Annotated in this window: 34 protein-coding genes and 2 pseudogenes; 18 read left to right on the forward strand and 18 right to left on the reverse strand. The window is 74.4% G+C overall.

Features of this window, described 5'->3' with window-relative positions; all coding sequences use genetic code 11:
- The first annotated feature begins 50 nt into the window (after window positions 1-50).
- Both SCA03_RS28840 and SCA03_RS28845 read left to right on the forward strand, forming a co-directional pair.
- Window positions 51-1,505: an MFS transporter gene (locus SCA03_RS28840; protein ID WP_086815171.1), complete on the forward strand. Its 1,455-nt coding sequence runs from the start codon at window positions 51-53 to the stop codon at window positions 1,503-1,505.
- On the forward strand, window positions 1,505-2,800 hold the full coding sequence (locus tag SCA03_RS28845; RefSeq protein ID WP_086815170.1) for a M20 metallopeptidase family protein: 1,296 nt from the start codon (window positions 1,505-1,507) through the stop codon (window positions 2,798-2,800). Before SCA03_RS28840 ends, SCA03_RS28845 begins: the two co-directional genes overlap by 1 nt.
- Window positions 2,801-2,898: 98 nt before the next feature.
- On the opposite strand, the gene SCA03_RS28850 is transcribed toward SCA03_RS28845, so the two are convergent.
- The 6 genes from SCA03_RS28850 to SCA03_RS28875 all read right to left on the reverse strand — a co-directional run bounded on the left by SCA03_RS28850 (window position 2,899) and on the right by SCA03_RS28875 (window position 11,372).
- Entirely contained in the window at window positions 2,899-4,251 is a 1,353-nt protein-coding gene (locus tag SCA03_RS28850; protein ID WP_141275737.1) for a hypothetical protein, read from the reverse strand.
- A 143-nt stretch (window positions 4,252-4,394) separates the two neighbouring features.
- Window positions 4,395-6,524, reverse strand: a complete 2,130-nt coding sequence (locus SCA03_RS28855) for a 3-hydroxyacyl-CoA dehydrogenase NAD-binding domain-containing protein (protein WP_141275738.1) — start codon at window positions 6,522-6,524, stop codon at window positions 4,395-4,397.
- Window positions 6,521-7,738, reverse strand: coding sequence for a thiolase family protein (locus SCA03_RS28860; RefSeq protein WP_030879201.1), 1,218 nt, complete (start codon window positions 7,736-7,738; stop codon window positions 6,521-6,523). The genes SCA03_RS28855 and SCA03_RS28860 overlap by 4 nt, the downstream gene beginning before the upstream one ends.
- 283 nt (window positions 7,739-8,021) lie before the next feature.
- The gene (locus SCA03_RS28865; protein WP_086818355.1) at window positions 8,022-9,284 is read right to left on the reverse strand and encodes an HRDC domain-containing protein; all 1,263 of its coding nucleotides are present in this window, start codon (window positions 9,282-9,284) and stop codon (window positions 8,022-8,024) included.
- Window positions 9,285-9,383: 99 nt separating this feature from the next.
- Complete coding sequence (locus SCA03_RS28870; protein WP_030879195.1) at window positions 9,384-10,061, reverse strand: response regulator transcription factor; 678 nt, start codon at window positions 10,059-10,061, stop codon at window positions 9,384-9,386.
- A 639-nt stretch (window positions 10,062-10,700) separates the two neighbouring features.
- Entirely contained in the window at window positions 10,701-11,372 is a 672-nt protein-coding gene (locus SCA03_RS28875; RefSeq protein WP_030879193.1) for a DUF3000 domain-containing protein, read from the reverse strand.
- 74 nt (window positions 11,373-11,446) lie between these two features.
- Here SCA03_RS28875 and hemE point away from each other — a divergent pair, with 74 nt between their 5' ends.
- Window positions 11,447-12,535 carry a uroporphyrinogen decarboxylase gene (gene hemE / locus SCA03_RS28880; RefSeq protein ID WP_086818086.1) on the forward strand — a complete coding sequence of 363 codons (1,089 nt, stop codon included), beginning with the start codon at window positions 11,447-11,449 and terminating at the stop codon, window positions 12,533-12,535.
- A gap of 24 nt (window positions 12,536-12,559) precedes the next feature.
- Here the strand turns inward: hemE and SCA03_RS28885 are convergent, their stop codons facing one another.
- Window positions 12,560-13,954 (reverse strand): FAD-dependent oxidoreductase, encoded by a 1,395-nt coding sequence (locus SCA03_RS28885; protein WP_030879189.1) that lies wholly within the window; start codon window positions 13,952-13,954, stop codon window positions 12,560-12,562.
- A 182-nt stretch (window positions 13,955-14,136) separates the two neighbouring features.
- Between SCA03_RS28885 and hemG the strand changes: the two genes are divergently transcribed.
- Window positions 14,137-15,591: a protoporphyrinogen oxidase gene (gene hemG, locus SCA03_RS28890; protein WP_086818085.1), complete on the forward strand. Its 1,455-nt coding sequence runs from the start codon at window positions 14,137-14,139 to the stop codon at window positions 15,589-15,591.
- Window positions 15,592-15,609: 18 nt separating this feature from the next.
- On the forward strand, window positions 15,610-16,326 hold the full coding sequence (hemQ, locus tag SCA03_RS28895) for a hydrogen peroxide-dependent heme synthase (protein ID WP_030879186.1): 717 nt from the start codon (window positions 15,610-15,612) through the stop codon (window positions 16,324-16,326).
- A gap of 27 nt (window positions 16,327-16,353) precedes the next feature.
- On the opposite strand, the gene SCA03_RS28900 is transcribed toward hemQ, so the two are convergent.
- The 7 genes and pseudogenes from SCA03_RS28900 to zapE form a co-directional block, all read right to left on the reverse strand.
- Window positions 16,354-18,006 carry an alpha/beta hydrolase gene (locus SCA03_RS28900; protein WP_371864004.1) on the reverse strand — a complete coding sequence of 551 codons (1,653 nt, stop codon included), beginning with the start codon at window positions 18,004-18,006 and terminating at the stop codon, window positions 16,354-16,356.
- 405 nt (window positions 18,007-18,411) lie between these two features.
- Window positions 18,412-19,738: pseudogene (locus tag SCA03_RS28905) on the reverse strand (MbnB/TglH/ChrH family RiPP precursor modification enzyme).
- Window positions 19,739-20,096: 358 nt separating this feature from the next.
- The gene (locus SCA03_RS36555) at window positions 20,097-21,407 is read right to left on the reverse strand and encodes an RICIN domain-containing protein (RefSeq protein ID WP_230988981.1); all 1,311 of its coding nucleotides are present in this window, start codon (window positions 21,405-21,407) and stop codon (window positions 20,097-20,099) included.
- A 741-nt stretch (window positions 21,408-22,148) separates the two neighbouring features.
- A complete protein-coding gene (locus SCA03_RS28915; RefSeq protein WP_086817800.1) occupies window positions 22,149-23,117 on the reverse strand; it encodes a zinc-binding dehydrogenase in 969 nt (322 codons plus the stop codon).
- A gap of 313 nt (window positions 23,118-23,430) precedes the next feature.
- On the reverse strand, window positions 23,431-24,147 hold the full coding sequence (locus tag SCA03_RS28920) for an aminoacyl-tRNA hydrolase (protein WP_086817799.1): 717 nt from the start codon (window positions 24,145-24,147) through the stop codon (window positions 23,431-23,433).
- Window positions 24,148-24,223: 76 nt separating this feature from the next.
- Window positions 24,224-25,627 carry an alkaline phosphatase PhoX gene (locus tag SCA03_RS28925; RefSeq protein WP_141275740.1) on the reverse strand — a complete coding sequence of 468 codons (1,404 nt, stop codon included), beginning with the start codon at window positions 25,625-25,627 and terminating at the stop codon, window positions 24,224-24,226.
- Window positions 25,628-25,766: 139 nt separating this feature from the next.
- The gene (gene zapE, locus SCA03_RS28930) at window positions 25,767-26,954 is read right to left on the reverse strand and encodes a cell division protein ZapE (protein ID WP_086818293.1); all 1,188 of its coding nucleotides are present in this window, start codon (window positions 26,952-26,954) and stop codon (window positions 25,767-25,769) included.
- A gap of 64 nt (window positions 26,955-27,018) precedes the next feature.
- On the opposite strand from zapE, the gene SCA03_RS28935 reads away from it, so the two are divergent.
- The 5 genes and pseudogenes from SCA03_RS28935 to SCA03_RS28955 all read left to right on the forward strand — a co-directional run bounded on the left by SCA03_RS28935 (window position 27,019) and on the right by SCA03_RS28955 (window position 32,719).
- On the forward strand, window positions 27,019-27,840 hold the full coding sequence (locus SCA03_RS28935; RefSeq protein WP_030889212.1) for a pyrimidine reductase family protein: 822 nt from the start codon (window positions 27,019-27,021) through the stop codon (window positions 27,838-27,840).
- Between the two features lie 170 nt (window positions 27,841-28,010).
- Window positions 28,011-28,475 (forward strand): annotated as a pseudogene (locus SCA03_RS28940) (indole-3-glycerol phosphate synthase); the annotation flags it as partial.
- Between the two features lie 216 nt (window positions 28,476-28,691).
- Entirely contained in the window at window positions 28,692-30,104 is a 1,413-nt protein-coding gene (gene murC, locus SCA03_RS28945) for a UDP-N-acetylmuramate--L-alanine ligase (protein ID WP_030893770.1), read from the forward strand.
- A gap of 80 nt (window positions 30,105-30,184) precedes the next feature.
- The gene (gene msrB, locus SCA03_RS28950) at window positions 30,185-30,592 is read left to right on the forward strand and encodes a peptide-methionine (R)-S-oxide reductase MsrB (protein ID WP_030889218.1); all 408 of its coding nucleotides are present in this window, start codon (window positions 30,185-30,187) and stop codon (window positions 30,590-30,592) included.
- A gap of 528 nt (window positions 30,593-31,120) precedes the next feature.
- Window positions 31,121-32,719: an MFS transporter gene (locus SCA03_RS28955; protein ID WP_169729655.1), complete on the forward strand. Its 1,599-nt coding sequence runs from the start codon at window positions 31,121-31,123 to the stop codon at window positions 32,717-32,719.
- Window positions 32,720-32,942: 223 nt separating this feature from the next.
- Here SCA03_RS28955 and treZ read toward each other — a convergent pair whose 3' ends face one another.
- Window positions 32,943-34,715 carry a malto-oligosyltrehalose trehalohydrolase gene (treZ, locus tag SCA03_RS28960; RefSeq protein ID WP_086816405.1) on the reverse strand — a complete coding sequence of 591 codons (1,773 nt, stop codon included), beginning with the start codon at window positions 34,713-34,715 and terminating at the stop codon, window positions 32,943-32,945.
- Window positions 34,716-34,827: 112 nt separating this feature from the next.
- Entirely contained in the window at window positions 34,828-36,321 is a 1,494-nt protein-coding gene (locus SCA03_RS28965; RefSeq protein ID WP_141275741.1) for an FAD-dependent oxidoreductase, read from the reverse strand.
- A 107-nt stretch (window positions 36,322-36,428) separates the two neighbouring features.
- Between SCA03_RS28965 and SCA03_RS28970 the strand changes: the two genes are divergently transcribed.
- On the forward strand, window positions 36,429-37,430 hold the full coding sequence (locus SCA03_RS28970) for a LysR family transcriptional regulator (RefSeq protein WP_086818369.1): 1,002 nt from the start codon (window positions 36,429-36,431) through the stop codon (window positions 37,428-37,430).
- Between the two features lie 55 nt (window positions 37,431-37,485).
- Here the strand turns inward: SCA03_RS28970 and treY are convergent, their stop codons facing one another.
- On the reverse strand, window positions 37,486-40,260 hold the full coding sequence (gene treY / locus SCA03_RS28975) for a malto-oligosyltrehalose synthase (protein WP_141275742.1): 2,775 nt from the start codon (window positions 40,258-40,260) through the stop codon (window positions 37,486-37,488).
- Window positions 40,261-40,341: 81 nt separating this feature from the next.
- On the opposite strand from treY, the gene SCA03_RS28980 reads away from it, so the two are divergent.
- Window positions 40,342-41,832 carry an MFS transporter gene (locus SCA03_RS28980; RefSeq protein ID WP_141275743.1) on the forward strand — a complete coding sequence of 497 codons (1,491 nt, stop codon included), beginning with the start codon at window positions 40,342-40,344 and terminating at the stop codon, window positions 41,830-41,832.
- Between the two features lie 26 nt (window positions 41,833-41,858).
- Here the strand turns inward: SCA03_RS28980 and glgX are convergent, their stop codons facing one another.
- A complete protein-coding gene (gene glgX, locus SCA03_RS28985) occupies window positions 41,859-44,045 on the reverse strand; it encodes a glycogen debranching protein GlgX (RefSeq protein ID WP_086815577.1) in 2,187 nt (728 codons plus the stop codon).
- Between the two features lie 184 nt (window positions 44,046-44,229).
- Between glgX and SCA03_RS28990 the strand changes: the two genes are divergently transcribed.
- From SCA03_RS28990 to SCA03_RS29015, 6 genes are all read left to right on the forward strand, one after another.
- Window positions 44,230-45,537, forward strand: coding sequence for a DUF5919 domain-containing protein (locus SCA03_RS28990; protein WP_078875238.1), 1,308 nt, complete (start codon window positions 44,230-44,232; stop codon window positions 45,535-45,537).
- A 92-nt stretch (window positions 45,538-45,629) separates the two neighbouring features.
- Window positions 45,630-46,862 (forward strand): macrolide family glycosyltransferase, encoded by a 1,233-nt coding sequence (locus tag SCA03_RS28995; RefSeq protein ID WP_169729637.1) that lies wholly within the window; start codon window positions 45,630-45,632, stop codon window positions 46,860-46,862.
- A 101-nt stretch (window positions 46,863-46,963) separates the two neighbouring features.
- Window positions 46,964-47,491: a DUF1697 domain-containing protein gene (locus SCA03_RS29000; protein ID WP_030889238.1), complete on the forward strand. Its 528-nt coding sequence runs from the start codon at window positions 46,964-46,966 to the stop codon at window positions 47,489-47,491.
- A gap of 229 nt (window positions 47,492-47,720) precedes the next feature.
- On the forward strand, window positions 47,721-48,941 hold the full coding sequence (locus SCA03_RS29005) for a S8 family peptidase (protein ID WP_030889241.1): 1,221 nt from the start codon (window positions 47,721-47,723) through the stop codon (window positions 48,939-48,941).
- 365 nt (window positions 48,942-49,306) lie between these two features.
- Window positions 49,307-49,372, forward strand: coding sequence for a putative leader peptide (locus SCA03_RS37360; protein ID WP_371864005.1), 66 nt, complete (start codon window positions 49,307-49,309; stop codon window positions 49,370-49,372).
- Between the two features lie 173 nt (window positions 49,373-49,545).
- Complete coding sequence (locus SCA03_RS29015) at window positions 49,546-50,028, forward strand: winged helix-turn-helix domain-containing protein (protein WP_107061558.1); 483 nt, start codon at window positions 49,546-49,548, stop codon at window positions 50,026-50,028.
- Window positions 50,029-50,138: the final 110 nt, after the last annotated feature.

A 50,138-nucleotide genomic window follows, 5' to 3' on the forward strand; every position in this document is an offset into this window, starting at 1 on the left:
CCCGGGGATCGCCGGGCGCAACGGCCCAGCAGCACAGGAGAGCCGCCACGATGAGTCTCCCCGTCGCCCCCGCCGACGCCCCGGCGCCGGCCGACGGCCCGCAGCGCAGCTCGCTGCGCGGTGCGTACGGCGCCGTCGGCTTCATGGCCTTCGTCGAGCTGATCAGCGGTATCCACCAGGGCTTCCTGCCGCCGCTGCTGCCCGAGCTGGGCTCGCTGCACGGCACCTCGGCCGGCGCGGTCGGCTGGGTGGTGAGTATGCAGCTGCTGTCAGCGGCGGTCGCCGTGCCGGTGCTGACCAAGCTCGGCGACATGTACGGGCACCGAAGACTGCTGCGCATCGCCGTGGCCGTCACCCTGGCCGGCGCGGTCCTGATCGCGCTGGCGCCGTCGATGCCGGTGGTGCTCGCCGGACGGTTCCTGATGGGCCCGCTGTCGGCGTGGCTGCCGCTGGAGATCGCCATCGTCCACGACCGGATCCGGGGCGAGGGCGCACGCCGGGCCATCGGGCTGCTCATCGGCTGCATGCTGGCCGGTTTCGCGCTGGGCAGCGTGCTCGGCGGCTGGGTGCAGGGCCTCACCGGCGACGTCCGGCTGACGCTGCTGCTCCCGGCGGTGCTCACGCTGGCCTGTCTCGTGGTCACCTTCCGGCTGATCCCGGAGTCCGTGGTGCGGGCGGCCCGCCGCCTGGACGGGCCCGGGTTCGTGGGGCTGGCGGCGGGTCTGCTGCTGCTCCAGTTCCCGCTCTCCCAGGTCGCCACCGTCGGCTGGGGCGCGACGCGGGTGTGGCTGCCGCTGCTGCTGGCGGCCCTCGTGCTGGGCGTCTGGGGCTGGTGGGAGCTGCGCACCCCGGAGCCGGCCATCGATCTGCGGGCCCTGGCGTCGCTGCGCATCTGGCCGGTGATTCTGGCGTCGATGATGTACGCGATCGCCCTGTTCGGCTCGCAGTCGCCCAACTCGACCTTCCTGGGGACGGAGTCCTCGCACGGCTACGGCTTCGGACTGAGCGCCTCGGGCATCGCGTGGGCCACCCTGCCGCAGACCCTCACCGCCGTCGTCGGCGCCCAGCTGCACACCCGGATCGCCCGCCGGCTGGGGCTGCGCGGCTCGGTCGCCCTGGGCGCGGTGGTCCTGGCACTCGGGTACGGGGCCGTCGTCGTGCACGACTCCGATCTGACGTTCTTCGTACTCGCCATCGCCGTGGGCGGGTTCGGCAACGGGCTGCTGTCCGGCGGCCTGCCCTCGCTCGTCGCGGAGAACGCTCCCGAGGACCAGACGGGTATCGCCGCGGGCCTCTACAACACCGTGCGCACCCTGGCCGGGGGGCTGGCGGGCGGCGTGTTCGCCGTCGTCCTCGGCAACATGGTGCTCGCGGGCACGGACATCCCGGCGGCCACCGCCTACCACCTGGTGTGGGGCTGCTGTGCTGCCGCCGGGGTCGTCGCCGCGCTGCTCGCCCTGTTCGTGGCGCGCGGCGGAACCACCGTCGAGGAGAAGAAGCACTGATGACACGCCCCGCCGCCGAAGCCGCCCGAACCGCCGGTGACGCGAGCGACGCCGATGCAGCCGCTGACGCCGGATCCGCCGGTGACGCCGCTGCCCGGCTGCGTGCCGAGGCCGAGGCCCTGGCACCCGAACTGGCCGAGCTGCGGCACGCGTTGCACGCCGAGCCCGAACTCGGCCTCGAACTCCCGCGGACCCGGGAGAAGGTGCTGGCGGCGCTGGAGGGCCTGCCGCTGACGGTCACCACCGGCAAGAACATCGGCTCGGTGACCGCCGTGCTGCGCGGCGCACACCCCGGCCCGGCCGTCCTGCTGCGCGCCGACATGGACGCGCTGCCGCTCACGGAGGAGGCGGACGTCCCCTACGCCTCCCGCTTCGAGGGCGTCATGCACGCCTGCGGGCACGATCTGCACACGGCCGCGCTGGTGGGCGCGGCCCGGCTGCTGAGCGCCCGCAGGGAGGAGCTGTCCGGCTCCGTCGTCTTCATGTTCCAGCCGGGCGAGGAGGGGTACGACGGCGCGGCGGCGATGATCGAGGAGGGCGTGCTGGAGGCGGCGGGCGAACGCCCCGTCGCGGCCTACGCGTTGCACGTCTCGTCCAACGGCAACGGCGTCGACCGGCTCGGTGGCGTGCACACCCGCGTGGGCACGCAGACGGTCGCCAACGCCGAACTGCACGTCACCGTACGGGGCGTGGGCGGCCACGGCTCCACCCCGCACCAGGCCGCCGACCCGGTGCCGGCCATGGCCGAGATGATCACCGCGCTCCAGACGCTGGTGACCCGCGCCGTGCCGGCCTTCGAGCCCCTCGTCCTCACGGTCGGTCTCGTCCGGGCGGGCACCAAGCCCAACATCATCCCCGAGGACGCCTCGTTCGGCGCCACCGTCCGCTGCACCAGCACCGAGGGCATCCGCGACTATCTGCGCCGGGCCACCGCCCTGTGCGAGGGCATCGCGGCGGGCCACGGGGTGCGGGCCGAGGTGCGCGCCGACGAGCAGTACCCGGCGATGGTGCACGCGGCCGAGGCCGTCGAACTGGCCCGGGAGACCGTCACGGAGCTGTACGGGGAGGGCGCGTTCCGGATCTCGCGGGATCCGCTGATGGTCTCCGAGGACTTCTCCCGCGTGCTGGACGCCGTGCCCGGCGTCCAGTTCCAGCTCAGCGCCTGCCCGCCCGAAGTCCGGCCCGAGGACGCCCCGTTCAACCACTCGAGCCAGGCCGTGTTCGACGACGGCGCCCTCCCGGTCGGCGCCGCCGTCCTGGCACGTATGGCCCTGCGGAGGCTGGCCCGCGCCTGACAGGTGTGCCGGGGAGTGCCCGGAAGGTGCGGGTGCCGAGAGTGCGGGGTGGTGCCCGCAGAGTGCGGGTGTGCGCGGGTGGAGGGCCCGGCGTGTGTTCAGGGCAGGTGCAGCGTGAGCGCCTCGCCCCGGCGGCGGACGGTGACCTCCGCGTGCGTACCGCACTCCCGGACGACCGCGCGTGCCTGCTCGATCCCCGTCCGCCAGTCGTCGAGCAGCCGCAGATCGATCTCCTCCCGCCAGGTCCCGTCGGGCAGGTGGTAACGGGCCGGGCCGTGGGTGACTCCGCCCGAACCGGCCCGTCGGAGGCGCTCGTTGAGCGCCGCGAGCGGCGGTCCGCCGCGCTGCTGCGCCGGCAGGACGAGCCGCGCGCCGTACGACCGCAGCGGGCGCGGCGCCGGGCCGGTGTGCGCGCGCAGGAGGACGCCGGGCTCGACGCCCAGCAGCAGCTCGGTCATCACCAGTGCCCGCAGGGTGCCGGCCTCGGGAGCCAGCGCGTCCAGCACGGCCGCGTCCGTGCAGCCCCGGTCCCGCACCGCGGCGCGCAGCTCGGCGCGCCGGGCCGCCGTCCCGTCGCGGCCGAAGGCGTGTGCGGCGGCGCGTACCGCCTCCGCCGCCGCCCAGGGCTGCCGGGCGGTCTCGGCGCACCGCAGCCGGGCCTGCTCGACGGTTCCCGCGAGGGCGTCGAAGGGGAAGTCCGGATACTCCGGTGAGCGCAGGGAGCCCAGGCTTCCGGAGGGGAAGTGCTCCCGGTCCGGGTCGTGCGCGTACGGAAGGCCCACGGCGGCCTCCCCGGCCCCGCCCCCGGCCCCGCGGCCGTCCCCGTCCCCGCTCTCGTCCTCGTCCGGGAACCACTCGTCCGGGTACCGGTGGCCGGTGTCCTCGTCCCGGACCCACCGGATGCCGGAGGCGCGCAGGTCCGCCAGGCTCGCGTAGACGAGGCGCTGGTACGCGTCGAGGCCGGGCAGCCCGGCGAACGCCTCGCGCAGCAGCGGCAGCGCCGTCGCGGCGTCCGCCTCGTCGCACACCGGCGCGAAACGGCTGAGCAGCGCGAGGTGGGGCCCGGGATACGCGGCGCGGGGATCGGCCAGCGCGGCGGCCCGGCACAGCACATCGGCCTCCCGCCAGTGCAGCCCGTACGGGGTCGGGTGCGCCTGGTCGTCCCAGCCGAGCTGGAGCGGCTCTGCGGAGCCGGGGTCCAGCAGGCTCAGGGTGAGTTCGAACGGCCCGGCCTCCACCAGCACGGCCCGGCCGCCCCCGGCGTCGTAGACGACGCGGTCGTCACCGGCGCCGCCCCGCGGACCCGCGCCCTCCGCCGCTTCCCGGGCCTCGTCGAACGCCTCGGCGCTGCCGCTGCCGTACTCCTTGTACTCGCAGAACTCGTCGAAGTACCAGAAGCCCCAGAAGTCCGGGTCGTCGTAGGGGAGTGGGGAGAGGCTGCCGTCCGTCATGCGGGGATGATCGCATCCACCGGCCGCAGGACGCGGACCGCCCCCGTGCGGCCCGGAGGAGCCGGAACCCGCCCGGGACCACCGCGCCCCTGTCCGCCCGTCGAGGGCGAACAGGGGCTGCGCACAAGGACGGTGACGCCCCGTCAGGCGGCCGGGACGCTCGCGGTGCCCGGCTCCAGGAAGCGGCGTCCCGTGACGCGCTCGCTGACGCCCTCGCGGTCCAGGTACGGGGTGATCCCGCCCAGGTGGAAGGGCCAGCCGGCGCCGGTGATCAGGCACAGGTCGATGTCCTGCGCCTCGGCGACGACGCCCTCGTCGAGCATGAGGCGGATCTCCTCGGCGATGGCGTTCAGCGCCCGCTCGCGCACCTGCTCCTCGGTCAGCTGCGTGTCCCCGGTCTCGAAGAGCGCGGCGACGGCGGGGTCGATCTCCAGCGTGCCCGGCACGTACAGATTCCGCTTGCCGGCCCCGACGACCCGGCCGAGGTTGGCCGAGACGGCGAACCGGTCCGGGAAGGCCGCGTTGAGCGTCTGCGAGACGTGGTGCGCGACGGCCGGGCCGACCAGCTCCAGCAGCACGATCGGCGACATCGGCAGCCCCAGTGGCCCCAGCGCGCGGTCGGCCACCTCCACGGGTGTGCCCTCGTCGATGGAGGCCAGCACCTCGCCCAGGAACCGGGTCAGCACCCGGTTGACGACGAACGCCGGCGCGTCCTTGACCAGCACGGCCGACTTCTTCAGCTTCTTGGCGACGGCGAACGCCGTGGCCAGCGAGGCGTCGTCGGTCTTCTCGCCCCGGACGATCTCCAGCAGCGGCAGGACGGCGACGGGGTTGAAGAAGTGGAAGCCGACGACCCGCTCGGGGTGCTTGAGCTGCGAGGCCATCTCGGAGACGGACAGCGAGGAGGTGTTGGTGGCGAGCACGGCGTGCTCCGGCACGACCGCCTCGACCTCGGCGAACACCTTCTGCTTGACGCCCATCTCCTCGAACACGGCCTCGATGACGAAGTCCGCGTCGGCGAAGGAGGCGGCCTTGTCCAGCGAGCCCGTCACCAGGCCCTTGAGCCGGTTGGCCTTGTCCTGGTTCACCCGGCCCTTGAGCAGCAGCTTGTCGATCTCCTCGTGGCAGTAGGCCACGCCCTTGTCGACCCGCTCCTGATCGATGTCGGTCAGCACGACCGGCACCTCCAGGCGCCGCGCGAACAGCAGCCCGAGCTGCGAGGCCATCAGACCCGCGCCGACGACACCGACCTTGGTGACCGGACGGGCCAGCTCCTTCGACGGCGCACCCGCAGGACGCTTGGCCCGCTTCTGCACCAGGTCGAACGCGTAGAGCCCGCTGCGCAGTTCACCGCTCATGATCAGGTCGGCGAGCGCGGAGTCCTCCGCCTCGAAGCCCTGCCGCAGGTCGCCGTTCTTCGCCTGCGCGATGATGTCCAGCGCCCGGTAGGGAGCCGGTGCGGCGCCGTGCACCTTGCTGTCGGCGATCTCCTTGCCGCGTGCGACGGCCGCGTCCCAGCCCTCGCCCCGGTCGACCTCGGCCCGGGTGACCTCGACCTCGCCGCGCAGCACGGCCGAGGTCCAGCGCAGCGACTCCTCCAGGAAGTCCGCGCCCTCGAACAGCGCGTCGGCGATGCCGAGTTCGTAGACCTGCTTGCCCTTCAGCTGCCGGTTCTGGTTGAGCGAGTTCTCGATGATCACGCTCACCGCACGGTCGGCACCGATCAGGTTCGGCAGCAGCGCACAGCCGCCCCAGCCGGGGACCAGCCCGAGGAAGACCTCCGGCAGCGAGAAGGCCGGCAGCGCGGCCGAGACGGTGCGGTAGGTGCAGTGCAGCCCCACCTCGACACCGCCGCCCATGGCCGCGCCGTTGTAGTACGCGAACGTCGGCACGGCCAGCGCGGACAGCCGCTTGAACACGTCGTGCCCACCGCGCCCGATGGCCAGCGCGTCCTCGTGCCGGGTCAGCTGCCCGACGCCCTTGAGGTCGGCGCCCACGGCGAAGATGAACGGCTTGCCGGTGATGCCGACGCCCTTGATCTCGCCGTCCGCCGCCTCCTTCTCGACCTGGTCGATGGCGGCGTCCAGGTTGGCCAGCGAGGCCGGCCCGAAGGTGGTGGGCTTGGTGTGGTCCAGCCCGTTGTCCAGGGTGATCAGCGCGAACTTCCCCGCGCCGGACGGCAGATCGAGATGGCGCACGTGCGCCTGCGTGACGACCTCGTCCGGGAACAGCTCGGCCGCGCCCTTCAGCAGCTCGGCGGTCTTGCTAGTCACTTGTTGCCCTCCCAGTGGGGGTTCTCCCAGATGACGGTCCCGCCCATGCCGAAGCCGACGCACATGGTGGTCAGCCCGTAGCGCACGTGCGGCTGCTCCTCGAACTGCCGGGCGAGCTGGGTCATCAGCCGCACACCGGAGGAGGCCAGCGGGTGACCGAAGGCGATCGCCCCGCCGTACTGGTTGACGCGCGGGTCGTCGTCGGCGATGCCGTAGTGGTCGAGCAGCGCCAGCACCTGGACGGCGAACGCCTCGTTGATCTCCAGCAGCCCGATGTCGTCCATCGAGAGCCCGGCCTTGGCCAGCGCCTTCTCCGTGGCCGGCACCGGCCCGACGCCCATCACCTCGGGCTCGACACCGGCGAACGCGAACGAGACCAGCCGCATCCGCACCGGCAGCCCCAGCTCCCGCGCCACGTCCTCACCGGCGAGCAGCGAGGCCGTCGCACCGTCGTTCAGCCCCGCGGAGTTGCCCGGCGTGACCCGGCCGTGCGCCCGGAACGGCGTCTTCAGCCCGGCCAGCCCCTCCAGCGTGGTGCCCGGCCGCATCGGCTCGTCGGCGGTCGCCAGCCCCCAGCCGGTCTCCCCGCCCTCGGGCGAGGTGCGCCGCACCGAGACCGGCACCAGGTCCGGCTGGATCCGCTCGTTCGCGTACGCCTTGGCCGCCTTCTCCTGGCTGCGCACGGCGTAGGCGTCGGCGCGCTCCTTGGTCAGGTGCGGGAAGCGGTCGTGCAGGTTCTCCGCGGTCATCCCCATGAACATCGCGGACTCGTCGACCAGCTTCTCCGAGACGAACCGCGGGTTGGGGTCCACGCCCTCGCCCATCGGGTGGCGCCCCATGTGCTCGACCCCGCCGGCCACGACCACGTCGTAGGCGCCGAACGCGATGGAGCCGGCGGTCGTCGTCACGGCCGTCATCGCACCCGCGCACATCCGGTCGATGGAGTAGCCGGGCACGGTCTTCGGCAGGCCGGCGAGGATCCCGGCGGTACGGCCCAGGGTCAGCCCCTGGTCGCCGATCTGCGTCGTCGCGGCGACGGCGACCTCGTCGACGCGCTCCACAGGCAGGTCGGGATTGCGGCGCAGCAGCTCACGGATGCACTTGACGACCATGTCGTCGGCGCGCGTCTCGTGATAGATGCCCTTGGGGCCCGCCTTGCCGAACGGTGTGCGAACGCCGTCGACGAAGACGACATCCCTTGCGGTACGAGGCACGTTGGCTCTCCTCCAGGTGCGGCCGGGGGTCGGTCGGACCCCATGCTACTTGTGGGTAACCACCTGGCAAGGCCCGCCCCGGATCAGAAGCACACGTCACATCCCGCGGCGCCGAACACCCCTGCCCGGGGCTCCCCCGAAGACCCCGCCCGCCGGCTCCCCGGCCCGAACACCCCGCGGGGCCGGGGCGCTTCACCCGGGCCGGCCCCGCACCCCCGCTCCCGTCCGGCACGGCCCGGCGGACGACGGGGACGGCCCCGCCCCCGCAACGGACGCAGCCCCGTCAGGCGGAGACGGAGAGCGCCGCGCGCAGCAGCTCCGCGGTCTGCCCGATCTGCCACTCGCGGGCGCCCATCCGCCGCAGCGCCTCGCCGACCGTCTCCCGCGTCACCTCGGCCGGCGGCTCCCAGCACAGCCGCCGCACCGTGTCCGGCGTCAGCAGATTCTCCTGCGGAAGGTTCAACTCCTCCGCGTGCTGCGTCACCGCGGCACGCGCCGCCGTGAGCCGGGCCGCCGCGTCCGGGTCCTTGTCCGCCCACGAGCGCGGCGGCGGCGGACCGGCCGGAGCCTGGCTCTGCTGCGGCAGCTCCGACTCCGGCAGCGCCCGCGCCCGCTCGACGGCCGCCTGCCACTGCTCCAGCTGCCGCCGTCCCATCCGGTGGCCGAACCCGGGGAGCGCCGCGAGCGCCCGCGCGTTCGCCGGGGACGCCAGCGCCGCCTCGACGATCGCCGCGTCCGAGAGCACCTTCCCCGGAGAGACGTCCCGCTTCCTGGCCACCGCGTCCCGCGTCTGCCACAACTCCCGCACCACGGCCATCTGCCGCCGTCTGCGCACCTTGTGCATGCCCGACGTGCGCCGCCACGGGTCCTTGCGCGGGGGCGGCGGGGGAGCGGCGACGATCGCGGCGAACTCCTCCCGCGCCCACTCCAGCTTGCCCTGCCCGGCCAGCTCCTCCTCCAGCGCGTCGCGCAGATCCACCAGCAGTTCCACGTCCAGCGCCGCGTACCGCAGCCACGGCTCGGGAAGCGGTCTGGTGGACCAGTCGACGGCGGAGTGCCCCTTCTCCAGGGCGTAGCCGAGGACGTTCTCCACCATGGCGCCCAGCCCGACCCGGGGGAACCCGGCCAGCCGACCGGCCAGCTCGGTGTCGAACAGCCGCGCGGGGCGCATACCTATCTCACGGAGACACGGCAGATCCTGGGTGGCCGCGTGCAGCACCCACTCGCTCTGCGCGAGCGCGGCGTCCAGCGCGGTGAGATCGGGGCAGGCGACCGGATCGATCAGCGCGGTGCCGGCGCCTTCGCGGCGCAGCTGCACCAGATAGGCCCGCTGACCGTAGCGGTAGCCGGAGGCCCGCTCGGCGTCCACCGCCACCGGACCCGTCGCCTCCGCGAACGCCGCGGTGACCCGGGCCAGACCGTCTCCGGTGACGGTGACGGGTGGGATGCCCTCGCGTGGCTCCAGCAGCGGGACCGGCGCCGGACCGGATTCGGGACGGGGGGCCTGAGCTGCCTGTGCTGATGCGGTCTCTTGGGCGTCGGTCACCAGTCAAGGGTATCCATGTGCACGCACTGCAAAGCGCCCGCCGACGGAACGTTACCCCGGCGGGCGCTCGGTTTCGGCGGGCGCGTGCGGCCCGCCCGGTCAGTGGATGATGCCGGTGCGCAGCGCGACCGCGACCATGCCGGCGCGGTCTCCGGTACCCAGCTTGCGGGCGATGCGGGCCAGGTGGCTCTTCACGGTCAGCGCCGACAGGCCCATGGAGACGCCGATCGCCTTGTTCGACTGGCCCTCGGCCACCAGCCGCAGCACCTCGACCTCCCGGCCGGACAGCTCCCGGTAGCCGCCGGGGTGCCCCGGACCGCCGGGGCCGCCGCCGGGGCGCCGGTGCAGCCGGGCCGCCGCCGCACCGATCGGGGCGGCGCCGTGCCGGGTGGGCATCGCGCCGCCGAGGTTGGTCCTGGTGCCGGTGACGACGTATCCCTTGACGCCGCCGGCGAGTGCGTTGCGTACCGCTCCGATGTCGTCGGCCGCCGACAGGGCCAGTCCGTTGGGCCAGCCCGCGGCACGCGTCTCCGACAGCAGGCTCAGCCCGGAGCCGTCGGGGAGGTGGACATCCGCGACGCAGATGTCGCGGGGGTTGGCGACTCGGGGACGGGCCTCCGCGATCGACGACGCCTCGATCACGTCCCGGACGCCGAGAGCCCACAGATGTCGGGTCACGGTCGAGCGGACGCGGGGGTCGGCCACGACCACCATGGCCGTCGGCTTGTTCGGGCGGTAGGCGACCAGGCTTGTGGGGTGCTCAAGAAGAACAGACACCGGGCCTCCTGTGAGGAGTGGGCTGGGGACGGAGCCGAACGTGTCGGGTATTCCGTGCAGAAGGGTCACAGACTCCTTCGGCAGTCGACTCCGGTGTCTTTAGGGAAAGATCACGGATTGATGACCCGGATTCCGCGGGTTTTGGTTTTTCCCAGATGCTCCCGGCAAATGCCGCCACGGGAAATTCCTTTGTCTACACGGTGTCTTTGTCTACACGGAGACAGTGCGCCAAGCGTGGGCGCGCCGTGCAGGGGCCGGGCGGCACGGGCCGGGTGGCGCCGGGCCGCACGTGGCGGTGCGACCGAGTACGACCCGGAAATGGGAAGGCGGCCGCGGGAATTACCGGGGAACGGGCCCGGACGGCCGACGCTCGGGGAAGGCCGGTGGAAGGTCGGTGGAAGGGCTGGGCGGAAGGCTGGTGGAAGGCCGGTGGAAGGGGGGCCGGAAGGGCGGTGGAAGGTCCGTCGGCGCGCGTGGAAGAGGGGGCGGGCGGGCGGAAGATGGCCACCGAAACGGAACCGCACCGCGCCGGGTGGTGGCGCGGTGCGCAAGAAGCCGGAAGTGGCGGGAAGAAGGCGGGGGAAGCCGGGAGAAGCCCGGAGAAGTTCGGAGAAGCGGGCCGGGGGTCGTCGCGAATGGCTAATGCGGTCCGCGGCGCTGCGGGAGCTGTACGACGGAACCCTGGTCGCCGGTTTCCGGCGGCAATCCGGCGCACTGGCAGAGGAGTTCGCACCAGGCGGCCAGATGCGCTGCCGCGTCGGGGGTCTCGCCCTCCGGGGACCAGCTCGCGCGGAACTCCAGGAGTTCCTCCGGCTGCCGGTTCGCGAGCCCGCCGAAGAACGCCGAACTGGAGCGGGTGACCGTGCCGCTGGGCTCCGTGTACCCGGCGCCCCGGGACTCCAGCGCCCCGGTCAGCCAGGACCAGGTCACCTCCGGGAGCAGCGGGTCGCCGGCGATCTCCGGTTCCAGCTCCGCCCTGCCGAGGGTCACCACCCGGAACGTGCCCTTCCAGGAGTCCTGGCCCTCCGGATCGTGCAGCAGGACGAAGCGCCCGTCGGCCAGCTCCTGGCCGGCGTCCTCGGGCGCGGTGACGGCGGCCTCCAGGGCGAAGGCGTACGGCGCGAGGCGGCGTGGCGGGGGCAGTGGGGAGATCCGGATCTGGGGGCGTGGCTGGAACTCGCTCAGTGCGGTGACGGCCAGCCGGAACGGGACCGGAAAGGAATCGCCGCCCCCGCCGCCGCTGCCGCTCGTCCCCTCCGTGCCGTCCACTCCTCCGGTGCCTCCCGCCTTCGCCGTCCGAGCCGCTGCCATGGGCGGAAGAGTAGGCGGAGGCCATCCTTCAGCCCGGTAGGGACACCCCGTTCGGCCGTGGGAGACTTCCGTGTGTGAGTGGAAACGACCGCCCCACGGGCCAGCCGACGCCGCACAGGGAAGTCCCGTCCGGCGATGTCAAGGACTCGACCTTCCTGCGCGCGTGCCGCCGTGAGCCGGTGTCGCACACGCCGGTGTGGTTCATGCGGCAGGCCGGGCGTTCGCTGCCCGAGTACCGCAAGGTGCGCGAGGGCATCGGGATGCTGGACTCGTGCATGCGGCCGGATCTCGTCGCCGAGATCACGATGCAGCCGGTGCGGCGGCACAACGTGGACGCCGCCATCTACTTCAGCGACATCGTCGTGCCCCTCAAGGCCCTCGGCATCGGGCTGGACATCAAGCCCGGCGTGGGCCCCGTCGTCGACGAGCCGGTGCGCGGCGCCGCCGATCTGGAGCGGCTGCGGCCGCTGGAGCCGGACGACGTCGGGTATGTGACCGAGGCCGTGCGGCTGCTGGTGGACGAGTTGGGCAGCACGCCGCTGATCGGCTTCGCGGGGGCGCCGTTCACGCTGGCCAGCTATCTCGTCGAGGGCGGGCCGTCGAAGAACCACGAGCGCACCAAGGCGCTGATGTACGGCGAGCCCGAGCTGTGGGCGCGGCTGCTGGACAGGCTCGCGGACATCACGGCGGCCTTCCTCAAGGTGCAGATCGAGGCCGGGGCGAGCGCCGTGCAGCTCTTCGACTCCTGGGTGGGCGCGCTCGCGCCCGAGGACTACCGGCGCAGCGTGCTGCCGGCCTCGCGGAAGGTGTTCGAGGCCGTCGCCGGGTACGGGGTGCCGCGGATCCACTTCGGGGTCGGCACCGGCGAGCTGCTGGGGCTGCTCGGACAGGCGGGCGCCGATGTCGTGGGCGTCGACTGGCGGGTGCCGCTGGACGAGGCGGCACGGCGGGTCGGGCCCGGGACGGCGCTCCAGGGCAACCTCGACCCCGCCGTGCTCTTCGCGCCGCGCGAGGCCGTCCAGCGGCAGGCCGACCGGGTGCTGGAGTCGGCCCGCGGGCTGGAGGGGCACATCTTCAACCTCGGGCACGGCGTGCTGCCGGCCACCGATCCGCAGGCGCTCACCGATCTGGTCTCCTACGTCCACGAGCGCAGCGCGCGCTGAGCCGCCCGGCCCGCCGCCGGGCCGTCAGCCGCCGCGGGCCTCGCGTACCGCGGCGGCGGCCTTGCGGGCCGCGACCAGGATCGGGTCCCACACCGGGGAGAACGGCGGCGCGTAGCCGAGGTCCAGGGCCGTCATCTGTTCGACGGTCATGCCCGCGTGCAGCGCGACGGCGGCGATGTCGACCCGCTTGCCCGCGTTCTCCCGGCCGACGATCTGGGCGCCGAGCAGCCGGCCCGAGCGGCGCTCGGCGAGCATCTTCACGTGCATGGGACGGGTGCCCGGGTAGTAGCCGGCCCGGGTCGTCGACTCGATCAGGACCGTCTCGAACTGGAGGCCCACCGCCCGCGCCTGACGCTCCAGCAGCCCCGTGCGGGCGATCTCCAGGTCGCACACCTTGCTGACGGCCGTGCCGACGACGCCGGGGAACGTGGCAGCGCCCTCCGGATCGCCCGCCACATTGGTGCCGATCACCTGGCCGTGCTTGTTGGCGTGCGTGCCCAGCGCCACATGCTGGGTCCGTCCGGAGACCAGGTTGAGGACCTCGACGCAGTCGCCGCCCGCCCAGATGTTCTCCTGCCCGCGCACCCGCATGGCCAGATCCGTCAGCAGACCGCCGGACGGGCCCAGCGGCAGCCCGGCCCGCCGCGCCAGCTCCGTCTCCGGGCGCACCCCCAGGCCCAGCACCACCACATCGGCCGGGTACTCGGCGTCCCCCGTGCTGACGCCGCGGGCCCGGCCGGCCTCGTCGGTGAGGATCCCGGTGACGGCGGCGCCGCGCACCGTCTCGATGCCCATGCCGCACATGGCCTCGTACACCAGGGCGCCCATGTCGGGGTCGAGCGTCGACATCGGCTGCGGGCCGCGGTCGACGACCGTCACCCGGTAGCCGCGCTCCACGAGCGCCTCCGCCATCTCCACACCGATGTAGCCGGCGCCCACGACGACGGCCCTGCGGGTGCCGTCCCGCCCGTGCTCGCCGCTCTCCAGCGCGTCGATCAGCGCCTGGCCGTCGTCCAGCGTCTGCACGCCGTACACGCCCTCGGCGTCGATACCGGGCAGCCGCGGGCGGACCGGACGGGCGCCGGTGGCCAGGACGAGATGGTCGTAGTCGACCCAGCGGGCCTGCTCCCCGTGCTCCCGCTCGACGATCCGGACCCGCTGCCGGCCGGGATCCAGCTCGGTCACCTCGGTACGCATGCGCAGATCGATTCCGCGCCTGCGGTGCTCCTCGGGGCTGCGGGCGATCAGCCCGTCGGGCCCCTCGACCCGGCCGCCCACCCAGTAGGGGATGCCGCAGGCCGAGTACGAGGTGAAGTGGCCCCGCTCGAAGGCCACGATCTCCAGCTCGTCCGGGTTCCTGATCCGCCTGGCCTGCGACGCGGCCGACATCCCCGCCGCATCGCCCCCGACGATCACCATCCGCTCCGTCACCCGAAGCTCCCTTCGCCGCCGTCGACATCCCGCGCGGCCGTCGTGTTCCTCCGCCGCCGCGGCTCACGCTACGAGACGCCCGGGACCAACGGCCCCTTCCGGTGGGCCGGGCGGCTCCTTCGCCCGGGGTGCGGGACGTGTGCGGGCGGCGCTCTGGGAGACTGGCTGCCATGCACGCAACTGTCATCGGGGGCGGGATCTCCGGCCTGTCCGCGGCCCACCACCTGCTGGAGAGCGGTGCGCGGGTCACGCTGCTGGAGGCCGGCCGGCGGCTCGGCGGCAAGCTGCACACCGGCAGCGTCGCGGGCGCCGTCACCGTCGACCTGGGCGCCGAGTCGATGCTCGCGCGGCGCCCCGAGGCGGTCGAGCTGGCGCGGGCCGTCGGGCTCGGCGACGCGCTCCAGCCGCCGGCCGTCGCCGGCGGGGCGCTGTGGACCCGCGGCAGTGTGCGGCCCATGCCCAAGGGCCATGTGATGGGCGTACCCGGCGATCCCTCGGCGCTGGCCGGGGTGATCTCGCCGGAGGGGCTGGCCCGGATCTCCGAGGACGGCCGGCTGCCGCGCACGGAGATCGGCGGCGGTACGGACGGCGCCGGCGGGACCGATGATGTCGCCGTGGGCGCCTACGTCGCCGAACGCCTCGGCCGCGAGGTCGTCGACCGGCTCGTGGAGCCGCTGCTCGGCGGGGTGTACGCGGGTGACGCCTACCGGATCTCGATGCGGGCGGCCGTCCCGCAGCTGTACGAGGTGGCCCGCACGGAACGGTCGCTGCTGGCCGGGGTGCGCGCCCTCCAGGAGCGCACGGCCGCCGCACAGCGCGACGCCGGGCCGCAGGGCCCCGTCTTCCTCGGCATCGACGGCGGCATCGGGCGGCTGCCGGGCGCGGTGGCGGCGTGGTGCACGGCGGCCGGCGCGGACATCCGGCTCGGTACGCCCGCGCGCGGGGTGCTGCGCGGGACCGGCGGGCCGGGCCCGGCCTGGCGCGTCGTCACCGACGACGAGGTGCTGGAGACCGACGCCGTGGTGGTGGCCGTGCCCGCCGGGCCCGCCGCGCGGCTGCTGGCCGGGCAGGTGCCGGCGGCCTCGGCGGAACTCGACCGGATCGAGTACGCCTCCATGGCCCTGGTGACCCTCGCCTTCCGCAGGGACGAGACGGGCCGGCTGCCCGACGGCAGCGGCTTCCTGGTGCCGCCCGTCGACGGGCGCTCGATCAAGGCGTCCACCTTCTCCACGCACAAGTGGGCGTGGGTCGCCGCCCAGGACCCGTCGCTGTTCGTGCTGCGCACCTCGCTGGGCCGGCACGGCGAGACGGAGGCGCTGCGGAGGGACGACGCCGGGCTGGTCGAGCTGTCGCTGCGCGATCTGGAGGCCGCCACGGGGCTCACGGCCCGCCCCGTCGACGCGGTCGTCACCCGCTGGGACGGCGGGCTGCCCCAGTACCCGGTCGGCCATCTCGACCGGGTCGCGCGGATCCGGGACGCCGTCGAGGCCGAGCCGGGGCTGGCCGTGGCGGGCGCCGCGTACCAGGGCGTCGGTGTGCCGGCCTGTGTGGCGGACGGGCGGCGGGCCGCCGAGCGGGTCCTGACGGGAGCTTCCCTCGCGCAGGCGGGGGACAGGAGCGAGTGAGAGGTCTGAGGAAGAGCCATGAGTGACGTACCGCAGAAGGCGCCCCACGCGGGCAAGAAGGCCAAGGACCTCAACGAGGTCATCCGCTACACGCTGTGGTCGGTCTTCCGGCTCCGGGACGTCCTGCCGCAGGAGCGCGCCGGGTACGCGCAGGAGGTCGAGGAGCTGTTCGAGCAGCTCGCCGGGAAGGACGTCGTCGTCCGCGGCACCTACGACGTCTCCGGGCTGCGGGCCGACGCCGACCTCATGATCTGGTGGCACGCCGAGGAGTCCGACGCGCTCCAGGACGCCTACAACCGGTTCCGCCGCACCGCGCTGGGCCGGGCGCTGGAGCCGGTGTGGTCTAACATGGCGCTGCACCGCCCCGCCGAGTTCAACAAGTCGCACATCCCGGCCTTCCTCGCCGACGAGGAGCCGCGCGCCTATGTGAGCGTCTACCCGTTCGTGCGCTCCTACGACTGGTACCTGCTGCCGGACGAGGACCGCCGCCGGATGCTCGCCGACCACGGCAAGATGGCCCGCGGCTTCCCCGACGTGCGGGCCAACACCGTCCCCGCGTTCTCGCTGGGCGACTACGAGTGGATCCTCGCCTTCGAGGCCGACGAGCTGTACCGGATCGTCGACCTCATGCGGCACCTGCGCGGCTCCGAGGCGCGGATGCATGTGCGCGAGGAGATCCCCTTCTTCACCGGCCGCCGCAAGCCGGTCGGCGAACTGGTCGCCGGGCTGGCCTGAGCGCTCGCCGCAGGGCGGCCCGCCGGATCAGCGGGCCGCCCGGGAGTTGGACGTCGGCACCGTCCGGGCGCGGGCGCCGTCCGGGCGCGGCTCGGGGCGCGGGGCGCAGTCGGCCCGGTCGCCGGGGACCTTGCCCGTCAGCAGATAGCGCTCCACATGGGCGTCCACACAGCGGTTGCCGCCCGTGACGCCGTGCTGGCCGGCACCGCGCTCGGTCACCAACGACGAGCCGGCCAGCCGCCGTCGGGTCTCCAGGGCGCCGCTGTACGGCGTGGCACCGTCCCGGGTGGCGGCCACCAGCAGCACCGGCGGCAGCTGTCCCGGCGTCGTCCGCACCTCCAGCGGCCGGGACGAGGGAGTCTTCCAGTAGGCGCACGGCAGGTTCATCCACGCGTTGTCCCACGTCTCGAACGGGGCGACGGCCGCCGAGGCCGTGTTGTCCCGGTCCCAGGTCGGCCAGTCGCGCGGCCAGGGCGCGTCCCCGCACTCGACGGCGTTGTAGACGGCGTTGCCGTTCTCCTCGCTCACCGCCTTCGACGGATCCGGCGCCGCCAGCTTCACCAGCGGCCGCTCGTCGCCCTTGCCGAAGCGCGCCAGCGCCTCGGCGTGCCGGGGCCAGGCCGTGTCGCTGTAGCCGGTGTCGAGGAAGGCGTTCAGCAGCTCCTTCGGGCCGACGGTGCCGCCGGCGGGGGAGCGGGCGACGGAGGCGCGCGCCGCGTCGAACCGGGACTGCACCTGGCGGGCGGTGCGGCCCAGGCCGTAGACGTCGTCGTGCTTCGCCGTCCACTTCTTCCAGTCGTTCCAGCGGCGTTCGAAGCCCAGGTTCTGGTCCAGGTTCGCGCGGTACCAGATGTTGTGCGGTGACGGGTCGACGACGCTGTCCAGGACGAGCCGCCGGACGTGGCCCGGGAAGAGCGTCGCGTACACCGAACCGATGTACGTGCCGTAGGAGACGCCGAGGAAGTTCAGCCGGCGCTCACCCAGCGCGGCCCGCAGCACGTCCAGGTCGCGGGCGTTGTTCGGCGTCGTGTAGTGCCGCAGCCGGTCGCCCTGCGCCCGGGCGCAGCCCTCGGCGTAGGACCGGGCGCGCTCGCGCTTCCGCTGCTTGAACGCCTCCGAGGGGTGCACCGGGGACGGGTTGGGGCCGCGCCAGAACTCCTTCGGGTCCTGGCAGGACAGCGGCGCCGAACGGCCCACCCCGCGTGGGGCGTAACCGATCAGGTCGTAGGCCGCGTTGAGGCGCTTGTAGACCCCGCCGACCTGCTTGCCGTACAGCGGGAAGCTCATACCGTTGCCGCCCGGGCCGCCCGGGTTGTAGACGAGCGCGCCCTGGCGGGCGCGGGCCGGCCCGGTGGCGGGCATCCGGCTGACCGTCAGCCGGATCCGCTCGCCCCGTGGCCGGGCGTAGTCGACGGGCACCCGCACCGTGCCGCACTCCACGGGGGACGGCAGCCGCTCGGCCGCCGGGCATCTGCGCCAGTCGATCCCCTCGGCCGCGGCCTCGTGCGCCGCGGCCAGCACGCCCGGCGACCGGTCCGCCTCGTCGGCGGGTGCGCCGCCGCCCGGCACGCCGGGGGCGCCCGGTGGGGGCGCGGGCAGCGCGGCCGCGGCGGACGGTACGGCGACGGCCAGCGTGAGAGCCAGCACACCGGCTGTGCAAGGGGTCGCTGCTGTGCGCACGGCCATTCCCCGTTCCTCGGTGTTCCTCGGCGTTCGTCGGTGTTCCTCGGCGTTCGTCGGCGTTCTTCGGCGTTCCCGGGCTTTCTCCGGCGTTCCTCGGCGTGCTCGGTGCGCTCGGCGTTCTCCGGCGGTTCGCACCAAAGCTCACCGGGTCCCGCCGGGCCCCACCGGTCGGCAGTGCTCTTTCGCGGTGTGCCGTGGGACGTTCCCCGGGCTGTGGCCCCGGGCGTTCGCCGGCCGGTCCCCGGGCACGTCGGTGGCGGCGACGGGCCGAGCCTGTTCCGGATGTTCAGCTGATGATCTGCCGGAGTAAAGCGCCATTCGAGGGGCGTCGCCCGGATGGGCCCGCGAGGGCGTGCCGGGCCCGGGGCGTTCCCGTGGCCCGGCACACGGCCGTGTGCGCCGTCAGCGGTAGCGGGCCAGGTGGAGGAGCCGGGCGAGCGGGGAGCGGGGCAGCGGCACCGGGCCGGAGCGCTCGCGGTACCACTGGCGCAGGGCGCGCCGCACACCGATCTCCAGTGCGCGCTCGGCGAGCAGATGCGCGGCGAAGTTCAGTGCGTCGGCACGGTAGTTGGCGTTCATCGGGTGGCCGGCGGCGTACTCGGTGAACTCGGAGCGGAAACGGGCCGTGCCGAGGATCTCGGGCAGCTCCGGCGCGACCTTGGCGACGACGTCGGCGCGCTTGGCGCGCAGCGCCCCGGCCTGGACGTCCAGCCGTGCGGCGTCGAAGCCGTCGGGGGCCGGTGCGCCGGCGACCAGTGCGGAGAGCAGGTCCGTCTGCCGGTGGGCGAGGCGGGCGCGTGCGGCGTCAGACATGGGTGGCCTCCTTCGGGTCGGTGCGGACGGGCCCCGTGGCGCGGGACCCCTCCGGGTGGGCGGGCAGGGCGCCGGCCGCGGGCGCGGCCGTGCGGACGGTGTGCCGGATCGCCGCCAGCTCGGCGGCCAGTTCGGCCGGTGCGGGGAAGTTCTCGTCCCGTTCCAGCAGCACACCCGGTGGTGCGGCGCGCCGGCACAGAGCGGCGAGGATCTCCAGCACCCGGTGCGGCACGGGGTGCGCGTGGGTGTCGTGCCAGACGCCGTCGCGTTCGACGCCGCCGGCCACATGGACGTAGGCGAGGGCCTCCACCGGCAGGGCGGCCAGCGCCTCGGCCGGGTCCTCGCCGCGGTTGACGTGGTTGGTGTGCAGATTCGCCACGTCGATGAGCAGGCGCACCCCGGTGCGCTCCACCAGCTCCGCGAGGAAGGCGCCCTCGCTCATCTCGTCGCCGGGCCAGGAGAACAGCGCGGCGATGTTCTCCAGTGCCAGCGGGACCGGCAGCGCGTCCTGGGCGATGCGCACGTTCTCGCACAGCACCTCCAGCGCGTCCCGGGTACGCGGCACCGGCAGCAGATGCCCGGCCTCCATCCGCGGTGCGCGCGTGCCGGGGCCGCCCGCGCGGACGAAGGCGATGTGCTCGGTGACCAGCGGGGAGCCCAGCTCCGTCGCCCGTTCGGCGAGCGCCGCCAGCCGTGCGGCGTCCGGCCGTTCGGCGCCGCCGAGGCCGAGACCGACACCGTGCGGTACGACGGTGACGCCGCGCTCGCGCAGCCGCAGCAGCGGGGCCGGCAGATGGCCGGGGCAGATGTTCTCGGCCACCACCTCGACCCAGTCGATGTCCCCGAGCGCCTCGGGATCCTCGACGGCCTCGGCGATCTCCGGCCGCCAGCCGATGCCCGTTCCGAGCCGTGCCATGCGCTCCATCGAAGGGCTCCTCCCCCCAACTCACCCGTCGGCGTGCCACGGGTGTCTCCCCCGTACCGCGGCCGTCGCCGGCGGCGGTGTGCGTCCCCGGTGCTCCCGGCCCTCCCGGCACCCTTGTCGTTCCCGGCACCCTTGTCGTTCCCGGCACGGGGGACGCGGTTCCTGCTCTCGTACGGCCGTGGCGGGCGAGCGGGACCGGTGTGCCCGTGGTGCTGCCGCGCGCGGCGCTGTTGTCCGTGGTGCAGAGCGCTTTCCTCGCCGGAGGCGACGCGAATCCCCGAACCCTGTTGTTCAGAGCATGATTTGAGCTTCGGACGGTCCGGCCCCGGGGCGTCGGCGTCGGCCCGGATCAGCCCTCGCGGATCAGGAAGCCCTGGTCGGACGCGGAGGAGCAGCGCTCCTCGACCGCCTCGGCGCCCTCTCCCGTGGCGTTCCGCGCGAAACCGATGCACCGGTGGGTGGTGGCCGAACGCAGCCGGTACGCCTCCGCCCGCCCGGCGCCGTCCGCACTGACCGCTTTGTCGGCTTCACCTGACCCATCGCCGCTGTCGGTGTCGTCCGGGCTGTCCGCTGTGCGGGGTTCCAGGCGGAACAAGGTGGCCTGCGTGCAGTCGTTCCGCGGTTCGAGCATGCCCTTGACCGGGCCGCCTGTCATGACCGTCAGACAGCCCTTGCCCTCCTGGGGGTGGTGCCACTGGATGCGGTACAGCCCCGCACCGGCCGGTTCGAGATAGGTGCGCGGCACCGGCGCCCGGTCGCACGGGCGTTGGACGGCGACGGCGCTCTCGTAGGCGCCGTTGCGGGCGCGGCCGTCGGTCAGGCACAGCCGCGGCGCACGGGCGGGACGGATGGTGACCCAGCCGTCGGACGGGGGCCGTGAGGCGGAGGCCGCGGCGGCCGGTGTGCCGGTGGCGTCCCGGCCCGTGGGGGCCAACCCCCAGGCGAGCAGCGCGAGCAGCGGGAGCGCGAGCCCGGCCGCGACCAGGACGCGGCGGCCCCTGCCGCGCCGCCGCGGGCCGCCGGACGCCCGCTCCGGCGGCGGGGCGGTCCCGGGCGGACGCGCGGCCGGTACGGCGTCGGCGCTGCGGTGCGCGCCGGCGGTGGCGACGTCTGCGTCGGCGGGGGCGGCGTCCGCGCCGGTGGTGGCGACGTCCGCGTCGGCGGCGGTGCCGCTGACGGTGGCCGCGTCAGGCCCTGCGCCGTGTCCGTGTCCGTCGCTGTGTCCGTCGCCGGGTGCGACGCCTTCGACGGGTGCGACGCCGGGTGCGACGGGGGCGCCGACGGGGGCGGCGATGTCGGCCGTGCCGGTGCCGGTTCCGGTGCCAGTTCCGGTTCCCGTTCCGGTTCTCGTTCCGGTTTCAGGGGTTGTGCCGGTCGCGGCGCCGGTGGCGATCCGCTCCCTGGCCTCCAGCCAGGCGGCGAGCCGGGCGCCGTCCCCGCAGGCGCGCACGAAGGCGGCCAGCACCTCCGGGCGCGGCAGGCCCGTCCGGTGCAGGGTTCCGGCCAGCGTGCTGCGTGCCAGCACGTCGCCGTTGCGGGCGGCGCGCTCTTCCAGCTCCCGGTAGGTGAGCCCCGACAGCTCCTTGAGCCGTCGCATCGACGCGACCAGGCCGGCGGCGTCGAGGGCGTGGTGCGGCGAAACGTCCCCGAGGTTCCCCACGGACGTCATCCTGCTGCGGCCCGGACGCAACGGCAACAGCGGATTCCGCCATGCGTCCGCCGTCCGGGACACGATCCGGACACCGCGCTGACCAGCGTGGATGATCCACCGCTGTCCGGGACACCCGGCCTCCGTTGTGCCCGCGCCCCGCGCGCCGCACCCTGGTTGCCGCCCGGGCCGACGCCGGCGCCGCCATGGTCGTGTACGGGGGGACCATGGCGGCCCGGCGCCGGGCGCTGCGCGCTGGGCGCTTCCTCGCTGGGCGTTGGGCGTCGGGCGTTGGACAGAGCCGGGGGCAGGGCGCGGTGCGGTGCGGGCGGTGTGGTGGCGGGGAGCGCCGGGTGGAGGGCCGGGCAGAGCGCTGGGGGAGAGGCCCGGTCCGGACGGCCGGGCGTGAGGTCGGGCGTCCGGCCGCCAGCAGTCCGGGCGCCGTGTGCCAGGCGACAGGCGTCAGCGCGTGCGGGCTTCAATGCGCCGGACGCCAGGCATCAGCCCCAAGGCATCAGGGCGTCGGGCGTCAGCGCGTACGGGTACCCGTGCGTCCAGGCGCCGTGTGCCAGGCGCCGGGCGACAGAGCGTCCGGGCTTCCAGGCGCCGTGCGTCAGAACGTCGGGGCGCGGCTCGTCGCGGTGCCAGGTGCCGTGTGCCAGGCGTCAGGCGTCCGAGGAGGCAAGGCGTCAGGGGCTCAAGGCGTCGAGGCGTCGAGGCATCGAGGCGTTGAGGCGTCGAGGTGTCGAAGCGTCAGGGTGTCAAGGCGATGCGGCCGAAGACCTCGCCTGTGTCCAGTTTGCGGTGGGCCGTCACCGCCTCGTCCAGCGGCAGCACTTCGTGCACCACCGTCTGGAACGTGCCGCGCGCGGCCGCGGCGAACTGCTCGTTGCGGACGGCCTGCCGGTCGGCCGGGGGGACGGTGTCCGCGCTGAAGGCCGCCAGGGTCGGGGACTTGCGGAAGGTCGCCATCAGCGCGGCCCCGAGGTCCGCGGGCGGTGGGCCGCCGACCACGCCGACGGCCACCATGCGGCCGTCGGCGGCGAGCCGGCCGAGGAACGCCGGCATGGCCTCGCCCGCGACGACATCGATGATCACGTCGTACTCGTCCGGCGCGTCCTGCCCGCCTTCGCCGGAGCGGTCCAGCACATGGGTCGCGCCGAGCCGGCGCAGCCGCTCGCCGCGCTCGGCCGACGAGGTCGTGACCGCCACGGCGGCGGCACCGCCCCGGGCCGCCAGCTGCACGGCCGGGATCCCGATGCTCCCGGCGGCGCCACGGATCAGGACGGTCTCGCCGGGGGTGAACCGGGCGCGGCGCAGCGCGAAGTGAGCCGTCATGCCGGAGTTGCCGAGCCCCACCGCGTCGACGGCGGACAGCCCCTCGGGCAGCGCCACCAGCTCCTCGGCGGCGGCGACGGCGTACTCGGCGTAGCCGCCGCCGGTGACGCCTCCGGTGAACCCCCACACCCGTCGGCCGGTCCACGCCGGGTCGACGCCGGGGCCCACCGCCGTGACGGTGCCGGCCACCTCGGCGCCCGGAACATAGCCTTCCGGGAAGCCGTGCCCGGCCAGGGTCCCGCGGCGGATCACGGCGTCGACACCGCCGACGCCCGCCGCCTCGGTGGCGATCAGCACCTGCCCCGCTTCGGGTGCGGGCACCGGCAGATCGATGACGGCCAGCCCCTCGGGGGCTCCGAACGTCCGGATCGCAACGGCCTTCACTGTCGTCTCCACGTTCTCGTGACGGTCGGGCGCTGGCCCTGCGGCCGGGCGCCCGGGGGGCTCGGATGGAGCCTCCGTCCCGGACGCTAGGCGGCGCCCCCGTCCGGCGGACCGAAGTGAGAGCGGCGGCCGGCAGGTTGTCTCACAACCGAGCGGGACGCCGAGCGGGACACCGATCCGGTCATCGCGCGGGACGCCGATCGGGTCATCGAGCGGGACGCCGATCCGGTCACCGAGCGGGGCACCACGCGCGACACCGCCCGGGGTGCCGTCGTGGAGGTCATCGACGGCACCCCGGGCGGCGTTCCGGTCGTCACCTCGGCCAGTGCCACTCCACGGCGACGGTCGGGCCCGGCGCGATCTCCGTGAACCCGGCGTCCTCCACCACGGGCCGCCCGGAGCCGACCAGTTCGCGCCAGTGCGCCGCGTCCCGCGCCGGGCGGACGGCCAGCGGGAAGCCGGCCTCCTGCCAAGCGGCACGGTCGGCCGCCGTCAGGTCCCACCAGGCGAGCTGGGCGCCGTGGCCGGCCTGTGCCATGGCCTTGCCGGCCGACATCCGCAGCTCCGGGTGGAGCCACAGCAGGGGCGTACCGGCCGCCGGCGGGGGCGGCGGCGCGGGATCGCTCAGCTCCGTCCCGGAGACCTGGAGCCGCGCCAGCTCGTGCGGCCAGCCGTCCAACGGCACGGGCGGGAACACCCGCACCTGCGCGGCGTTCTCGAAGCCCTCGGCGTCCCCGGCGTCCTCGCCCGCTTCTCCGCCGAGCGTGATCCCCTCCAGCGGCTGCACCCGCCGCCACTCGGCGCCCCGCGCCCGTCGGACCACCTTGCGGATCCCCCGCTCCTCCCACAGCCGTACGCGCTCGTGCCACGCGCCGTCGGTCCGGGTCGTCCGCGGGTCGCCGAGCAGGGTGAGGACGGCGCGGGCCGCCGTCTCCAGCGCTGCCGTCCTGGCCGGTGGGGCCGTCCGCTCCAGGCGGACGACGAGGGGGAGAACGTACTTGTCCGTCTCGGCCGGTTGTTCCTCGTTCACCCGGCCAGTGTGCCAGTGGCGCCGCCCCGCCCCTCCGTCGCCCGGCGGCGTCCGGAGGGGCGGGGCGGACGGCGGGTCAGTGGTGCCAGGGACCGGTGACGGCGAAGGTCGTGCCCGGTTCGTAGCAGTTGACGAACATCGTGCGCTGGTCGGGCGAGAAGGTGACCCCGGCGAACTCGCCCCACTTGGGCTCGTCCTCGGTGCCGATGTTCTGCGCGCCCCGCGCCATCGGGTAGACGGTGCCGTGCCGGGTCAGCCCGAAGACGTGCTGTGCGCCGTCGCCGTCCTCGCACACCATCAGCCCGCCGCTGGGCGCGAGGCAGATGTTGTCGGGCGACTCGCCCGGCAGTTCGACGTCCGTTCCCGGGCCGAAGACGACGACGAGCGTGAGGCGCCGGCGCGCCGGGTCGTACCGCCAGATCTGCCCGAAGTGGTCGCCCTTCGAGCCCTCGGAGCTGCGCGCGTAGCTGGAGACGAAGTAGACGCAGGTGCCGCCCCAGTAGCAGCCCTCCAGCTTCTGCGCGTGGGTGATGCCGCCCTTGCCGAAGTCCTGGAAGCGGACGGGGGTCTCCTTCGCCAGGGGGTCGGGCACCTCGATCCATTCGATGCCGTCGAAGGCGGTGCCCGGCTCGGTGACGGTGGACAGATCCGGCACGCCCGGGACGCGCATGGCCTCCAGCCGTCCGCCGGCGTGCAGGGAGCCGGGGCCGCCCCGGGGCTTGGCGGGCAGGAAGCGGTAGAAGAGGCCGAACGGCTTGTCGAAGGCGTCCTCGGTCTCGTAGACGACGCCGCTGCGCGGGTCGAAGGCGACGGCCTCGTGCTGGAAGCGGCCCATCGCCGTCAGCGGTTCGACGGAGGTGGGCCGCCGCGGGTCGAAGCCGACCTCGAAGACGAAGCCGTGGTCCTTGGTGTAGCCCTCCTCGCCGGCCCGGTACTCGGTCTCCTCGCAGGTGAGCCAGGTGCCCCAGAGGCTCGGGCCGCCGGCGCAGTTGGTGGAGGTGCCGGCGATGCCGACGTACTCCTCCAGGACGTCGTTGTCCCGGTCGAGTTCGAGGACGGTGCAGCCGCCCTTGGCCGCCGGGTCGTAGGTGACGTCCTCGGCCGTGGGCACCGGAACGCGTCCGTCCATGCGGTTCTCGTGGTTGCGCACCAGGCAGGTGGCGGCGCGGCGGTGGCGGCCCGGGCGGGAGCCGGGAGCGGGGCGGGCGGGGAACGCGGCCATGCCGTCGCAGTTGCTGGGTACGGGGCCCTGCCCGGAGCGCATCGGTTCGCCTTCGCGGGAGAGCACCGAGTAGCGGAACCCCTTGGGCAGGTCGAGGAGTCGGCGGGGGTCGGGGACGAGGGGGCCGTAGCCGGCGCGGCCACCGGTTGCCTGCGCCGTCGCCGTCCCGGCGAACAGTTCGGTCAGGGCGCCGCTGAAGGCGACAGCCGCCCCCAGCGCGCCGGTTCTCGCCAGTGCTTGCCGTCGTGTCGTGGACATACGGGCACACTCCCTGTTGGCGGACAGGTGACCCGGTGTGTGTACCACGCGTCACGCCGGGCGCCCAGCGCCCGGGAGCCACCCGCGTCGGCCGCCGTCGCCGGCGGCGCGCGTGACCGCCGGGCCGCCGGCCGTGCCGTCAGTCGCCGACCAGCTTCTCCGCGTCCCGCGCCAGCGCCGTGAGCCGGGATATCGCCCGGTAGTACTTCTTGCGGTAGCCGCCCTTGAGCATGTCCTCGCCGAACAGTGCGTCGAAGGGGACGCCGGAGGCCACCACCGGCACCTCCCGGTCGTAGAGCCGGTCGGCGAGCACCACGAGACGCAGCGCCGTCGACTGGTCCGGCACGGGCGTGACCCCGGTGAGGCAGACCGCGCCGATGTCCCGGACGAGCGCGCCGTAGCGGCTCGGGTGGACGCGGGAGAGGTGGTCGAGCAGCGCGGGGAAGGCGTCGAGCGAGGCGCCCGGAGCGGTGTGCGCGGCGCGGGCGACCTGCTCGTCGGTGAACGGCTCGGGTGCCTGCGGCAGTCCGCGGTGGCGGTAGTCCTCGCCGTCGATGCGCAGGGTGCGGAAATGCGCCGAGAGCCCCTGTATCTCGCGCAGGAAGTCGGCGGCGGCGAACCGGCCCTCACCGAGCTTGCCGGGCAGCGTGTTGGAGGTGGCGGCGAGCGCGACGCCCTGCTCGACGAGGCGCGCCAGGAGCGTGGAGACCAGGACGGTGTCGCCCGGGTCGTCCAGCTCGAACTCGTCGATGCACAGCAGCTGGTGCGTGCCGAGCGTCTGCACGGTCTGCTGGAAGCCGAGCGCCCCGACGAGGTTCGTCAGCTCGACGAAGGTGCCGAACGCCTTGCGCTCGGGGGCCGCGGGCGCCGCGTGCCAGAGCGAGGCGAGCAGATGGGTCTTGCCGACGCCGTAGCCGCCGTCGAGGTAGACGCCCTGCGGCCCGGTGGGCGCCGCCTCGCGCCGTGCGCGCCGGAACCAGCGCCTGCGGCTGCCCGCGTCCCGGGCCCCGCCCAGCGACCCGGCGAACCCGCTCAGCACCCGCACCGCCTCGGCCTGGCTGGGCTGTTGGGGATCGGGGACGTAGGTGGAGAACCGGACGGAGTCGAAACGCGGGGGCGGCACCATCGCGGCGACGAGCTGCTGCGCCGGGACGTGCGGGGTGCGGGCCGTCAGCGCGGCCGGACCGGCGGTGCCGTCGGCGTCGAGGGCGCCGGCGGTGCCGTGCGGGGCGTCGTCGTCCCGGGCTCCGGGGACCGCGGCGTCCTCGGTTCCGGGTGTGCTGCCGGCTGCGGAAAGGCGCGTTTCGGTGGTTGACACGATTGTCATGCTAGTCGGCCGGGTTCCCGGGGTGTGCGGGCCGCCGGACGTGCTCCGTGCCACACTGCGGCTCATGCGACGCCTGTTCCCATCCAGCTCAGCAGCCGCTGCCCCCGGCTCCGCCGCCGTACCGGCCACCGCGCCCGGCGACCCGGAGTGGAGCATCGAGGAGATCGCGGACGAGTACGCCTACCCGCCGCTCGCCGAGGGCGCCGACGGCGCATGGCTGCGGGGCAACATGGTGGCCTCGCTGGACGGGGCCATCAGCCACGGCGGACGCTCCCAGCCGCTGTCGTCCCGGTCCGACATGTGGATCTTCGGGGTGCTGCGGGGGCTGGCGGACGTGGTGGTCGTCGGGGCGCAGACGGTCCGGCTGGAGGGCTACCGGCCGGCCCGGGCGCGGGCCGTCTTCGCCGACCGGCGGGCGGAGGCCGGCCAGGCGCCGGCTCCGGCGATCGCGGTCGTCTCGGCCAGTCTGGAGCTGGACTTCTCGGCGCCGCTGTTCACCGAGCCGGTGGTGCCGACCCTGGTGGTGACCGGTGAGTGCGCCCCCGACGACCGGGTGGAGCGGGCCAGGGCGGCGGGCGCGGAGGTGGTCTTCGCCGGGGAGGGCGATGCCGCGGACCCGGCGCGGGTGCCGGCGGCGCTCGCCGAGCGGGGTCTGCGGCGGCAGCTGACCGAGGGCGGGCCGACGCTGCTGGGCGAGTTCGCCGCTGCCGGGGTACTGGACGAGTTGTGTCTGTCCCTCTCGCCGCGGGTGACCGTGGGGGAGGCGCCGCGGGCCATGCGGGGGCCGGCGCTCCCGGAGCCCGACGACTTCACGCTGGCGGGCGTGCTGGAGGAGGACGGCTTTCTGTTCACGCGCTACCGCCGGTTCCGACAATCAGCGGAATAACACGTTCCGTTTACTCGAAGCTGGGCAGACTGACAAGCGCAGCCCCGTGCGCACGGGGGAATGAAGGATGGTTTCTTCGGGGCCCGCGGCCCCGTGGAGATTCCCCGGGGGCCGGCCTCCGGGGAGGAGATTCCTCGGGCCCGGCCCGGAGGAGGAGAGGGGCACCCGTCGTGATCACGACCGTGTTGATGATCGAGAAGCCGCTGGTGTCCGCCGATGTCGAGATGGTCACCACGCTGCACGGCGAGGAGCCCGTCTCCTTCGTCGTCCTCATGCAGCCGCGCGGAGACCAGGACCGGCTGTTGCGGGCGCTCGACGACGTGGCGCTCGGAGAGCTGGACGAGGCCGTGCACGAGCGCCAGGAGCCCGAGGGGAACGAGGCCGTCGGCCCCGCCGAGCGGGCCCTGGAGCTCTCCCTCAAGCGTCTGCGGGACGCCGGTGCCCAGGCCGTCGGGCAGCTCGTCGGCGACCGCCCGCTCGACCTGCTCACCTCGCTCGTCCAGCAGACCTCGGCCGACGAGGTCATCGTGCTGACGGCGCCGCACCTGGTCGAGGAGTTCTTCCACCGCGACTGGGCCTCCCGGGCCCGGCACAAGGTGGGCGTCCCGGTGCTGAAGCTGTTCGCGCACACCGAGGAGGACGTGGCGGCGGCCGAGGCGGCCGGTGCCGAGGACGCCGACGGCGTGCAGGTCGACGAGGACGCGCGGCGCCGGGGCGTCGACGGCGGGGACGGCGGCGCGGGGGAGCCGCGGGGGCCGGGGGCCGGCTCCGGGGGCTGACCGCGCCGGGCGTGCGGACGGCATAGGGTTGGACGGTCCCCGAGCCCTGTGCCCGAGCCTGGAGAAGCACGTATGACCGCAGCTGACGTCACCGAGAACATTCCCGCACCCCTGACGCGTCCGCACTTCGTCGGCGTCGGCGGTGCGGGAATGTCCGGAATCGCGAAGATCCTGGCGCGGCGGGGCGCGCGGGTCGCCGGGAGCGACGCGCGGGAGTCGGCCACGGCCGCCGCGCTGCGGGAGCTGGGGATCACCGTGCACATCGGGCACGACGCCGCGCACCTGGCGCCGGACGCCACGGCCGTCGTCGTCTCCAGCGCGATCCGCGCCGACAACCCGGAGGTGGCCGAGGCCACCGGGCGCGGCCTGCCGGTCGTCCACCGCTCGGACGCGCTCGCCGCCCTGATGGGCAGCCGCAGGGCGCTGGCCGTCGCCGGGACCCACGGCAAGACGACGACGACCTCCATGCTCGCCGTGGCCCTCGGCGCCCTGGACCTCGACCCGTCCTACGCCATCGGCGGCGATCTCGCCGGGCCGGGCTCCAACGCGCACCACGGCAGCGGGGAGATCTTCGTCGCCGAGGCGGACGAGAGCGACCGCAGCTTCCACAAGTACGCGCCCGAGGTCGCCGTCGTCCTCAACGTCGAGCTGGACCACCACGCCAACTACGCGTCGCTGGAGGAGATCCACGAGTCCTTCGAGACCTTCGCCGGGCGGATCACCGACGGCGGCACCCTCGTCGTCTCCGCCGACCAGGAAGGGGCCCGTGAGTTCACCCGGCGGGTCCGGGCCGCCGGGGAGCGGGCGCTCACGGTCCGTACGTACGGCGAGGCGGCGGACGCCGACGTCCGGGTCCTCAAGATCACGCAGAGCGGGCTGACCAGCGAGGTCACCGTCGTCCTCGACGGGCGGGAGCTGACCTTCGGCGTCTCGGTGCCCGGCCGGCACTACGCGCTCAACGCCGTGGCCGCCCTCACCGCGGGCGCCGCGCTCGGCGTCCCCGCCGACCGGCTGGCCGAGGCGCTGGGCACGTACACCGGCGTCAAGCGCCGCCTCCAGCTGACCGGGGAGGAGGCGGGGGTGCAGGTCATCGACTCCTACGCGCACCACCCGACGGAGATGACCGCCGATCTGGAGGCCGTCCGCGGCGGCGCCTCCGGCCGGGTGCTGGTCCTCTTCCAGCCGCACCTCTTCAGCCGCACCCAGGAGCTGGGCAAGGAGATGGGCGAGGCGCTGGCGCTGGCCGACGGCTCGGTCGTGCTGCCCATCTACCCGGCGCGGGAGGACCCGGTGCCCGGGGTGACCAGCGCGCTGATCACCGACGCCGCGCGCGCCGCGGGCGCCGCCGTCAACGCGGCCGGCTCGGCGGAGGAGGCCGTGCAGGCCGTCGCGGGAATGGCGGGGCCCGGTGATCTCGTTCTCACCATGGGAGCGGGAGACGTGACCGAGCTGGGGCCGCGCATTCTCGCCGCCCTGGCCGGCTGACCGGCGCGTCCGGACCGCCGGAGCGGCCGGAGCGCCGCCGGGCGCGGGAGCCGGCCGTCGAAGAGCACGAAGGAGCCGAGATGCCGTACGAGATCGACAAGCCTGAGGAAGAATGGCGGGCGGAGCTGTCGCCGGAGGAGTACCACGTGCTGCGCGAGGGCGGCACCGAGCGGCCCTTCACCGGTGAGTACACCGACACCGAGACCACCGGCGTCTACGAGTGCCGCGCCTGCGGGGCCGAACTGTTCCGCTCCGCCACCAAGTTCGCCTCCCACTGCGGCTGGCCCAGCTTCTACGACCCGGCCGGTTCGGACGCCGTGGAGCTGCTGACCGACCGCTCGCTGGGCATGGTCCGTACCGAGGTGCGCTGTGCGCGGTGCGGTTCCCACCTCGGCCATGTCTTCGAGGGCGAGGGCTACCCCACGCCGACGGACCAGCGGTACTGCATCAACTCCGTCTCGCTGCGGCTGGTGCCCGCCGGGGAGTGACAGACCGCAGCACCGGCCCCGGGCCCGGTGGCGCGTACCGGAACGACACCGGGCGCGCCGCCGGGCCCGTTTCGTGCGGACGGCTCCGGCGGCGCCGGTGGTTGACTGCCGTGCTCCGGGCGGCCGTTGTGCATTGTGCAGATCCCGCCATTTCCCGTTCCCCGTCCAGGAGCTGAGCGAACAGGGACGAGCAGGCAGCGGTACTCGGCGATCGCATGCGGGCGGAGAACGATCAGGGCCGGAAACCGCCGGGAATTCCGGGCCCGGCCGCCGGGCGGGCGCCGGGCCCCGGTCGTGTCCGCGGGGGAGCGAGGGATGCGCGAGGCGGCGCACGGCGCCGGCTCCGCACTCGGGGTCCGGCTGGCGGAATACCGGACGTGTGCGCCCAGTTCATTTGTACGCTGCACCCGGTACGGCTGTGGCCGGAAGGATCGGTCCGGCCGCCCCGGCGGGCGCCGGGGCGGGGCGGCACAACAGAAGACAGGCCGAGTGACAGGGGTGGGCGAGAGCGTGGGGGAGAGTGTGTCGATGAGCTCCGGCGGGCACGGGACGGCGGCCGGCGGGGGCGCTGCCGCCGAGGACGCGGGCGGGCGCCGGGGCGGGAGCGGAGAGCGGCGGGCGGCCGGGCGGTGGCTCGTGCCGGTGCTGGCCTTCGGCGGGATCTCGGTCTCCGTCATGCAGACCCTGATCGTCCCGATCGTCGCCCAACTGCCCACGCTGCTGGGCACGTCGACGTCCAACGCCTCCTGGGTGATCACCTCCACGCTGCTGTCCGGCGCCGTCGCCACCCCGATCATGGGGCGGCTCGGCGATCTGTACGGCAAGCGCCGGATCGTGCTGCTGAGCCTGGGGCTGATGGTGCTGGGCTCGCTGATCTGCGGCGTCACCTCGCAGCTGGTGCCCATGGTGGCCGGCCGGGCGCTCCAGGGCTTCGCGATGGGCGCCATCCCGCTGGGCATCGGCATCATGCGGGACGAACTGCCGCCCGAGCGGCTCGGGTCGGCGATGGCGTTCATGAGCTCGTCGCTCGGCGTCGGCGGTGCGCTCGGCATGCCGCTGGCGGCGTACATCGCACAGCACACCGACTGGCACATGCTGTTCTTCGGCTCGGCCGGACTCGGCGCGCTGGCCATGGCGTTCGTGCGGGCACTGGTCCCCGAGTCGGCGCGGCGCACGCCCGGACGCTTCGATGTGCTGGGGGCGATCGGGCTCTCGGCGGGCCTGGTGGCGCTGCTGCTGCCGGTGTCCAAGGGCGGGGACTGGGGCTGGACGAGCCCCACGGTGCTCGGGCTGTTCGGCGTGGCCGTCGTCGTCTTCCTGCTGTGGGGGCTGATGGAGCTGCGGATACGCGATCCGCTGGTGGACCTGCGGACGTCGGCACGGCGGCAGGTGCTGCTCACCAACCTCGCCTCGATCATGGTCGGTCTGGCCTTCTACGCCGCCACGCTGGTACTGCCGCAGCTGCTCCAGCTGCCGGCGGCGACGGGCTTCGGGCTGGGGCAGTCGATGGTCGTCGCGGGCCTGTGCGTGGCGCCGATGGGTGTCGCGATGATGCTCGTCTCCTCGCTCTCGGCCCGGCTCTCGCGGGCCCGGGGCCCGAAGGTGTCGCTGATGGCGGGGCTGGTCGTGCTCGCGGCGGCCTATCTGCTGGGCACGGTGCTGATGGACGCCGTGTGGCAGACGGTGGTGACGGCCGTGCTCATCGGCATCGGCATCGGGATCGCCTACTCCGCCATGCCCGCGCTGATACTCGGCGCCGTCGACCCCTCGGAGTCCGGGGCGGCCAACGGGCTGAACACGCTGATGCGTTCGATCGGCACGTCGACGTCCAGCGCCGTCGTCGGGGTCGTCCTCGCCCGGATGACCACCACCGTCGGACACACCACCGTCCCCTCACAGGCCGGCTTTCGCGCCGCGTTCCTCATCGCCGCCGGTGCCGCGCTGCTCGGACTGCTGACGGCCGCCTTCCTGCCCTCCTCCAGCAGCCGCTCCGGCCGCCCGCGCCCCGCACCGACCGGGGACGCGCCGCCCGAGGGCGGGTGGGGCCCCGAGCCAGCGGCGGCGTCCTCCTCGCCCGTCGGCGGTGTCCGGTGCGGTGCCGCCGGGCGGCGGGGCGACCCCGTGTGACGACTGGTGACGGCCGCCGTACGGGCGGACACCGGGCGCCGCCGAGGGGCGCCGGGCGCGGGCCGACGGCGCGGCGGCGTCGGCCACCATGCTCCGGTGAGCTTCCCCTGCCCCTGTTCCGGCCTCGACCCCGCGCGGTTCGGGGCCGCGGGCACGGGTCTGACCGCACGTTCCCGTCGTCGCGGCCCGGCCGTCCGGACGCGGCTCACGGTGCCGGCGCGGTTCAGGTCAGCACGGCGGCGGAGAGCGGGGGCAGCTCCAGCACGTCCCCGGCCAGGTGGGTGGCGTCCGACCAGGCGGCGAGCAGCGTGGTGTGCCGGGAGGGCAGCCGGAGGGTGGCGGGGCGGTCCGGTGCGAGGTTGACGGCCGTGTACAGCGGGGCGTTGTGCACCAGCAGCCAGCGCTCCCGCGCCCCGTCCCCCCGCTCCACCCGTGCGTCGCCGAGGACGGCCCGGGCGAGCTGGGGCCGGGCGTGCCGCAGGCCGGTCAGCGTGCGGTACCAGTCGAGCAGTCGGCGGTGCCCGGGCCGGTCGCGTTCGGCCCAGTCCAGGCAGCTGCGGTCCCGGGTGGCCGGGTCCTGCGGGTCGGGGACGTCGTCGGCCTCCCACCCGTGCGCGGCGAACTCCCGGCGCCTGCCCCGGCGTACGGCCTCGGCCAGCTCCGGGTCGGTGTGGTCGGTGAAGTACTGCCAGGGGGTGCGCGCTCCCCACTCCTCGCCCATGAACAGCAGGGGCGTGCCGGGCCCGAGCAGGACGAGTGCGGCGGCGCAGGCCAGTGCGCCGGTCGGGACGCCGGCCGCCAGCCGGTCGCCGAGGGCGCGGTTGCCGATCTGGTCGTGCGTCTGCGCGTAGGCGAGGAAGCGGTGCGCGGCGACCGGGGGCGCGCCGGGACGCCGCAGGGGGAGCCCGTGCCGCCGGCCGCGGAAGCTGCTCCAGGTGCCGGCGTGGAAGAAGGCGTCGGTCGTGGTGGTGGCGAGGGCGCCGAGGGGGTCGCGCGCGAAGTCGGCGTAGTAGCCGTGGGATTCGCCGGTCAGCGCGGTGTGCAGCGCGTGGTGGAAGTCGTCGTTCCACTGGGCGTGGAGGCCGAGGCCACCCGCGCTGCGCGGGGTCGTGGTGCGCGGGTCGTTGCGGTCCGACTCGGCGACGAGGAACAGGGGGCGGCCGGTGGTGGCGGCCAGCGTGTCGACGGCCTCGGACAGCTCGGCGAGGAAGTGTTCGGCGCGGTCGTCGGCCAGGGCGTGCACGGCGTCCAGACGCAGCCCGTCGAGCCGGTGGTCGCGCAGGAAGGCCAGGGCGCTGCCGATGAAGTAGGCGCGCACCTCGTCCGAGCCGGGCCCGTCGAGGTTGACGGCCGGGCCCCACGGGGTGCGGTGCCGGTCGGTGAAGTACGGCCCGAACGCGGGCAGATGGTTGCCGGCGGGCCCCAGATGGTTGTGGACGACGTCGAGGACGACGCCCAGGCCGTGCCCGTGTGCCGCGTCCACGAACCGTTTCAGCCCGGCCGGGCCGCCGTAGGGCTCGTGCACCGCCCACGGGGCGACCCCGTCGTAGCCCCAGCCGTGCCGGCCGGGGAACGGGCAGACGGGCATCAGCTCGATGTGGGTGACGCCCAGGCGGGCCAGATGGCCGAGGTGCTCCTCGGCCGCGGCGAAGGTGCCCTCCCGGGTGAAGGTGCCCACGTGCAGCTCGTAGAGGACGGCGCCGGCCAGCGGGCGCCCGCGCCACGGGCGGCGCCAGACGTGGGCGTCCTGGTCGACGACGGCGCTCGGCCCGTCCGGGCCCTCGGGCTGCCGGCGGGAGCGCGGATCGGGCAGCACCGGGCCGTCGTCGACGGCGAAGCCGTACCGGCTGCCGTCACCGGCCGGCGCCTCGGCCTCCCACCAGCCGGACCGCACGGGGGAGGGGGCCATCGGCACGGATACCGGCACGGCCCCGGGGCCGTCGGACACGTGCAGCGTGACCTTCCGCGCGTCGGGTGCCCACACGTCGAACAGCATGCCGTTCATTAAACGGCGCGCGGGCCCGGAACCGGCGGGTACCGGCCGGGCCCGCCCGCCGCCCGGCGGTGCCGTCCTCCCCCGTCGGGACGGCACCGCGCCGCGCGGCGGATCAGGTGTGCTGGTGGAGGCCGCGCCCCGCCAGCGTCAGATGCAGCTCACCGACCGCCTCGCTGAGGGTGGGGTGCGCGTGGATGTGCCGGGCGACGTCCCCGGGCGAGGCGTCCCAGGCCACGGTCAGCTGCGACTCGGAGATCAGCTCGGACACGTGCGGCCCGACCATGTGCACGCCCAGCACCCGCCCCTGCTCGCCCGGTTCGGCCACGGCCTTCACCATGCCGCCCCGGCCGTGCACCATGCCCTTCGCGGTGGCCGTCAGCGGCATGAGATTGACGCTCACCTCCCCGCCGGGCCCGGCGGCGGCCCTGGCCTCCGCCTCGGTCAGCCCGACCGAGGCCGTCTGCGGGCCGGAGTAGGTCACCCGGGGCACCGCCGTGTAGTCGACGGGCCGGGAGGCGCGCCCGGCCAGCGTCTCGGCCGCCGACAGGCCCTCGGCGAAGGAGGCGTGGGCGAGGCCGAGGCTGGGCGGCGGCAGCAGATCGCCGACGACGTGCACCCCGCCGGCGGCCGTCTCCAGCCGGGACCAGTCGGCCGGTGCCAGATGGCCGCGCGCATCGGTGGCCAGCCCCGCGGCGGCCAGACCCAGCCCGTCGGTGACCGGTACCCGGCCGACCGCGACCAGCAGCCGCTCCACGGTGTACGTGGCCTCGCCGCCGCGCGCGGAACGCACCGTCGCGGTGACGGTTTCCCGGCCGCCCCGGCCGCCCCGGCCGCCCCGGCCGCCCCGGTCACTCTCGCTGCCCTTGCCGCTCTCGCCGGTCTGCGCGTCCAGCAGCCGGGCGCCCGTCAGCACGGTGATGCCGCGCTTCTTCAGCGCCCGCGTCAGATGGCGGCTCACGTCCTCGTCCTCCAGCGGCAGCAGCCTCTCGGCCGCCTCGACGAGGGTGACCTCGGCGCCCATGGAGCGGTGGAACGAGGCGTACTCCACGCCGATGGCGCCCCCGCCCAGCACCAGCACGCTGTGCGGCAGCCCCGGCGCGAACAGGGCGTCGTCGCTGGTGACGACGGTCCGCCCGTCCGGTTCCAGGCCGGGCAGGGTGCGCGGCCTGGAACCCGTGGCCAGGACGAGGCCGCGGCGCGCCCGCAGCACCCCCGGCTCCGCACCGCTCACCCGCACGCTCCGCGGCCCGGTCAGCTCGGCGCTGCCGTGCACCACCCGGACCCCGGCCCTGGCCAACTGCTCCTCGACGCCCCGGTGGTTGCGGGCGACGATGCCGTCGCGGGTGGCGGTCAGCGCCGCCCAGTCGACGCCGTCGAGCGTCGCCTTCACTCCCCACCGCTCCCGCGCCTCGGCGACCCCGTCGACCAGTTCGGCCGCGTGCAGCATGGCCTTGCTGGGGATGCAGCCCCGGTGCAGACAGGTGCCCCCGATCACGTCGCGCTCGACGAGGGTGACGCCGAGCCCGAGGTGAGCGGCGCGCAGGGCCGTGCTGTAGCCGCCGGTCCCGCCACCGATGACGATCACGTCCGAGGTGTTCTCGCTCATGGCGCCAGCCTCCGCCCGGCCGCATCATGAGGTCCAACGCAATGTTTCGATCCGTGCGATGAACAACCGTCATGGCGAGGCCGGGGCCGTGACGCGGAGGGGGAGCCGTGAGCCTGCGGCAGATGGAATACCTCGTGACCGTCGTCGAAGAGGCGTCGTTCACCCGGGCCGCCGAGGCCCTGCACGTCACCCAGTCCGCGCTCTCCCACCAGATCAAGGCCCTCGAACGGGACGTCGGCGGGCCGCTGTTGGAGCGGCTGCCGCGCGGGGTGCGGCTCACCCCGATGGGCCGGGCCTTCCTCCCGGACGCCGAGCTCGCGGTGCGCAGCGCCCGGCAGGCGCGCCGGGCCGCCCGCGCCGCTGCGGGCGCCGAGGGCGGCGAGCTGGAGATCGCCACGGTGCACGGGCTCGCCGTCGGACCGCTGGTGGCCCCCGTCGCCGAGATGCGCGGGCGGCACCCGGAGGTGCTGCTGCGGCTGCACGAGTACGCCACCGAGGACGAGTTGCGCGAGCGGATGGCACGCGGCATCGCGGATCTGGCCGTCGGCTACCGGTGGGACGACTGGGACGGGCCGGTGTGGCGGATCGGGGAGGAGGAGGTCGTGCTCGTCGTGCCCGCCGGCGACCCGCTGTGCGGCGCCGACGCGGACGGGCCGGTGCCGCTGGAACGGCTCGCCGACCGGGGCTGGGTGCGCTGCGGCATGGAGCCGTGGATCGACGGGCTGCCCTTCCTCGACCTGGTGTGCCGGCGCGCGGGCTTCACCCCGCGTACCGCCGTGCGCGCCCAGCATCCGACGACGGCCGCACGGCTGGCCGCCGCCGGGGCCGGCATCTGCATGATGTCCGCGCACCTGGCACCGGGCTTCGTCCCCGCACGGCAACTGCTGCGGGTGGGCCCGCCGTGGCGCCGGCCGCTGACCGCCTACTGCCGCTCCGAACCGAGCGGCGCCGCCGCGGCCTTCGTCCGCCTGCTGGTCGAGAGGGCGGACGGCGCCGGTTCCGCGGACTCCGGGGCGGCCCGGCGCCCCGCGGGCCCCGACGGGTCCGGCGGAGCCGGGGCGGCCGGGGCCGGTGCGCTCGACTCCGGGCTCGCGCACCCGAGTCGATGAGCCGGGGCACCGGCGCGGCCACCGTCTGCCGGGGCGGGACCCCGCCCTCGCGCGGTCAGTCGCCGGTGCGGACCAGCAGGGCGACGGGAGCCCGGGCGAACAGGCTGTCGAGTGCCTGCTCCCCGCGGAGGGCACGGGGCGCGTCGTGCGGGGCGAGCGCGTCCTGCCAGACGCCGTCCGGCAGCGTGAGCCGGGTGCTGCCCCAGCCGCCGCGCGCCGCGAGCCGCAGCGACAGCCGGGTGACGGCGGTCAGCACGGCGCCGGAGCGGACGAACGCGACGCAGTGGCGGGCGTTCTCGCCCTGCGGACGCAGCGGCCGGTAGGAGCCGGCGACCGAGAACAGCTCCGGGTGGCGGGCCCGCAGCCGCAGCGCGGTCACCGTCAGCGCCTCCTTCTCGGCGTCCAGCGCCGTCCGCTCCGGCACCGCGCCGGGCCCGCCGGCCGTCCCGGGCGCACCGTCGCCGTCCGCCGCGGGGAACGCCACCGGTGCCCGGTTGTCCGGGTCGACGAGGGTGCGCCGGACGTGCTCGGTGCCCTGGTACAGGTCGGGCACGCCCGGCATGGTCAGATGCAGCAGCGCCGCGCCGAGCACGTTGGCGCGCAGATGCGGGGCGAGCGCGTCGGCCAGCGTGCGGAGCGCGTCGGCGCCCGGCCCGTGCGGCGCCTCCTCGGCGTACCGGGCGACGGCCTCCTCGTACGCGGCGTCCGGCTCGGTCCAGGTGGTGCGCAGCCCGGCCTCGCGTACGGACTTCAGCAGGACGGGCACCAACCGGTCGGGCGGCGGCGGGAAGACGCCCAGGGCGAGGGCGGTCTGCCAGTACGTCCACGCGGTGTGCCGGTCGGGCGCCCGGGGCCCGGCGCCCTGCCCGCGGGGAGCCTCGGCCGCCCCGGGGGATCCGGCTGCTTTGGGGGTTCCCGGGTTTCCGGGTGCCCCCGATGCCCCGGCCGCTCCGGACACCCCCGCCGTTCCGGCCGGTTCGGCCGCCCCGGCGGGTTCCCTCGTCCCGGCCGGTTCGGCCGCCCCGGGCGGTTCCGCCGTGCCCAGCAGGGCGGCCCACTCCTCCGGGCACTCGGTGAGGAGGGCCAGCGCCGCGCGTGCGTCGCCGCTGCGCTTGGTGTCGTGGGTGGACAGCGCCGTCGACGAGGCCGGCCAGTCGCGCTGGAGCCGGGCACAGCAGGCGTGGAAGTCGTCGGGCCCGAGGGCCGGGCGGTCCGGTTCGCAGCCGACCTCGCAGGCGGACAGCAGCGGTGTGTACCGGTAGAAGGCCATGTCCTCGACGGACTTGGCACGCAGCGCCGAGGACAGCTGTGCGAACCGGGCCGGGAACTCCCGTGCGTCGGCCGAGCCGTCCACCAGGCCCAGTGCGAGCTTGCGTACCGCGTCCACCGCCTCGGCCTCCTCCGGGACCCGGAACGCGGCGTGCGCGCCCTCCGCCGCCCGCTCCAGCAGCACCGCGTCGCCCGCGCCCGGGGGCCGCCCGGCCCCCGTGTACGGCCGGTAGACGGGCAGCCGGACGAGCAGTTCGCGCAGGGCGGCGCGCAGCGCCCAGGGCGCGTGGTCGCGCAGCGAGAGATCGTCGGAGGCGGCGCAGGCGCGGGCCGCCGCGCGGGTCAGCCGCTCCGCCTCGGCCGCGAGATCGTGCACGACGACGCGGTGGGCCGCCCGCTGCCGGGTCTCGGCCCACCGTCCGCCCCGGTCGTCCGGTACACCGGTGAACCGCCGGTGCAGGACGGCGAGTTGCTCGTGGCCCGCCGGGTCGGTGAAGAGGCCGTCGAGGTGCCGCAGCGCGTCGTAGCCGGTGGTGCCGGCCACCGGCCAGTCCCGGGGCAGCGCCTCGCCGTCGGAGAGGATCTTCTCCACGACCGTCCACCGGCCGCCGGTCGCCGCGTGCAGCCGCCGCAGATGGTCGCCGGGGTCGGCCAGCCCGTCCGGGTGGTCGACGCGCAGCCCGTCCACGACGCCCTCGCGCAGCAGCTGGAGCAGCTTGTGGTGGGTGGCGGCGAACACGTCCGGGTCCTCGACCCGTACCGCGATGAGGTCCGAAATGGTGAAGAAGCGGCGGTAGTTCAGCTCCGTGCGGGCCAGCCGCCACCAGGCGAGCCGGTAGTGCTGGGCCTCGCACAGCCGGTCCATCGGGAGGTGGGCGGTGCCCTCCCGCAGCGGCAGGACGCGCGTCCCGTAGCGCAGGACGCCGTCCTCGACGCGGAGCAGCGGCAGCGCCTCGTGCAGCCGTTCCCCCAGGACGGGAAGCAGCACCCGCCCTCCGCCCGCCTCCCAGTCGATGTCGAACCAGCGTGCGCAGGGCGAGGAGGGGCCGTCCCGCAGCGTCTGCCACAGCGGCTGGTTGAGCCGCAGATCCTCCGGCACGGCCATGTGGTTGGGCACGACGTCGACGACCAGTCCCAGCCCGTGCCCGTGCGCCGTCGCCGCGAGCTGCCGCAGCCCCCGCTCGCCGCCCAGCTCCTCGCGGACGGTGCCGTGGTCGGTGACGTCGTAGCCGTGCCGCGAGCCGGGCACGGACGTCAGGACGGGCGAGAGGTGCAGATGCGAGACGCCGAGCCCGGCCAGATACGCAACGGCGCGCTCGGCGGCGGCGAACGGGAACTCCGGCTGGAGCTGGAGGCGGTAGGTGGCCGTCGGCGCCGCGGGGACACCCCGGCCCGGGAGCGAGTGCGGGGCCGCGCCGGGACCGGAGGCCGGGCCGGGCGCGGCGGCTGCTCCCGGGGCGGGTCCCGGGGCTGATCCGGGGGCTGATCCGGGGGCTGATCCGGGGGCGGACGGCGGGACGGAGGCCGAGGTCTCGGCGGGAGGAACACCCTCACGTGTCATACGAACGTACGTACCGCGACGGTGCCTTTTCGTGGGTCCTGTCCGTGCCGTGCGGTGATCCGAAAGAGCTAACTTCTCACGATGGCTGGAGCACTGCTGACGACCTATCGCACGGTGATCCGCCTGTGCGGCGGCCCGCTCCTGCCGGCCCTGTCCTTCCTCGGTCGGCTGCCCACGGCGATGTGCCAGCTCGGCACCCTGCTCCTCGTCGCCCGCACCAGCGGCAGCCTGGCGACCGCGGGACTGGTCGGCGGGGCACTGGCCGCCGGCCAGACCGTGGCCGGGCCCGTCGTCGGACGCCTCGCCGACCGGCTGGGCCAGCGCCCGGTCGTGCTGGCCGCCGCCCTGCTGAACGCCTGCGCCGTCGCCGCCCTCGTCGTGGCCGCGCTCGGCCGCGCCCCGACGGTGCCGCTCGCCGCGCTCGGCGCCGCAGCGGGGGCGAGCGTGCCGCAGGTGGGGCCGCTCGCACGGACCCGGACGGTGGCGCTCGCGCGCCGCGCGGGGGCCGGCGAGCGGACCGTCTCGGCGGCGCTCTCCCTCGAAGGGACCCTCGACGAGGTCTCGTTCGTGCTCGGCCCCGCGCTCGTCGGTGTCGCCGCCACGGTCGCCCACCCGGCCGCCGCGCTCCTCCTCGCCTCCGTGCTGCTGGCCGGCTGCGCCTCGGGGTTCGCGCTGCACCCGACGGCGAAGGCGGTCGCGCCGCGCCGGGCCCCCGCACGGACAGGGGCGGCGCACGCGGGAGGCGCGGGGGAGCCGTACCGGCGGCGCGGCACCGTCCACGGGCTGCGGGCCTCGGCGGCGCTCCAGGGCGCCATGTTCGGCGCCTGCCAGGCGGGCATCACCGCGCTCACCGAGGAGCTGGGCGCCCCGGGCCAGTCGGGGCTGGTCTACGCGGCCATGGGCGTCATGAGCGCCGTGGCCGGGCTCGCGATGGCCTCCGTGCCGGTGTCGGTGGGGCTGCCGCTGCGCCGGCGGGTGGCGACCGGCGCGGCCCTCGTGCTGGCCCTGCCGCTGCTGGTGGTGCACAGCCTGTGGGGGCTGTACGTGGTCGTCGTCGTGCTCGGCAGCGCCTACGCGCCGCACCTGATCACGCTGTTCGCGCTCACCGAGCGGGCGGTGCCGCCGTCCCGGCTGGGGGAGTCGATGGCGTTCATGACCAGCGGCATCATCGGCGGCCAGGCGCTCGCGCTGACGGCCGCCGGACCGCTCGCCGAGGACAGCGGCCCGGCGGCGGCCTTCGCGCTCGCCGTGGGGGCGGCGGCAGCGGCCTGTCTGCTGGCGCTCACGTCCCGCCCGGACACGGAGCCGCCCTCTCCTGCTGCCGACACCGGTACCGACACCGGTACCGACACCGACGCGGGCGCTGATACGGATGCCGACGCCGACACCGCTGTGGACGCCGACACCGTTGCCGTTGCCGACGCCGTGGCCGATGCCGACACCGCTGCCGGTGCCCCCGGGGCCGGAGAGGCCGTTCCGGACGGGACGGCGGGGAAGGCACCGGCGGCCGGGTCGGCCGGGCGGGCTCTTCCGGACGGGGCCGGGGCACGGCGCGTACCGCCGGACTCCTGAGCGGCGCGCGCCGTGCCCCGGCCGGTTCAGGCGGGGCGCCGCAGGACGACCATGCTGCGGTCGGTGAGCGGCAGCCGCCCGCCGGCCGGCACGGTCTCGCCCTCGTCGCCCCGGTAGGCGCGCTCCCGCGCGGTGTCGACGATCACCTTCCAGCCGCTGCCGTGGTCGGCGGGCACGACGAAGTCCCGTGCCTCGTCGTGCGCGTTGAACAGCAGCAGGAAGGAGTCGTCGGTGATGCGCTCGCCGCGCTCGCCCGGTTCGGAGATGGCGTTGCCGTTGAGGAAGACCGTCAGCGAACGCGCCTGTGCCGCCTGCCAGTCGCGCTGCTTCATCTGGTCGCCCTCGGGAGTGAACCAGGAGATGTCCGACAGCTCGTCGTGTGCGCCCTCCACCGGGCTGCCGTGGAAGAAGCGGCGCCTGCGGAACACCGGATGATCGCGGCGCAGCCACACCATGGCGCGCACGAAGTCGCACAACCGCTGGTCCGGTGCGCCCGGATCGTCCGCCGCGCCGTCCGCGCCGCCGTCGCCCTCCGCCGCGCCGGCGTCGTCCGCGCTCTCCCGCCCGTGCGGCCAGCGCACCCAGGTGAGCGGCCCGTCCTGGCAGTAGGCGTTGTTGTTGCCCAGCTGGGTGCGGCCGAACTCGTCGCCGTGGCTGAGCATCGGCACGCCCTGCGAGAGCATCAGCGTGGCGATGAAGTTGCGCATCTGCCGGCGGCGCAGGCGCAGCACCTCCGGGTCGTCGGTGGGTCCCTCGACGCCGCAGTTCCACGACCTGTTGTGGCTCTCGCCGTCCCGGTTGCCCTCGCCGTTGGCCTCGTTGTGCTTGCTGTCGTAGCTGACGAGATCGCGCAGCGTGAACCCGTCGTGGCAGGTGATGAAGTTGACGGAGGCCAGCGGGCGGCGGCCGTCGTTCTGGTAGAGGTCGGAGGAGCCGGTCAGCCGGGAGCCGAACTCGGCCAGGGTGCGCGGCTCCCCGCGCCACAGGTCGCGCACGGTGTCGCGGTAGCGGCCGTTCCATTCCGTCCACAGCGGAGGGAAGTTGCCCACCTGGTAGCCGCCCTCGCCCACGTCCCACGGCTCGGCGATCAGCTTCACCTGGCTGACCACCGGGTCCTGCTGCACCAGGTCGAAGAACGAGGAGAGCCGGTCGACCTCGTGGAACTGCCGGGCCAGCGTGGCCGCGAGATCGAAGCGGAAGCCGTCCACGTGCATCTCGGTCACCCAGTACCGCAGCGAGTCCATGATCAGCTGAAGCACGTGGGGGCTGCGCATGAGCAGTGAATTCCCGGTGCCGGTCGTGTCGGTGTAGTAGCGCGGATCGTCCGCGAGGCGGTAGTACGAGGCATTGTCGAGACCCCGGAAGGAGAGCGTGGGACCGAGGTGGTTGCCCTCCGCCGTGTGGTTGTAGACGACATCGAGGATGACCTCGATCCCCGCCTGGTGCAGCGCCCGTACCGCGTGCTTGAACTCCAGCACCTGCTGGCCGCGCTCCCCCCAGGAGGCGTACGCGTTGTGCGGCGCGAAGAACCCGATCGTGTTGTATCCCCAGTAGTTCACCAGCCCCGCGTCCCACAGCCGGTGGTCGGTGACGAACTGGTGCACCGGCATCAACTCCAGCGCTGTGACGCCCAGCCCCGTCAGATGGGCGAGGACCGCCGGGTGCGCGAGCGCCGCGTAGGTGCCGCGCAGCTCCTCCGGCAGCTCGGGGTGGAGCATCGTGAGGCCCTTGACGTGCGCCTCGTAGAGCACGGTGCGGTGGTAGTCGGTACGCGGCGGCCGGTCGTCGCCCCAGTCGAAGTACGGGTTGATGACGACGGACGCCATCGTGTGCGGAGCGGAATCCAGGTCGTTGCGGCGCTCCGGCGCGCCGAACGGATAGCCGTAGACGGCCTCGTGCCAGGAGATGGCGCCGCTGATGGCCTTGGCGTACGGGTCGAGCAGCAGTTTGGCGCTGTTGCAGCGCTGGCCGCTCTCGGGGGTGTAGGGGCCGTGCGCGCGGTAGCCGTAGCGCTGGCCCGGCAGCACACCGGGCAGATAGGCGTGGCGTACGAAGCCGTCGGATTCGCGCAGTTCCACGGCCGTCTCGGAGCCGTCCTCGTGCAGCAGGCACAGTTCGATACGTTCCGCGGCCTCGGAGAAGACGGCGAAATTGGTCCCCGCCCCGTCGTAGTTGGCACCCAGCGGGTACGGCTGTCCCGGCCAGACCTGCATCGATGTGTCTCTTCCCGGTCGTCGTTCCGATCCGCCGCCGCTGCCCGTGCGGCGGCCCTGGCGGTCATCTTCTCCCGCGCCGCCGTACGGGCAAGGGACGTTGACAGGGGTTCCGGGTGCACCGCCCGTATGGCCGCAGTAGTCTTCCTTGATCGAACATCGGGGTGCGGAAGGCGGTGCGCAGTTGGGCTCGGGAGGGCTTGAACTCCCCCCAGGCGACGGTGATGGTCCACGGGACACGGATGCCGCGGAGGAGAGCGGTACTCTCGGCGGCCCCGCGGACGGACCGGGGGCGGAACCGGTGGGAGCGTCCGGGAGCCGGCCGGGGGCCGTTCCGCTGGCGCGTCCCATGGAGATCGGCGCCGACCTGCGCTGGAGCGCGGACACCTGGACTGAGGTACGCACCCGGGCGCAGCGTGCCGGCCGTGCCTATGTGTGGCTGAACCTCGTGGAGCAGCGGCTGCGCTCCGTCGTCGCCGCCGTGCTGCGGCCGATCTACGAGCCGGTGCACGGCGAGGAGTGGGTCGTGGCGGCCGCGGGGCCGGCCGGGCAGGAGTGGGTGCAGCGGGCGGTCGCCGTGCGCGAGGTGAGCCGGCGCAAGGGCTATCTGCTGGACCCGGCCGACGACACGCTGCTGGCGTTCCTCACGCTGCCGCAGCTGCGCGAGCTGATGGTGCAGCACTGGCCGTGCTTCGAGCCGTACTTCGAGGACCGGCGGGACCTCGAACTGGCACTGGACGAGCTGGAGGTGGCGCGCAGCGCCGTCGCCCGGAACCGCGCCCTCTCCCGGACGGTGCTCGATCAGGCCGAGCGCACCTGCCGGCGGCTGCTGGAGGTGCTGGGCGCCTCGGACGGCGCGGCGCCCTCCGCGCACCGGATGCCGGTGGACGCCGTGGAGGAGCTGGTCGGCGACCGGTTCGCCGATGTGGTCGGGGTGCACGCCGACCGGGTCAGGCTGCTGCGGCAGTTGCCCGTCGAGGATCTCTTCTCCGGCGCGCGGCGGCTGGACGCCATCGGCATCGGACTGAATCTGCTGACGCAGAACTTCAGCGGCCGGCGGCTGACCCGGCTGGCCGGCTCGGGCTGCCGGATCCGGCTGCTGTTCCTCAACCCGGCGAGCAGCGCGCTGCGCCGGCGGGAGCGTGAACTCGGCCTGAAGAAGGGCGAGCTGGGGCGCTCGGTGGAGATGAACATCCTGCACATGCGGCGGGTGCGGGCGCAGCTGCGGGACACCGGCGCCTTCGAGATCCATGTGTTCGACGAGACACCGCGGTTCACGGCGTACATGGTCGACGGGGACGGTGCCGACGGGCTCGCCGTCGTCCAGTCGTATCTGCGGCACGCGCGGGGCATGGAGGCGCCGGTGTTCGTGCTGCGCGGCGGTGGCCGGGACCTGGTGCACGAGCCGCGTGACGAGGCGGACGGCGGGCTCTTCCCCGTCTACCGCGAGGAGTTCGAGTCCTTCTGGGCGGACTCCCGGCCGGTGTCGTAACCCCGCACCTTCGAGGACGGCGGCGGCCCGGCGGGGCCGTCCCGTCGTAATCCCGTTGTACGAGACGACTCGTATCGTCTAGCTTCTGCGGCATGACGGAAACACGCCCCGAAGCGGCGCACATCGCCATGTTCAGCATCGCCGCGCACGGCCATGTGCGGCCCAACCTGGAGGTGATCAGGGAACTGGTGGCGCGCGGGCACCGGGTGAGCTACGCGATCCCGCCGGCGCTCGCCGATGTCGTCGCGGAGACCGGCGCCCGGCCGCGCCTGTACACCACGACGCTGCCGGGGCCCGACGACGACCCGTCGGCCTGGGGCACGACCCTGCTCGACATGGTGCGGCCGTTCTTCGAGGACGCCGTCCACGCACTGCCGCAGCTCGCCGAGGAGTTCGCCGGGGACGAACCGGACCTCGTGCTCTCCGACAGCACCTCCTACCCCTCCCGGGTCCTCGCCCGGCGCTGGGGCGTTCCGCACATCCAGCTGACCCCGCACGGCGTGGCCTGGAAGGGGTACGAGCCCGAGGAGGTCAACCCGGAGTTCATCGCGCTGAAGCAGTCGCCGGAGGGCAAGGCGTACTACGCGCGCTTCGCCGAGTGGCTGCGGGAGCAGGGCGTCGACATGCATCCCGACGACTTCACCGGCCATCCCGACCGCTCCCTGGTGCTCATCCCCAAGGTCATGCAGCCGCACGCGGACGACGTCGACGAGGAGGTCTACACCTTCGTCGGCTCCTGTCGGCCCGAGCCCGCCGAGCAGGGCTGGCAGCGGCCCGCGGCGGCCGAGGGCAAGCGGCTGCTGCTCGTCTCGCTCGGCTCGACCTTCACCGACCGGCCGGACCTCTACCGTGCCTGCGCGGACGCCTTCGGCGATCTGCCGGACTGGTACGTCGTCCTCCAGATCGGCCGGCACGTCACCCGCGAGTCGCTCGGCCCGCTGCCCGCCAACACGGAGGCGCACGCCTGGGTTCCGCAGCTGGAGATCCTGCGGCAGGCGGACGCCTTCCTCACGCACGCCGGCGCGGGCGGCAGCCAGGAGGGGCTCGCCACCGGCACACCGATGATCGCCGTACCGCAGGCGGCCGACCAGTTCATGAACGCCCGCATCCTCGCCGACCTGGGGGTGGCCAGGTATCTGCCGGCCGAGGAGGCGGACGCGGCACGGCTGCGCGAGACCCTGCTCGGGCTCGTCGACGATCCCGCCGTCGCCGAGGCGCTCGCGCGGGCCCGCCGGCAGATGGCCGACGAGGGCGGAGCCGTGCAGGCGGCCGACATCGTCGAGGCCGCCCTGCCCTCCTCCCGGGCCGCCGTCGAGCGGTCCTGAGCGGCCCCGTCCGGCCCCGGGAGCCCATCGACGGTGCAGCGTACGGAAGTTGTACGGCAGGAGTGGTCCCCCGCGTCACACCCGGCACGTACGGTGCGGGCATGGAGAGTTACGCAGCGCTCTTGCGCGGAATCAACGTGGGGGGACACAGAAAGGTCCCCATGGCCGAGCTGCGCGAGGTGATGAGCGGGCTCGGCTGGAGCGACGTGCGGACGTATCTGCAAAGCGGCAACGCCGTCTTCCGTACCCGGGACCCGGAGCCGGGGCCGGCGCTGGAGCGCGCCGTCGAGGAGCGCTTCGGCTTCGAGGTGCGCTGTCTGGTGCGTACCGCGAAGGAGCTGCGCGAGATCGCCGCCGCCTGCCCGCTGCCGGTCGACCGGCTGGATTCGGCCAAGGTGCTCGTGCTGTTCCTGGAGGAGGAGCCGGCCGGGGACCACTTCGCCGGCCTGGATCCGCAGCGGTTCGCGCCCGACGAGTTCCATGTCGTCGGGCGCGCCGTCTACTGCTGGTTCCCGGACGGCATGGGGCGCAGCAACCTCCCCGCGGCTCTGGAGGCCGTCCGGCCGAAGCTGACGATGACGGGCCGCAACTGGCGTACCGTCCAGCGGCTGATCGAACTCACCGGCTGACGCGGCCGTCAAATCTTCAACTCCCGCGCTGTGCACGGGGGATGACGTGCGGTGAGGCGATCGCGGTGCGTGCTCCGTCCCTTGTGTGCCGGTTGCTGCCGGGTCCGGGCGTTGCGAATGTCACAACGCCCGGCAGAACTTGAGCTGAGCGCGCCAATCCGACAGGGTTTCGAACCAATCCTTGATGGATCTTCACACCCCCCACGTTTTTCCCAGGAGGATCCCCCGTATGGCAACGCACGTCTCCCGCAACAAGAAGCGCCGGATATCCCTCGCCGTCGGCGCGGCGGTGGCCGTCGCCGGTGGCGCGACCCTGCTCACCCTTCCCGCGGGAGCCGCACCGGCCGAGGGCACCGTCGTCGGTGCGGGCGCCGAGGACGCGGTCAAGGGCAGCTACATCGTCATGCTCAAGGACGGCCAGTCCGTCGGTATCGCCTCCAAGGGTGCCGGCAAGGACCTCGCCAAGGAGTACGGCGGCAAGGTCAAGCGCACCTACCGCTCGGCTCTCAACGGCTTCTCCGCCTCCGGCCTGACCGCGCAGGAGGCCCGGCGCCTCGCGGCCGACGACAAGGTCGCCAAGGTCTTCCAGAACCAGCGCTTCACCATCAACGCGACCCAGAGCGACCCGACCTGGGGCCTGGACCGCATCGACCAGGAGAAGACCGCGGGCGACGGGAAGTACACCTACCCGGACACCGCGGGGAAGGGCGTCACCGCCTACGTCATCGACACCGGCGTCCGCACCGGGCACAAGGACTTCGGCGGCCGGGCCACCTCCGGCTACGACGCCGTCGACGGCGACCAGGACGCGCAGGACGGCAACGGCCACGGCACCCATGTCGCCGCCACCGTCGCCGGCAAGACCTACGGCGTCGCCAAGAAGGCCGACGTCGTGGCCGTGCGCGTGCTCGACGACGAGGGCTCCGGCACCACCGAGCAGGTCGTCGCCGGTATCGACTGGGTCACCAAGAACCACAAGGGCCCGTCCGTCGCCAACATGAGCCTCGGCGGCGCCAAGGACGCGGCCATGGACGCCGCGATAAAGAAATCCATCGCGTCCGGCGTCACCTACGCCGTCGCCGCCGGCAACGAGAGCCAGGACGCCTCGAACTCCAGCCCGGCGCGCGTCCCGGAGGCCATCACCGTCGCGGCCAGCGACAAGAACGACAAGCAGGCCGAGTTCTCCAACTACGGCAAGAGCGTGGACCTGTATGCGCCCGGCGTCGACATCGAGTCCGCGAGCAACAAGAGTGACAGCGGCAGCGCGACGCTCTCCGGCACCTCCATGGCCTCCCCGCACGTGGCCGGTGCCGCCGCCGTCTACCTCTCCGGGCACAAGACCGCCACGCCGCAGCAGGTCTCCGCCGCGCTCACCAAGGGTGCCACCGCCGACGCCATCGCCGACCCGTCCGCCGGGACGCCGAACAAGTTGCTGCGCGTCGTGAAGTAGTCGGTGCGGGCCGCCGATTTCCGGGTAGGCCCCCAACAGGCCCGCCGTGCCCTCCCCCCACGGGGCACGGCGGGCCTCGTCGTGCCCGGCCTCGTCCCCCGCAACGTCCCCGGTGTGCGATTCCCGCGCGCAGCACGGGAGTTCAGACAGGGCGGCAGGGGGCCACGGGTGCACAGGGTGCGTCAGGTTCCGCCCGCAATCCTGCGCGGTCGGGGCGGGGAATGTTCGGTTGTGTCGCTCCCGGCGTGCGCCGGAACACCGGAATCACGCCACGCGTCGGGCCGGTGTGAGGCGTGTGACAACGACATTGACGGCCCCCACCGCTCCTGGCATGCTCACGTACCGTGAGCCAACACAGCCTTCTCGTGGCGCGTCTGCACGTCGACCTCCGACGGCACGCCAGCGCCCTCTGTGCCCCCACCGGCGCCTGACCCGCGCCGCTCACCTCCCGCGCCGCCGCACGCCCCTCCCGCCGCGTCCGGCCCCGCATCTTCCGGCCCCACGACGCGCGCACCTCCGCGCCGCGCACCCGGCCGTTCCCTCCTCTCCCGTCGAGCCGTGTCCGCCGTCGCGGGCCGGCTCCGGCCTTCGCAAGGAGCCCACCGTGCACCACGCCCTCCGTACGACCGTCCCCGTCGCGCAGACCTCCCGGGGAGGCGAGCGGCAGGTCGGATACCTCGTGCTGGTCCCCGAGGGCACCGACCCGGCCCAACTCCCCGGACACGCCGTCCCGGCAGCGCTGGTCCCCGCCCCGCAGGGCCGGACGGCGCAGCCCACGCAGCCGGCCCGGGACGACGCACTGCGGATCGACCGCGCACGGCACACCGTCCATGTCGACGGCACCGAACTCTCCCTCACCTACCTGGAGTTCGAACTGCTCGCCCACCTTGTGGCGCACCCGCACCGGGTGCACACCCGCGAACAGCTGGTCGCCGGGGTATGGGGCTACGGCGACCACGTCGGAGACGGACGGACCGTCGACGTCCACATCGCCCGCCTACGCCGCAAGCTGGGCCCCGCCCACCGCCACCGCATCGTCACGATCCGCCGAGTCGGCTACAAGTACGAACCCCAGCCCGCCACATAAGCCCCACCCATTTTCGAGCGGCCCCTGCCGAACAGGCCCGATATGCGCATGGGGGCACCAGGGAGCGGGGGTCTCCTAGAGGGGGCGGAGCCCCCTGTAGCGGGGGGGGG

The sequence above is a fragment of the Streptomyces cacaoi genome (genome assembly GCF_006539165.1).
Taxonomy (GTDB): Bacteria; Actinomycetota; Actinomycetes; order Streptomycetales; family Streptomycetaceae; genus Streptomyces; species Streptomyces cacaoi.

Bases quoted from the DNA above. Each gene is read 5' to 3' on its own strand.
- SCA03_RS28840 (WP_086815171.1), top strand. From the start codon at position 51: ATGAGTCTCCCCGTCGCCCCCGCCGACGCCCCGGCGCCGGCCGACGGC.
- SCA03_RS28845 (WP_086815170.1), top strand. From the start codon at position 1,505: ATGACACGCCCCGCCGCCGAAGCCGCCCGAACCGCCGGTGACGCGAGC.
- SCA03_RS28850 (WP_141275737.1), bottom strand. From the start codon at position 4,251: ATGACGGACGGCAGCCTCTCCCCACTCCCCTACGACGACCCGGACTTC.
- SCA03_RS28875 (WP_030879193.1), bottom strand. From the start codon at position 11,372: ATGGCAGCGGCTCGGACGGCGAAGGCGGGAGGCACCGGAGGAGTGGAC.
- SCA03_RS28885 (WP_030879189.1), bottom strand. From the start codon at position 13,954: ATGGTGATCGTCGGGGGCGATGCGGCGGGGATGTCGGCCGCGTCGCAG.
- hemG (WP_086818085.1), top strand. From the start codon at position 14,137: ATGCACGCAACTGTCATCGGGGGCGGGATCTCCGGCCTGTCCGCGGCC.
- hemQ (WP_030879186.1), top strand. From the start codon at position 15,610: ATGAGTGACGTACCGCAGAAGGCGCCCCACGCGGGCAAGAAGGCCAAG.
- SCA03_RS28925 (WP_141275740.1), bottom strand. From the start codon at position 25,627: ATGTCCACGACACGACGGCAAGCACTGGCGAGAACCGGCGCGCTGGGG.
- zapE (WP_086818293.1), bottom strand. From the start codon at position 26,954: ATGACAATCGTGTCAACCACCGAAACGCGCCTTTCCGCAGCCGGCAGC.
- SCA03_RS28935 (WP_030889212.1), top strand. From the start codon at position 27,019: ATGCGACGCCTGTTCCCATCCAGCTCAGCAGCCGCTGCCCCCGGCTCC.
- murC (WP_030893770.1), top strand. From the start codon at position 28,692: ATGACCGCAGCTGACGTCACCGAGAACATTCCCGCACCCCTGACGCGT.
- msrB (WP_030889218.1), top strand. From the start codon at position 30,185: ATGCCGTACGAGATCGACAAGCCTGAGGAAGAATGGCGGGCGGAGCTG.
- SCA03_RS28955 (WP_169729655.1), top strand. From the start codon at position 31,121: ATGAGCTCCGGCGGGCACGGGACGGCGGCCGGCGGGGGCGCTGCCGCC.
- treZ (WP_086816405.1), bottom strand. From the start codon at position 34,715: ATGCTGTTCGACGTGTGGGCACCCGACGCGCGGAAGGTCACGCTGCAC.
- SCA03_RS28965 (WP_141275741.1), bottom strand. From the start codon at position 36,321: ATGAGCGAGAACACCTCGGACGTGATCGTCATCGGTGGCGGGACCGGC.
- treY (WP_141275742.1), bottom strand. From the start codon at position 40,260: ATGACACGTGAGGGTGTTCCTCCCGCCGAGACCTCGGCCTCCGTCCCG.
- SCA03_RS28980 (WP_141275743.1), top strand. From the start codon at position 40,342: ATGGCTGGAGCACTGCTGACGACCTATCGCACGGTGATCCGCCTGTGC.
- glgX (WP_086815577.1), bottom strand. From the start codon at position 44,045: ATGCAGGTCTGGCCGGGACAGCCGTACCCGCTGGGTGCCAACTACGAC.
- SCA03_RS28995 (WP_169729637.1), top strand. From the start codon at position 45,630: ATGACGGAAACACGCCCCGAAGCGGCGCACATCGCCATGTTCAGCATC.
- SCA03_RS29000 (WP_030889238.1), top strand. From the start codon at position 46,964: ATGGAGAGTTACGCAGCGCTCTTGCGCGGAATCAACGTGGGGGGACAC.
- SCA03_RS29005 (WP_030889241.1), top strand. From the start codon at position 47,721: ATGGCAACGCACGTCTCCCGCAACAAGAAGCGCCGGATATCCCTCGCC.